The organism is Chryseobacterium sp. JJR-5R (assembly GCF_034047335.1).
In the GTDB taxonomy this organism is placed as follows: domain Bacteria; phylum Bacteroidota; class Bacteroidia; order Flavobacteriales; family Weeksellaceae; genus Chryseobacterium.
Map to the genome: position 1 here is coordinate 3,632,455 of NZ_CP139137.1, position 57,671 is coordinate 3,690,125.

The following is a 57,671-nucleotide window of genomic DNA, read 5'->3' on the forward strand; positions in this document are numbered from 1 at the left end:
AAGTATTGCCGAAAAAATTATCTATCTTAAAAATGCTGATCTCGAACTTAGAGACCGGCTTATCAAAACCGGCATGTTGGGAGCGGGATATAATGAAGAGATGAAAAAGCGGCATACAAAAAATGCGGAAATACTGGATAAAATCATAGATCATATCGGCTACCCTACCGCTGAAAAAGTAGGTAATAAAGCTTCTGAAGCGGCCTGGCTGGTCATACAGCATTCCATCAGCATGCCGGATTTTATGAGGAAATGCCTGAAGCTGCTGGAAAATTCAATTCCCAAAACCAATGCCGAAAAAATCAGTATGGCATATCTGGCCGACAGGATTGCGGTTTTTGAAGGCAGGCCACAGCTTTACGGAACCCAATTCGACTGGGATGAAAACGGACAGTTAAGCCCGAATCCGTATGATGATATACACAAAGTTAATGAGCGGCGAACTGATCTCGGACTTAACTTGCTGGAAGACCAGACCATCATCATCAGAAACCATGCACAAAAAGAAAACCGGCATCCTCCGGCAGATCTGGAGGAAAGAAACAAAGAAATGGAAGCCTGGAAAAAATCGGCAGGATGGATCTCATGAAATGCCTCTATTCTTTAATATCCTATCTGTAAATATTACGTAAGAAAAGGTTTCGTTTCAATTTCAGAAAGCTGGATCGCTGTGGTTGGAATACCATAGGCAATCAACCGGTCAATAAGCTGCTCCAGGTGGCGGCTGTCTTTCAGTATACATTCCGTAATCAGGCAGAATTCTCCCGTTACCCTTTTACAGCTGAGGATTTCAGGAAACTTATTCACATCATTGATAAACCTTCGGAACTCATCATTTTTAAACTTCAGACTGATAACTACTTTCAGCGGATAGCCCAGTTTCTCATGATCGACCTCAACTGTAAACTGCTTAATGGTTCCACTTTCCAGAAGATTTTGCACCCTCCCTTTGGTGGCCGACTGGGACAGGGAAATTATACGCCCTATTTCCGCATAACTCAACCGGGAATTCTCGGTCAGGATCTGTAAAATCCGGTAATCAAAATCATCCAACATTATTTTCACTGAAAAAAATTTAAAACACCACTAATTCAAGGAAAATTTATGATTTTAACCTTTAAATCCGTTTTTTACCTGATGAAATATTGATGAATTTTGTATCAGTAAAACAACAGAAATGACAACAATTTCTTTTTCCGAAAACGGAGCCACTCCTTTTGAAAAACTGATCGGGCACAATACTGCCCTTCTGAACCAATGGAATATTTTGGAAGAAATACTATGGGCAGGCACAACTTCAGACAAAGATATGCTAGAGCAGATCCGCAGGGCCATGGCTTTCGAAAACGGCTGCGAATATTGTATGGTAAAAGCCGGCAAGCCCGATTTTAATGCGTCACAGGTAAAAATTTCCGTAGCCGTGGCATTTGCCGAACTTTTCTGTAAAGATCATAAGTCGATCCTGCCGGCCCACTTTGATATGCTCCGAGAATATTTTACCGATCATGAAATTTTCGGACTCTGCGTTTTTATTGCCTTTGTGAATGCTTCCCAGAAATTAGTAAAAATTTTTAATCGTTCCGAAAATGATCAGCCCAATGCAGCCATCAGGCTTAAAACCTAATTGTACAAAGGAAATCTCAAACAAAACAATTCATCATATTTTGAATCATTGCTTTACAGCTGAAAAATCCGTAGAATACCTGAATACCACAGCTCCTTTTTTGCTTATCTTTGGAAAAAAAATATGAAACATTCTTTACTCATTCTGCTTGCTTCTGCAGGTATTCTATCGGCTCAGACCATCCTTACGAAAGCTTTTAATGACCCCGTGCCCGGAGAAAGCGTAAGTTATCTGGGCGTAACAGGAACTCCGGATAATTCTGCTACCGGACAGAACGCTACTTTTCAGAACGGTTCCCTGACATTCGGAGGAGCATCTTCAACTGTATATTCCACGCCTACGGCAAGCGAAGTCTCCACCTTCCCGGGTTCTACCCTGAAGATGACCGGCAGCGGAAATACGGTATATTACAAACAGACGGCCTCCAAACTGGAAATCACCGGCCTGGTAACATCTGATGCCACGCTGAATTTATCTGTAAACAACGGGACTTTTATCAGCTACCCTACCCAATACACCACTGCTACGGAAACAGACCAGGCACAGGGAACATTTTCATCAACTGCGGCAAGCGGGCTTTGCAAGGGGACCATCACCATCAATCCTAATGCTTCAGGAACCCTTATTCTGGGATCATCCACTTTTACCAATGTGCTGCGGGTAAAATCCGTTCAGAATTTCAACCTTCACTTACCGAATGACACGAATTTCATTTTTCCGATAGGCACCATTACCAATACATCCTACTCGTACTACAGCAGTACCTACAAATTTCCGTTGCTGACCACGATACAGACGGTAGTTAATGTTCCTTTTGCAGGCATTAATAACCAGTCTACAGAGGGAGCACAGGCATTAAGTGCCGCCCTGCTTTCAACAGGGGAACTTGCCGCTAAAAAGCAGGGATTAAAACTATATCCGAACCCGGCTCAGGATTTCGTCAGTTTCACAGGAGATGCCGACGGTTATTCAACGGCAAAGATCTACAGCCTGGATGGGAAATTAATCAAGACTTCCGATGTGAAATCAGGAAAAGTACAGGTATCAGACCTTCCTCCTTCTTCTTATTTCATTGAAGTTTCAGGAAAAAACAACTCCAAAACACAGACTTCTAAATTTATCAAAAAATAGAATTCAGATTTTTAATCAATATAAATATAATTATAAAATCCGCCCGGAAATTTTTCTGAGCGGATTTTTCATTTAACGGAATGAAATCTAAAACGTTGCGGTCGGTGCGGTTGAGTTATTCAATTTCTTCTGAAGATCGGTATTTTTGCCTTTTGAAAAATCATAGCTGAAGCCTAAAATAAACATGGATCTGTTATTCATGATCCGGTTTACACGGCTGTAATCTACCAGGCTTTCCGGCAGGCTTTTGGTCTTATATTCTGAAGGCATCCCGATCCAGTACATCCCGGCTGTCAGGGTCCATTCTTTCTTTTTATAGCTGGCAAAAACATGGTTCTGGTTTTCATTGGTGGTCAAAAAAGCGCCGTTCAGGGTATATACCGGAATATTGAGCTGATACTGCAGGCTGAAAGATTTATATTCCGAAGACAGGACAAAATTATTGGCCAGATAATTATTCTTAATCAAAGCACCGCTGCTCGTCCTGATGGTTTCCGTGGCCGGTGCCAAATAAAGCTTGGCTACCAAAAGGCTGCTCCCGAAAGGTTTATAGGAACCCGACAGCTGCACCCCGAGCTGCTGTGAATTTCTGGCATTTTCATATGTCAGGGCATACCCGAAATTTTCATCCGAAACATAATACTGATTGATGGTGCGGTCCGTATACCTGTAAAACACATTGGCATTAAAATCAAAATATTTATTGTTGAGTGAATAAATGAAATTATTGGCAAATATCTGCTGGGACTTTAAAAACGGATTGCCTCTCTGCACAATATTCGGAGCCATCTGTACAATATTGCTGCTTAAAGCGGCACTCCACGGGCTTACCGGCCGGTAACTGCTTGTCAGGCGGAGACTCTGATTGTCCTTCAGCTGATAACCCAGGATTACCTTGGGCGTAAAAGACCACTGGTCAAAAGTATTTTCTGCGCTTTTGTTGTGGATGTTCGTGAGGCCAGCCCCGATCCTGTAGCTGAATTTCCTGAGCTTGCCTGAAAATTCAGTGTAAAAATACTGTTCCAGATAATTTACGCTGTATGCTGAAAAGCCGGCCAGGTTCTGAAGGTCATTGGAAATACTGGTATTTGAAACCCTGTACCCCGATGCCAGTTTCCCGGCTTGAAAAGTATGCGTGTGAGCCAGTTCACCTACAATACCGGTCTGCATCGTTTCAAGGTTCATGTCATTATCAAAAACCGGGGCTCCGGACGAAACTACCCATTCTTTTGCCAGCTCTGCCGTATTGGTTTTAAAGCTTGATCCGACGATATTGATGCTGAACTCGTCTTTTTCACTTGTATTTTTGGAGAAATACAAATCCAGAGTCGGTGTCGCATAATCGGAGGATCCGTTTTTCAGCATGGCATGTTCCTCCGTCAGGTCATCTTTTGTAAAAATACTCTGTCCGGTTCCTTTGTTAAAACTTGTAAGGATAGCCATATCCAATTTCGCCTGAAAAGCATATTGATCCGGAACCATCCTTGTATACCGCAATGCTATATTCTGGGAAGTGTACCCAAAATGGTCTGTCTTGTTCTCATCCGTACGGTAATGGCTGCCATCCAGCAGGTAATCATAGATGCTGTTCACTTTACGGTTGTCATAATCCCTTAGGTTAATTGAGTATTCCAGTCCGAAATTATTTTTCCCTTTGGTTAAACCGGCATATGCCGTCCCGTTTACAAAACCTGTACTGAGGGCAGTGCTTACATCGGTGCCGAAAACATAGCCCGTTTCCACAGAACGTGTGATCAGGTTCACGACAACATCCGCTCTGGTTGCCCACCTTGCGGGAGGAATGTCATAATACTCCACCTTTACCACTTCAGAAGGGGTAACGCTCCGCATCTGCATATCCGTGGCTTCAATCCCGTTGATTAAGAACAATGTGGTTCCGCCTTTTGTGCTTTTCAAAGTATTGTTTATCGGATCAATCTGCAGTTCCGGCAGGGTCTGCAGCAGATCTTTTGCAAAACGGGCTTTTTCCAGGGCTTTTTCATCAAACGTATACACTGCTTTATCTGCAAACTGTTTTTTATGCCGTGCTTTTAAAATAACTTCCTGAATTTCTGCCATACCGGTTTTTTCAACGGTATCATTCTTTGCATTTTCCTGTGATAACACAAGAACTCCATATACAAGGAGGACGGAACATAGTATTTTTTTCATTTTTGTAAATTGAATCCTATTAATAATGACAGGCAATGAGCCTTGTTCATTACATTACTCTTCAATTAAAAATTCCGGTTTATCTGCCAAAGATCTGTAAACGGGAATTTATTTTTTCACCTCAGCGTGTATTTGCCCATTTTTTGCTTCTGCTAAAATACACAAGACTAAAAATACTGACCTTATGAAAAAATACTTTATCCTCATTCCGTGTTTTATTTTTTCAGCCTTTAATGCACAGGAAACAGCAGATCCGCCATCGGAAAAAATGAACATCATCAAGACGAATGTAACCGCTTATGCATTCAGGAATATCAACCTTTCTTATGAAAGGGCCTTTACCGAATGGTTTTCCCTGAACATGGGGTTCGGTGCCATGCCGGAAGGAAAAGTTCCCTTCATTAATTCTTTTCTGAACGATGAAGATGAGCGGAGATTTCAGAACCTTGAGATAAAATCCTTCAATTTCACTATTGAACCCCGTTTTTACCTTGGTGCAGGGTATGGAAAAGGTTTCTATATCGCTCCTTATTACCGGTATTCCAAAATAACATCCAATACGTTTGATTTTTATTATGATTATACGCTCAGCGGAGCTACTTTCCAGATCCCTTTGAAAGGCAACGGAACAACCAACGGAAACAGCGGCGGAGTAATGGTTGGGGTACAGTTCTTCCTGACCAGCAGCAGGAATCTGGTCCTTGACCTGTGGATTGCAGGAGCTCATTACGGAGCCGGAAAAGGCGATTTCACCATGACCAGCGATGTGGTGCTCACTCCTGATATGCAGGCGCAGCTGAAACGTGAAATAGAAGACCTGGATGTTCCATATGTCAATTATACGGTAGAAACCAATGCCAGCGGAGCAAGGGTGATGATTGACGGCCCGTGGATCGGCTTCAGAAGCGGGTTGTCTTTAGGGTATCGATTTTAAAAAGATTATCTGGAAGTCCTGTACATTTTTTACAGTGCAACAGGCAATACATAAAATCTATTTGTCTTTATCCGAAGCAGGAATATCTTGTTTCTTATCATTATTTCAAAACAAAAAATAAGCTTATTGAATAAGGTACGGATTAGCAGACCATAAAAACGCGCGGCTCAGAAATCTGAGCCGCGCGTTCTATTTTTAATGATAGGCTTGCTTAAATTTTGCAATGATATTGTCCAGATTATGCCGCTGAACATATACGCTCTTCACATCTTCGTACCTTGGCGACTTGTAAAATACTTCATGGAAATCCATACTCCCATTCCCTACTTTTACTACTTCCTGTACTTCAATATTCAATTTTCTGAGTTCGTCTTTAAAAACCTGAAATTCATCTTGTATATTCTTCATCTATATTTTTGGATTTTAATTAATATTAACATCAAACATCTTACCAAATGCTGTTGATATTGTATAATTTTACCATAAAGGTAGTGAATTTATTCATATAAATATAATATTCCGTTAACATTGAGTTAACATTATCCACAAATATTACACTACCCGGCCTTTAATATTAAGGTTTGTTAATATTAGAAGATCGTATGATTCCACATAGAACATTTTCATGAGATGGTAAATTGCCCTAAATCGATAATTAATATACAAAAGCAGCCCGAAAATTTTCCAGGCTGCTTTTGTATATTGTTGAATAAAGACTTATTTTCTTTCTTCAGCGTCCAGTTCCACTTCATGCCTCAGCTGGGCTTTATAAAGCGTTGCGTAATAGCCGTTTTTATCCAAAAGCTCAAGATGCTTTCCTTCTTCCACAATTTTACCGTGCTCCATAACGATAATCTTATCTGCTTTTTCAATGGTGGAAAGGCGGTGGGCAATGATAATCGACGTCCGGTTTTGGGTAATTTTTTCTGTGGCGCGCTGGATCAGCTTCTCACTTTCATGGTCAATGGAAGATGTAGCCTCATCCAGGATTAAAATTTTAGGATCAGATAAATATGCCCTCAGGAAAGAAAGCAACTGCCTCTGCCCGAGAGAAATGGAAGAACCTCTTTCGCTTACCACATAATCATACCCTCCGGGAAGGCTTTCGATAAATTCATCCACTTCAATTTCCTTTGCCCCGGCTTTGATGTGCTCTAAAGTAATGCTTTTATCCCCGAATGTCAGGTTTTCAAAAATGCTTCCGTGAAAGAGGAATACATCCTGCAGCACTACTCCGATATGGCTTCTGAGGCAATACAATTCATAGTCTTTCAGGTCTACACCGTCAATCAGGATATTCCCGGAATTGATATCATACAATCTGGTAATCAGGCTTATGATCGTTGATTTCCCGGCTCCGGTAGCCCCTACAATGGCAACCGTTTCTCCCGGATTCACTTTGAAATCAATACCCTTCAGCACTTCCTGCTTGTCATCATAGGCAAAATGTACCTTTTTAAATTCTATCTTCCCGTCAAAATGGTCTTTCTGAACCGTACCGGTATTCGGCATTGAATTTTCTTCATCCATCAGTCCCAGTACCCGCTCCGCTCCCACAATACCCCTCTGGATATTATTGAAACGGTCCGCAATCTGCCTTAACGGACGGATCAGCATTGAAATATACTGGATAAATGCAATCACCACCCCTGCACTGATGGTAATGTAACCGCCATAAAAAAGGATAAATCCGATAAACAGCGAAGAGATCAGTTCTACAACCGGAAAGAACAGCGAAAAGATGAAAACCGTTCTCAGCAATGCATCTTTTAAGGTAATATTGATATCATCAAACTTTCTGAATTCAGATGCCTGCCTGTTGAATACCTGGATGATCGGCATTCCTGCCAGTCTTTCCTGAACAAATGAGTTCTGGTTGGATGTCCAGTTCCTTTCATCCCCGAAAGCTTTTTTGAGCCTTTTCTGGAAAAATCTCGTGATCAGAACCATTAAAGGTAAAATAGCCAGTGTAATATAGCTTAAGTGCACATTCGTATTGAACATCATCACCAGTACAAAAGCAATCCTCAGCACATCCCCGAACACCATCAGGAAGCCGTCGGTATATACGGTAGCAATGGTTTCCACATCTCCGACAGCCCGGGTCACCAGCTGCCCGATCGGAGTCTTATCGAAGAATGAAGTTTTAAAATAGATCAGCTTGTTGTAAAGGCGCTGCCTGATATCCCGGATTACATTCTGTGAAATATAATTGGAAAAATAAACCAGAAAGAAGTTCAGAACCGTCTCGGCAAACACCAGCCCTACCAGGATGTAGATGTGTTTCATCATCAGTGCCTTATCCTGTAGCTTGGTGATATCATTATCTACTACTTCCATGGTAAGGTACGGCCTGTAGGTGGAAACCATGGCCAGTATAATGGAGATAATCAGCGTAAGGATGAACCAGGACCGGAACTTCATTCCGATAAAGAACAGCCTTTTTACAATTCCCCAGGTATCTTGTTGTTTCATTATATGAATTGGAAAAAAGAATTAAAATAAAATGCTCTGCAAAAATAAGACTTTATAAATTGCCAGCCTTTACAACCGGGTTAATTCCTTATAGAAAAATACAGATCGCTGTTATTTACAGCATAGATGGTTTCAGAGCATAACATAAATTATTTTCCGACAGTTAAGCTTATGCATCTTCTGCATTGCTTCTAAACTATTTAACTGATTTTTAATTGCATTTTTACCGAACTAATAAGAATGATCAGAACTCGTAACCCACATCCACCAGGAACAGCCCGTGTGCCGGTGCGGAAGTCCCTGCCGAATTTCGGTGCTTATCTTCAATGACGCTGCGTAAATCTTCAGGTTTTATTTTTCCCAGGCCGACCTCAACCATAGTCCCGACAACAGCCCTTACCATGTTGCGTAAAAAACGGTTGGCTGATATCGTGAATTTCAATTCGCTTCCGTGTTGTTCCCATTCTGCTTTGTAAATTTTGCAGATATTGGTTTTGTTATCGGTTTTCAGCTTGGCAAAGCTTGTAAAATCTTCATATTCAAATAAAATTTTACAGGCTTCATTCATTTTATCCAGATCAAGATTCCTTTTCCAGTGCTGCCATGCAGATTCCCGGGTAAAAGGGTTTTTATCCAGTGAAATATAATATTCATAGGTCCTGTAGGTTGCATCGAAACGGGCATGGAAATCATCTTTTACCTTAAAGATCCTCTTCACTGAAATATCAGGCGGAAGAAAGCTGTTCAGCTTCCGGGAAAGGGTTTCATCCAATGCTGTTCCGGTATCAAAATGGGCAAACATCTTTTTTGCATGCACACCGGTGTCTGTTCTTCCTGCGCCTGTGGTCTTAATTTCTTCCCTCAGAATCGTGGAAAGTGCTTTCTCCAGTTCTTCCTGCACGGAAACTGCGTCCGGCTGTACCTGGTAGCCGAAGTAATTTTTACCGTTGTAGGAAAATTCAATACAATATCTCAATGCTGTATAATAAGGCACAAAAATATCCAATTAATCCTCATCATGCATATACTTTTTTAAATAATTATACAAAATCAGCTACTATAACGGTTCAAATCCATGCGAAAATTCTTATTTTTGTAAGGTATGAAAAGATGGTATCTCTATCCTTTTTCTTTGGGTTATCACATGGTAACGGGTATCCGGAATACCCTGTATGACCTGAGGATTTTTAAATCAACATCATTCAGGACCCCGATCATCTGTGTGGGGAATCTTTCCGTGGGCGGCAGCGGAAAATCGCCGATGGTGATGTACCTTGCCCAGTTTTTAGCCAAATACTACAGAACAGCTGTGCTTTCCCGAGGATACGGGAGACTGACAAAGGGCTACGCAGTTACCAACTATGAAAGCAACTACAAGACCGTAGGCGATGAAGCCATGCAGCTCTTTGAGCGTTTCAAAAACCGTTTTGTCATCGCCGTGTCTGAAGAAAGGGTTCCGGGAGCAAAAAAAGTGATTGAAGATATGGACCTGGATGTACTGGTGCTGGATGATGCCATGCAGCACAGAGCTATCAGTCCCGGATTCAATATCATGATGACGGATTTCAATGATCCTTATTTCAAAGATCACCTCCTGCCTGCCGGTGACCTCAGGGAATCCCGGGCCGGCGTACAGCGGGCAGATATCATCATGGTAAGCAAATGCCCTGATGAACTGACAGAAGAAACCAAACAGTATTATATTTCGAGAATCCGTCCGGGCCGCAGCCAAAAGGTCTTCTTCTCCTCCATCGGTTATGACGAAAATGTGTATGGAAGAGAGAAGATGCTTCCTGATAACAATCTGAATTATTATGAGATCCTTCTGATTACTGGAATTGCCAACCCGAAACCTCTGCTGGCCCATCTTGCCAGATTCTCACAAAGGGTAAAGCATTTAAAATTCAGGGACCACCATAATTTTTCTGATACCGATATCAAGGAAATTATTGCAGAATACAAAAAGTTAGGAGCCTATAAATTAATCTTAACCACCGAAAAAGACTATGTCCGTCTGAAAAGTTTCGACTCCCTCAGGGATCTTGTCTATTATTGGCCGATCAATGTAATCATCGACAAAAAAGAAGAGTTTAACCAAATTATCCTGGATTATGTTAGAAAAAATTAAAGAGACCGCCGGCTTTATCGGAAGCATCATTAAGGATACGCCTGATTTTGCCGTCGTTTTAGGTTCAGGGCTCGGCAAACTTCAGGATGAGGTGGAAGCCATCCATACCCTGGAATACAGTGTTATTCCTAATTTCCCGCAAACTACCGTTGCCGGCCACAGCGGGAAACTGATCTATGGGATGCTGGAAGATAAAAAAGTCCTGATGATGAGCGGCCGCTTTCACTATTATGAGGGCCATTCCATGGAGACCGTTGTTTTCCCGATCAGGGTTTTTCATTTGCTGGGCATTAAAAACCTGATTCTCTCCAATGCTTCAGGCGGAGTAAACCCGGATTACCGTATTGCCGATATTGCAATTGTAAAAGACCACATCAATATGATGCCTGAACATCCGCTCCGGGGAAAGAATATTGATGCTTTAGGTCCGCGTTTCGTGGATATGAGCGAACCTTACAGCAGGAGGATGATTTCCGCAGCCGAACAGGTGGCTGCCGAAAACAATATCAGGATCCACCAGGGTATTTACGTAGCCTTACAGGGCCCGACTTTTGAAACCCCTGCAGAATACGGGATGATCAAGGCCATTGGTGGCGATATGGTCGGGATGAGTACGGTTCCTGAAGTAATCGCAGCCAGGCACATGGCAATGGATGTTTTCTGTATTTCAGTGATTACCGACCTGGGCGGCCCGGACATCGCGTTCTCCGTTTCCCATGAAGAAGTGCTGAATGCTGCCAATAAAGCCATGCCGGATGTAATCAGCCTGGTGAAAGGCCTGGTAAAAGCATATCAGATTCTTCCATAGAAATCTTCAATACTATCAATTTCACGAATTCACCGGAAATCAGTCTTCAATTGTGTTCCATTGCTTAGATTTGCATAAATGAAACTGAAAAATGAAAAAGTTACTGTTGCTCTTAATGATGGGGATTTTCGGTCTTGGCTGTTCGCAGCAGACCCCAGAAGTTCTGAAGACCGGTTTTTCTAAGGAAGCCCTGAACCAGAAACTGGAAGATGAAGAAGGAAAAAGCATATCCATCCGGGAGATTCTGGAGCAGCATAAAGGAAAGGTGCTCGTTATTGACTTCTGGGCCGGATGGTGTAGAGACTGTCTTAAAGCACTGCCAAAAGCTAAAGAACTGGAAGAACACAACAAGAATGTTGATTTTATTTTCCTTTCCCTGGACCGCTCAAAAGAAGGTTTTGATAAAAGCCTGGAGCGTTTTGAAATGAAGGATAAAGAAAATTACTGGTTTGTCGAAGGCTGGAAAAATGACTTCAATAACTATGTTGACCTTAACTGGATCCCGAGATACATGGTGATCGATCAGAAATCTGCCATTGCCAAATATTACGCTATTTCCCCGAAAGACCCGGAGATTCAGGCTGCGATTGACCGGCTCTTGAAATAATTTATTCAAAAGTATCTTAATGTAGGAGCAAAGCTCAATTAAAACTGATGCCTAAAATCTAAATCACGCTTCCCACTACCTGATAAAAAATAATGAATCCATATCTTTGCGGTATGGATTCTTCTTTTCCGGTACGCAAAATTATTCATGTTGATATGGATGCATTCTATGCTTCCGTAGAGCAGCATGACGATCCTTCCTTAAAGGGAAAGGCTATTGCCGTGGGCGGGCAGCACCGTGGCGTGGTAGCCGCAGCCAGTTATGAAGCCCGGAAATTCGGGGTCCGTTCCGCCATGCCTAGCAAAACCGCAAAACAAAAATGCCCTGAACTGATTTTCGTATCCCCCCGCTTTCCGCGGTATAAAGAAATTTCCAGGCAGATCCGTGAAATATTTTATGAATATACTGATCTGGTGGAGCCCCTTTCTCTAGACGAAGCGTATCTTGACGTTACAGAAAATAAAAAGGGAATAGCATCTGCCAACGAAATTGCGCGGGAAATCCGCCGTAAGATCTTTGAACAGACCGGGTTAACAGCTTCGGCAGGGATTTCCGTCAATAAATTTTTAGCCAAAGTAGCATCCGACATCAATAAGCCCAACGGGCAGAAAACCATTCATCCTGATAAACTGGAGGGCTTTCTTGAAGAGCTGCCTGTTGAAAAATTTTACGGCGTGGGGAAAGTTACCGCCAATAAAATGTTCAGCCTGGGCATCTATAAAGGCAAAGACCTGAAGAAAAGATCGGCGGAAGACCTTACAAGAATATTCGGGAAATCAGGAGCGTATTATTACAATGTGGTCCGCGGCATCCATACTTCCGAAGTAAAGCCGCACCGCATCCAGAAAAGCGTAGCGGTAGAACGCACCTTCCTTGAAGATCTTTTTGATGAGCAGCAGATCAACGAAAAGCTGCAGAGCTTAAGTGAGGAGCTTCATACGCGCCTGCAGAAAAACAATATTCAGGGAAGATCGTTAACATTAAAAATCAAATACAAAGACTTTTCACTTTTCACCCGGAGCATTACACGGGAAACATATTTCTCGTCTCCTGAACACTATTTCAATACCGGTAAAAAACTTTGGGAACTCCGCCCTTTTGACAAGCCTGTACGCCTGCTGGGCTTGTCCCTATCTCATCTTAATACAGAAGAAAAAAAACTGGTTTCCGTACAGTTAAAAATCCCATTTTCCGAGTTTGAGGATTGATGGTCTGATTTTTTCTCTATACTGCGGAAACCAATTTTACAATTTATGAATGAAACGATGATTCAGTATTTCCACTGGTATATAGAAGAAGGCGGAATACTGTGGAAACAGGCTGAAAAAGAAGCCGGTCACTTAGAAGAACTCGGAATTACATCGGTATGGTTTCCGCCCGCCTACAAGGCTGCCGGCGGTAAACATTCTGTAGGATATGATACTTATGACCTGTTTGACCTTGGGGAATTTGACCAGAAAGATACTGTAGCCACAAAATACGGTACGAAGGAAGATTACCTCAGTGCCATTAAAGCGCTTAAGGAACGCAATATCAAGTTAATTGTGGACATTGTCCTTAACCATAAAGGCGGCGGTGATGAACTGGAAACGTTCAAAGTCGTAAAAGTAGATGAAGAGGACAGGGAAAAAATTATCTCTGATGAGTTCGACATTCAATCGTATACAAAGTTTAATTTTCCGGGCAGGAATAAAAAATATTCTGATTTTGAGTGGACTTTTACCTGTTTCAGCGGTGTAGACTATGCAGAAGGCATGGACTCAAATATTTATAAAATCAAATCTGAATACGGCGACAGCTGGGAAGAGATGATTGATGATGAAAAAGGGAATTACGATTACCTGATGTTCAATGATATTGAACACAGAAATCCCCACGTCCGCGAAGAGCTCAACCACTGGGGGAAATGGTATTTTGACCAGACGGATTTTGACGGCGTAAGGCTTGATGCCGTGAAACATATTTCTTATGACTTTTATAAAGAATGGCTGACCATGCTGCGCTCCAATACCGGTAAAAATATTTTTGCTGTAGGAGAATACTGGGCACCGGGACGTTTACCGCTGCTTCAGAAATACATTGCCTTTACCGAAGGCTGTATGAGCCTGTTTGACAGTTCCCTGCATCATAATTTCCATAATGCATCCATTGAAGGAAACTCATATGATCTGAGAAGGATTTTCGATGAAACCCTTACAAAAGAAGATCCGCTGCACTCGGTAACACTGGTAGACAATCATGATACGCAGCCCCTGCAGGATCTTGAAGCCCCTGTTGAAACATGGTTCAAGCCACTGGGCTATGCCATGATCCTGCTTAGGCAGGACGGTTACCCGTGTGTATTCTACCCTGATCTGTACGGCGCCCATTATGTGGACAAAGACAAGGAAGGCAACGACCAAGAAATATTCTTGGATAAAGTGGACGGAATCGAAGAATTGCTGAAAGCCCGTAAATACCATGCATATGGTGAGCAGAGAGACTTTTTCGAGGATGCCAACTGTCTTGGATGGGTTCGTGACGGAGATGAAGAACATTCCGGATGCGCTGTAGTCCTGAGTAACAAAGATGCTTATGAAAAACCTATGGAAATGGGTGAAAAATACATCGGAAAAGTATTCTACGATATGCTGGGAAGAACTGAGGATAAAGTGACGATTGATGAAAACGGATGGGGAACCTTCCCTGTTCCGGCAGGAAATGTAAGTGTCTGGATTGCTGAATAATTACTACAAAATTATATTTATAGTTTGTCACTCTGTATTTGATTCCGGAGTGGCAAACTTATTTTATTTAACCCGAAACTTTAAACTAAACCTTTCGGAGATCAAGAATTTCCGGCCTTTCAGACTGATCTGAAATTTTTCCTGTCCTTGCAAATTCTGCCCACAGCGAGCGGAGCTTTTTACCGTTTTCAAAAATATATTCCCTGGGAATATATTTTAAGAGTTCCGAATCTTTCCACGCATGTTCATTGGCAAAAATCAAGGGCAGGTCTATGCAGTGCGAAGCTCCGATATTGTTATTTTTCATTGAATGAATATTAAAAAGGTAGATATTGCCTCCTCCTTTTGCATAATTTTCCGAAAAAATCCGAGCCGGTTTTTCATAAATTGATTTTGTGGTGGAGCGCACAATACTGTTGAGGATTTTATTATTCAGATAGGTATAAATTCCCTCTTTTGCTGTTTTTACATAGAATGCAGTTTCATCATGGTTCGAGCCCATCAGGACATCGTATTTACCTGCATTTTCTTTCCACTTTTCCAGGCTCTCTTCTTCGCTGCACAGTGGAGCATGGCCGTATTGGGTACAAAAAGGCATTGATGTTTTCAGTCCGTATTTCCTGAAAGACGGTAAAAAATTTACATAACCTTCCACTATTTTTAAAGGATCCGGCTCATTTTTCAGGCTCTGTGTCTTCAGGAAAAACTCGTGAGACATTTTTTGCCTTTTAAGCCTGAATCCCAATGGTGCACTGTGAATGATCGCACGGCGGAACAGGCCGTCAATACCTTCGGAAATCATCAGATGGGCAATGGCATCACCGCCGGAAGACTGTCCGAAAAGCGTAATATTTCCAGGATTGCCTCCGAAACTCCGGATGTTTTTCCGGATCCACCGTAAAGCTTCCATGATATCGAACAGCCCGAGGTTGGCCGGCCTGGCTTCATCACCACCTAAAAACCCAAACATTCCCAGCCGGTAAGAAACTGAAACCACGATAATATTCTGTTCTTTTACCCAGACCGAAGGATCGGAAGTCGGGAGATCTCCGCATCCGATTTCATATGAACCTCCATGGATCCAGACAATGACAGGCAGTGCTTCATGTTCATTGAAATGTTCAGGACGGGTTACGGTAAGAAATTGGGTAGACTCATCAGGTACAAAATGCTCTATCTCAGTTTTCTGGATCAGCCTTTCCAGAAGCGGACTGATATGCTGCGGGCATACGGGTATTTTATCCGTAATTCCTCCTGACTCGAAAAACTTCAAAGGAACCGGCTTTCTAAATCTTTCCGAACATGCATAGCGGATGCTTTTGGCTTTGATAATACCGTTTTCTCTTAATGCCGGAATTTTTCCGAAAGGTGTCCGGAAGGTATGGACTGTACTATTCTGTTTTATGGTCATGCCGGGAAATCAAATTCATTTATCAATTAAATTTAATAATTTTTGATTTTCGGCACAATGAATACACGGATATTTTAATGATAAGATTTTAATTTAACGTTTTATATCCACTCAGGGACACGCAGGCATTGCTTTTAAACAGCTTTATAAATGCTGCGGATATTTAAATCCCAGATCATACGAAATCCTGCTGATCATAATTTTTAGTACCTTTCTATACTTCTACTGTAGCTCAAAATTACTCTTTTCCCGGATCAAGTTTATAAATATCGGTAAAATTGGTACATCTTTCCGTAATTTGTATAAGTATTGCTATTACTAAACTATCGATTTTTGTAATTAAAGAAATATCAATTAAAATTAAATAAAAAAAATGAGCACAATTACAGTAAAAGCTTACGGAACAGAATCCAAAACTGCAGATTTGGAAGCCATGACCATTGAGAGAAGAGAGGTGACCCCTAAAGACGTAGAGATTGAAATCCTGTACTGCGGGGTCTGCCATTCAGATTTGCATACAGCAAGAAATGACTGGGGCGGATCTATGTATCCTGTGGTTCCGGGACATGAAATCGTAGGCCGGATTACCAGTGTAGGAAGCGAAGTTTCCAAATTTAAAATCGGGGACCTGGCTGCAGTAGGCTGTATGGTAGATTCCTGCGGACAGTGCGACAGCTGCAAACAGGATCTGGAACAGTACTGCCAGAATGGATTTACAGGCACGTATAATGGAAAGGATAAACATCTGGGCGGACAGACATTCGGAGGTTATTCACAGAAAGTAGTGGTTGATGAGCATTTTGTACTGAGTGTTCCTGAAAACCTTGATCTTGCTGCCGTTGCGCCTCTTCTGTGTGCAGGAATCACGACATGGTCACCGTTAAGACATTGGAATGTTGGTCCGGATTCAAAAGTTGCCGTAGTAGGATTAGGCGGTTTGGGACACATGGCCATTAAACTCGCCAAAGGACTGGGTGCCGAAGTGACTTTGTTTTCCAGAACACCGGGAAAAGCCGAAGATGCCAAAAAACTGGGAGCAGACCATGTAATTATTTCTACTGATGATTCTCAAATGAACGGCGTGCAGGGGAAATTTGATCTTATTATTGATACCGTTCCTTACGAGCATGATATCAATCCTTATATGCAGACTGTAGCTTTAGACGGAACCTTGGTTCTGGTAGGATTTGTAGGCCAGTTTGAAGAAGCCAAGCCGAGTACCGTACCCATGATTTTCCAACGCCGTTCTGTGGCAGGTTCGCTGATTGGCGGGATTGCTGAAACACAGGAAATGCTTGATTTCTGCGGAGAACACAATATTGTTTCTGATATTGAGGTAATTAAAATGGAGGACATTAATAATGCCTATGAAAGAATGCTTAAAAGCGATGTGAAATACCGCTTTGTGGTTGATATGAAGTCTTTATAAATAAGTTTCTTATAAAAAAACACTCTTCAAAACGAAGAGTGTTTTTTTATTCTAATTGTACGGGAAATACAAGGGTATTATATTATGATTTTTCTGCCCCCCAGATCATTTTGTTTTTTCTATATGATAAAGTCTCGGCGCACTTTTGTTTAGTGCGCCGAGACTTTTTGATCAAAACTAATTTCAATTCAGTTTTTTGCTTTCAGTGTTTTTTTCAACACTTTTAATTTTCCGTCAATGGGATGATTGATCGGTAAACCTAAAATTTCAGCGACCAGAGGATACACATGAACATTAGAAAACTCGTCAATAACCAGCTTATTTTTAAATGCAGGGCCCCAGGCCATAAAAGATGCTTTCATTTCAGGAACAAGCACTGGATTATACCCATGTTTCCCCGCAGAAGTTTTCCTCCCTTTCTCTAAAAATATTTTCGGAGCATTGGGTATCAATAAAATCTGTCCGATTCTGCTGTATCGGTCATCTTTCGTACTGAAATGAAGGTACCTTGGCAACTTTTTATCTAAATACACTTCATAACCATCTGTTTTACCCGCTTTTAATTCTTTATAAACGCGTTTAACCTCATCAGGATTCTTAACATAAACCCTCAATAATGTCTGTGAATTATATAAATCAAACCTGTTTTTATCAAACAGCAAAGCAGGGATTTCCAGCGGGCTCCCGCCGTCCACCTTTATCATTCCGTGATCTGAAACAAAAATAAAGTTCACATTTTTCAGTCCTAAATCATTCACCTTGTGAGCCAGATCCCCTATGGCTTTATCCACAAGGTGAACGGCATCTTCTGTTTCTTTTGTGTCCGGTCCGAAATGGTGCCCGCTTCCGTCAACTTCAGGAAAATACAGTGAAATAAAATGAGGCCTTTTATCTTCAGGCAGCTTCAGCCAACTGACCACTTTATCTACTTTTTCAGAAGGTGTAAATTTTTCATGGTAAGGATAATAATAAGCAGGCCTTGAACCTCCTGCATTGCTGGCAGAACCTACCCACATTAAGGATGCAGAAACCATCCCCTGTTTTGCAGCAAGTCCCCAAAGCGGAATTCCTCCGTACCAGCTGCCGTCTTCCGCATTTTCCCTGTTGCTCATCGCATACCCTTCTTTTCTTTTGTAATCGTAAAAGAAATTATCAATCAATCCGTGATGCGAGGGATAAAGCCCGGTGATCAGTGTCCAGTGGTTCGGGAATGTAATACTCGGATAGCCGGGAAGCATGGCTTTCGCACAGATGCCTTCACCGGAGAAATTCAAGAGATTTTCAGCATGGTATTTTTCAGCATAATCATACCGGAACCCATCCACAGAAATCATAATGACATACGGTTTTGCCTGCGCTTCGATGCTGTTGTATCGGTTGGGAATAACCACCTGGGCAGTGTCCACGTTTCCTTTTTGTGCTAAAGCTGTCAATGAAAAAATCAACAGTAAGAATTGCAATCCCTGCTTCATTATTTAAAATTTATGCAAAGGTACCGGCTGGATCCTGGAGGGAAAAATTTCACGGGTTAAAAAATCATTAAAAGTAAGCTTAAGAATATCATTAATAAAAAAGCCGCTTTTCAGCGGCCCTCATTTGTTTTATGTCTTTTTTATTCCTTAATCAGCTGTTCAAAAGAAGCAGACCCGTCTTTCAACGTAATTTCCAGATAATAATTTCCGGATTTCAGGTCAGATACATTGATCTCTTTTCCATCCATACTTATTGTTTTTACTTTTCTTCCTGTAGATTCATAAATATCAACAGATTTTACTTTATCCGCATTCCGGAAAGTAACGGTTTCTTTGGCAGGATTTGGGTAAACGATTATTTTATTTTTCTGTACAGCAACTTCACCGGTTGCAAGAACAGCTCCCATGGTAAGGATTGCATATCCCCTGTTCCCGGAATGATATCCTAATGCCTGGCTCCCCGGAGTTCTTGCATAAAAAATACTGATGTTCCCTGCTGCATTGGATAGTGCAAAATCCTCTGCTCCGCCGGCAAGTGTCCGTGTAGCTACTACAGTTCTTGTGCTTCCTGAAACAGTATTTGATATCTGTGTCCAATTCTGGGCTGCATCAGCATTTGGATTACCGAATCCGTTAAATGTATAATCCCTGTTGGCAGAGGAATTATAAATAAATCCGTCTGATCCTGAAGCCATGCCTACATTCCCGAAACCTATCCCCAGCATGGAATTACTGTCGCCGGTTAAGGTAATGGTGGCTGTGGTTGCATTGGTATCTAATTTTACCGTCATAGCAGCGGCGGACAGGTTTACTGTTCCTGATGAAAACTGGGCCCCGACTAAAGAAGCCGCAGCCATTGATAATGTAAGTAAAAGTTTTTTCATATTTTAATTTTTTAAGAGATTGATAATTTCCGTATTTTTAGACTGAAGGGCATATTCAAAAGGCGTCATGCCCTGTGAATCCTTTATGGATTTATCGGCTTTATGCTTCAGCAATAATTCCGTGAGTTCTTTATTGCCGAATTTTACAGCCCAAAATAAAGGGGTAGTTCCTGCAGCATCGGCAATATTGGGATCTGCATTCTTTCTTAACAGATGTTCTGCAAGGGTTTTATTGTATTTTACCGAAAGCCCGGCCAATGCAGTTCCTTCCTGGCTTTTGTAATTGACATTTTTTACATGGTCCATTAAAAATTCAGCTACTTCTGTATTGCCTTTGTAACATGCCAGAATAAGCGGCGAAAAACCGTTTTCATTGGTCTGATTGATGATATCAGGATCCTGTTTCATCAGTTCCTCCACTTCAGCCACGGTTCCGGTACGGGCAACATTAAAAATAGATTTTGTATTTTCCTGGGCCATTGCTGCATACACCCATAAAACAGAAATAATTAGAATCAGCTTTTTCATTGTTTTACCAGGATATAATTGTATTGTATATTCACACTTTCAGCAACTTTTTTAGTCACCATCTTAGGGATTGTCACTTTATGGTCTGCAGGCTTTACCACAAATCCTCCGGCCATATAAATTTTTCCGTCTTTTGCAGAGATCGTAGCTGTTGAAGTATATGCTTTTTCAACACCGTGAAAATTCAGGGTCCCCTGAACGGTGTACTTCTGCGGGTTGGCGGAAATCCTGGATTTATCAAAATTTACAATTTTACCTTTAAACGTGGTTTTCGGGTATTTCCCTGTTTCGGCATAGCTTTCATTGAAATGCTCTTCCATCAGCTTTGTCTTGAAATGGAAGTTTTTTACTACAGATACTGAAGCAAAGTCCCAGTTGTCTGCGTTGATCACGGCAATATTGTTGTCATCCTGTGCAAAAACATCTTCAAATAAAGGTACAGAGGCCTCAAATGATACTTTTCCCGTTTTAGCCATATATTTCTGTGCAGAAACAAAATGGGTGAACAGCAACGGAACGGCGAGTAATATTAACTTTTTCATATTATCTTTTTAGTTTTCGGTAAGCCCGTCGGCTTTCCATTTGGTAATGATGTTAATCTGTGCCGGAGACAGGCTTCCGCCCTGAGGCATTTTTACAGGATCTCCGTTCGGCCTGTTGATCCGGTCTATGATATTGTCGATATTGTTTTTTACCTGACTATAATTCGTCAGTGCCTGAGGTCCCGGAGAATGGCACATCGTACAGTTGGCATCCATAATCGGCCTGACGTCTTTGTTATAGGTTACCTGCTCCGTGACAGGCGTATTGTCTGAAATTTCTTCATAGGTCCTGCTTTCACAAGCGATTAATGAAACAGCTGATGAAATGATATACATATATTTTTTCATAATTAAAAAACTCTGTAAAGGTTAAACCCAAAGAAAATCTGTCCTTTCTCCCATTTTCCGGTGGCATTCGTCAGGTAGCCGATATCAGAATTGAGCTGGGAATTGGAAAACAACAGCTGGAATATGTGTCCCCCGGTTTCTAAATCCATCCCTAAAGACAAAGGATTTTTATAGAAACTGTGATTGTCGAAATTCACGAAATATTCTGCATTGACAGAAATTCTTTTTGAGATTTTATACCGCCCGCCCAATCCTGTAAAGAACTGGTCCTTGTTTTCAACAGCAGGTTCGTAAAGGTTTTTATGAACATACGAAGGCGTGAACTGAAGGGAAAACTTATCGCTGAACCTTCTTGAAATCAGCGCCTGGGTAAGATAGGAAAGCCGGTCGCCGAACTGAAGATGCGGATAGTTGTCTTTGCTGAGTTCTGTATTGACGGCCATAACATTATAACCGACTACATCTACCGGGAAATTTTCGCTTTGCTGTACCAGCCTGTATTTGGCACCGCCTTCAAAAGTTTTAAGATTGGTTTCCCTGGATAGGCTTAGAGAAAGCCAGTCTGTAGCACCGTAGATTACCCCCAGCTTGGTAGAGGCATCATCTAACCCGAAGAAATCCTTGAATCCTCTGCTTACATCCCCAAAACGGTGCGCCACTACGATGTACCATTCTTTTTTCGCCGTAAGCTTTGTAGATTGCCCCGTTACGATCTGGAGTGCCTTGAATGCAGGCTGGGAAATTTCGGTATTTTCGGTCTGAACCGTATCAATATCCTTCAATAGGTCGTCCTGCGCGAAAGCCAGGCCTGAAGCAAATACTGACAGAAATAAGAGAGTTTTTGTCATACACGTTACATTAGAATTGTATGGCAAACATATACACTTATTGCCTCAGAATTGTGTGATAAAAGTCACCGACTAGCTTATTTTTAACAGCCAGGCTTTTGAAATCAAGCAATACAAGATATTAATATTGCTTAATATTTTCATTTACAGGAATTTTTATCCCTTCTTTGGTCTGAACAATTTCACCTTCGTTTTCCATTTTTTTCAGGACCCTGCTTACCACTTCCCTTGAGGTTCCGAGATTCCCGGCAATTTCCCTGTGCGTAAGCTTAACGGGATGGTTCCCTGTAACAGAAATCTGCTGTTTAATGTAGTTTAAAACCCTTTTGTCCAGTTTATGAAAAACGGCGTCATTTACCATGTTCATGATATCTGAGAACCTTCTGTCATATTCATTGTAAAATAACCTGTTGATTTCGGGAAACCGGATGAGCCATGCATGGACAATGGAAACGGGGATCAGGATCACTTCAGAATCTTCTTCGGCAACAGCGTACACACGGCTTATACAGTCTGTAAAAATAGATGAAAAGGTCATCATACAGCTGTCATTAGCTTTTATATAGTAATAGACAAGCTCCCGACCGTCATTTAAAGTAAATACCCTGATAGAACCATTTATCAGAAAAGGAATAAACTTATTTTTCTGTCCGTCCCTTACGATTTCAGTTTTCGCCTTAATTTCAGTAAAGATTGCATTCTGGTCAAATTCATTTAAAAAATCAGCTCCCAAAAAGCCGAATTTATTAATAATAAACTGATTATTTACCATATTATTTGTGTTATTTTCAATAACAAAGATATACAATTGAATAATTTATATAGAATATTTTTTATCGACTAGTTTTATCTGCATAATCCGTGAAACAGAATTAATTCTCCCTTATACGGATTCCCGTAATTATCATTTCTTAAAAGAAACTATTTTTGAATTTGAACGGAGCTCTTAAAAGTGGAAAATTTCTTTAAAATAATGAGGCATTATGAATCAGAATCGAAATATACGATGATAAATATTAATTATAAAACTTTAATCTAATATGGAAAACAATATTGAAAGTGAGAATACCAACAAGATGCTAAAAGTACTTGACTGGGCTTATGACAAATCTTTAAACGGAATACCAGGATTTTCAGATCCTCTTGTAAAATTTGCAGAAACCTATATGAAAGGAAACGGCACCCTGGAAGAAAATATAAATTCATTAATCAGATGGCAAATCAGTAAAACATCCACATCCGGATTTTTAACCGGATTGGGAGGGCTTATCACCCTGCCTGTCTCGATTCCTGCAGATATTTCTACAGGTATTTATATTCATATGAGAATGATTGCAGCCATTGCGCATATCGGCGGATATGACATTAATGATGACAGAGTGAAATCATTAATTTATTTATGCCTGGTTGGCGAGCCTGTTAAAGATATTTTAAAGGATGGAGGAATAGCAATAGGCAGTAAACTGACTGTAAGTTTCTTAAAATCAATATCCGGAAAGACACTGACCAAGATCAACAGAATGGTAGGATTTAGGCTGGCCACAAAGTTCGGACAGAAAGGCATTGTAAACTTAGTAAAATTTGTACCGTTAGCAGGAGGAATAGTCGGGGCTACAGTGAATGCAGTAGGGACTAATCTTATCGGTAATATTGCTAAAAAAACCTTCATTTCAATACATGACAACCAGAAAAGCGAGACCGATTCCAATGAATCTGAAGATACCGGATTTTCTGAAGTTACCAATCTGGATTTATTAAAATTCTATTCTTACATCAATATTATAAAAGTAGACGGCATTATAAAAAAAGAAGAAATTGAAATGTTTGAAAGTGAAATTAATCACTCTTTTTTACCTGATACAATAAAACTTGACCTGATCTCTAAAGTATATGAAAAGGAAAAAACTGAAGTAGACTATTCACATTTTAAAGATAAAACAGAGGATTCATTAGAACTGCTCAGGAATTTACTGAAATTTGCTAAAATTGATAATGAGTTTCATATCCTTGAAAAAATGTTTATAAAAAACGTTGGCAAGCAAATAGGTTTTTCGGAAGAGGATATTGAGGAGCTGATTAATTCTGAAGAAGCTAATGAAGAAAAAGTATAGTAACAGTATTGAATTATCATCACTCCCTTTATTAATATCAACAAAAAATGCCTCAGCTTTCACTGAGGCATTCTTATTTATGTAAGAAAAATCTTAAGCATTTACATTGTTCCCTCCTAAAACGAAAGGCTCAACTTCCTTGATTTCCCCGAACTGCTGCTCGTAGTTGGAAATGTTCTGTTGAAGAGCAGTAAGCACTCTTTTGGCATGAAGCGGAGCAAGAATTACTCTTGAACGTACATTAGCCTGCTGTACACCCGGCATTAACTGGATGAAATCTACTACAAACTCAGACGGAGAGTGGTTTACTAACGCAAGGTTACAGTAAACTCCTGATGCTACCATCTCGTTCAGTTGGATGTTGATGTTGTTTGGATCGTTGTTTTGATTCTGGTTGTCCATTGTATAAATTATATTTTTTTGAAAATGAAATTTGAGATTGTGAAAATATAAAAATAAATTCAAATCCCAAATTTCAAATTATTAATTTTAGTTAAGATCTTCGAATTCTTTTTTAGAACCTACGATCACATTCTGATATTCTTTAAGACCTGTACCTGCAGGAATTCTGTGTCCTACAATTACGTTCTCTTTAAGACCGTTCAGCTCATCAACCTTACCTGCCACAGCGGCTTCGTTAAGAACCTTGGTGGTTTCCTGGAACGATGCTGCAGACATGAATGATTTCGTCTGAAGAGCGGCTCTTGTAATCCCCTGAAGAACAGGTGTTGCCGTAGCCGGAAGTGCTTCTCTTACTTCCACCAAAGCCTGGTCTTCACGCTTCAGCTTGGAGTTTTCGTCCCTCAGTTCTCTTGCCGTGATCATCTGTCCCGGTTTGAAGACTTTAGAATCTCCGGCTTCCATTACCACTTTAAGTCCGAACACCCTGTTGTTTTCTTCCAGGAAGTCATATTTATGTTCAAGGGCCCCTTCAAGGAACTGAGTATCACCTCCGTCAACAATAGATACTTTCGTCATCATCTGTCTTACAATGATTTCGAAGTGCTTATCATCAATCTTTACCCCCTGAAGACGGTAAACTTCCTGAATTTCATTTACCAGATATTCCTGAACCGCGGTTGGACCTTTGATTCTTAAGATATCATCCGGCGTGATGGATCCGTCTGAAAGCGGCGAACCGGCTCTTACGAAGTCATTTTCCTGAACCAGGATCTGGTTGGATAATTTAACCAGGTAAATTTTTCTTTCCCCGGTTTTAGCTTCCACGATCAGTTCACGGTTACCTCTCTTGATTTTTCCGTAAGAAACTACCCCGTCGATTTCTGTAACCACTGCCGGGTTTGAAGGGTTTCTTGCTTCAAACAATTCGGTAACTCTCGGAAGACCTCCGGTGATATCCCCTGCTTTTGCAGATTTTCTCGGGATTTTAATCAAGACCTTACCGGCCTTGATTTTCTCACCGTCGTTTACCATTAAGTGGGCTCCTACCGGTAAGTTGTATGCTTTCTGCTCAACGCCTTTGGAATCTACCACTTTTAAAGTAGGTACGGCTTTCTTGTTTCTGGATTCAGAGATTACTTTCTCTTCAAATCCGGTCTGTTCGTCAATTTCTAATTGGAATGAAATACCCTGGATGATGTCTTCATATTCTACCTTACCAGCAGTTTCTGCAATGATAACCGCATTATACGGATCCCATCTACAGATTACATCTCCTTTACTTACTTTGTCACCCGGTTTTACAGCCAGGATGGATCCGTAAGGTACGTTTGCAATCATCAACGGTGTTCTGGATTCGTTATCCGCAACCAATCTGAATTCCGTAGAACGGGAAACCACTACTTCAGCCGTGTTTCCGTTTTCATCTTCAGAAGTAATTGTTCTTACTTCATCCATTTCAACGATACCGTCTCTTCTTGCAACGATGGATGGGTTTTCTGAAACGTTACCTGCAGTACCCCCCTGGTGGAAGGTTCTCAGCGTAAGCTGGGTTCCCGGTTCCCCAATGGACTGTGCTGCAATTACTCCTACCGCTTCACCCATATGGATTACTTTACCGGTGGCTAAGTTTCTACCGTAACATTTTGCGCAGATTCCTTTCTTGGCTTCACAGGTCAACGGTGAACGAACTTCAACCGATTCCAGTGCCGCTTCTTCAATTCTCTTGGCTAATGTTTCATTAATTACCTGATCTGCTTCAGCGATTAATTCATCACTTTCAGGATCATAAATATTATGAAGGGAAACCCTACCTAAGATTCTTTCGGAGATTCTTTCAACAATCTCGTCATTTTTCTTAAGTGCAGTTACTTCTGTACCTCTCAATGTTCCGCAGTCTGCTTCTGTAACGATAACATCCTGTGCAACGTCTACCAGTCTTCTCGTTAAGTAACCGGCATCGGCCGTCTTAAGAGCGGTATCCGCAAGACCTTTACGGGCACCGTGGGTAGAGATAAAGTATTCCAAGATGGAAAGACCTTCTTTAAAGTTTGCAAGGATCGGGTTTTCAATGATCTCCGCACCGGTAGACCCGGCTTTCTGCGGTTTCGCCATCAAACCTCTCATCCCTGATAACTGACGGATCTGTTCCTTGGAACCCCTTGCCCCGGAGTCAAGCATCATGTATACAGAATTGAATCCACCCTGGTCAACTTTCATTCTGCTCATGATCATCTCCGTTAATCCTGCGTTGGTATTCGTCCAAACGTCGATTACCTGGTTATAACGCTCGGTATCGGTAATAAGCCCCATGTTATAGTTGGCTCTGATCTCGTCAACCGTTTCGATAGATGTTGCAATCATTTTCTTTTTCTCAACAGGAACTACAATGTCCCCTAATGAGAAGGAAAGACCGCCTTTGAATGCGTTTGAATACCCTAAGTCTTTCATGGCATCCAGGAACTTCACAGTTGTAGGGAAGTCTGTATCATCCAATACCCTACCGATAATGTTTCTTAATGATTTCTTGGTAAGAAGCTCATTGATATATCCTGACTGTTTAGGAACAATCTGGTTAAACAGGATTCTTCCTACAGAAGTTTCAATCAGCCTGGTAACAATTTCGCCTTCTTCTTTTACCGGAAGCCTGCATCTTACTTTAGCATTTAAAGAAACCCTGCCTTCAGCATAAGCGATTTCCGCCTCTTCAGGAGAATAGAATACAAGACCTTCGCCTTTTACTTTCATATCGTCCGTAGAGCTTAATTCTTTGGTCATGAAATAAAGACCAAGAACCATGTCCTGAGAAGGTACGGTAATAGGAGAACCGTTTGCCGGGTTCAGGATGTTCTGAGATCCCAGCATCAACAGCTGCGCTTCAAGGATCGCTTCAGGACCTAACGGTAAATGTACCGCCATCTGGTCACCGTCGAAATCGGCATTGAAGGCCGTTGTTACCAACGGGTGAAGCTGGATCGCTTTCCCTTCGATCATTTTAGGCTGGAATGCTTGGATCCCCAGTCTGTGAAGCGTAGGTGCCCTGTTCAGAAGAACCGGGTGGCCTTTCATCACATTTTCAAGGATATCATATACTACAGGCTCTTTCCTGTCAATAATTCTTTTTGCGGACTTTACTGTTTTTACAATTCCTCTTTCAATCAGTTTTCTGATGATAAACGGTTTGTAAAGCTCAGCTGCCATATCTTTAGGGATACCGCATTCGTGAAGCTGCAGGTTAGGACCTACGACAATTACCGAACGCGCCGAGTAATCCACCCTTTTCCCTAATAAGTTCTGACGGAAACGCCCCTGCTTACCTTTCAGTGAATCTGAAAGTGATTTCAACGGTCGGTTGGATTCAGATTTTACGGCTGAAGATTTTCTTGTATTATCGAACAATGAATCTACTGATTCCTGAAGCATACGCTTTTCGTTTCTTAAGATTACTTCAGGAGCTTTGATCTCCAGCAATCTCTTCAAACGGTTATTCCTGATAATTACCCTTCTGTAAAGGTCATTTAAATCGGATGTTGCGAAACGCCCTCCATCCAACGGAACCAATGGTCTCAATTCCGGCGGTATAACAGGAAGCACACGCATAATCATCCACTCCGGCTTATTGATCATCCTTGTATTGGCACCTCTCAATGCTTCTACAACGTTCAGTCTTTTTAAAGCTTCGGTTCTTCTCTGTTTGGAACCTTCGTTGTGCGCTTTATGTCTTAAATCGAAAGACAGGGCATCAAGGTCGATTCTCTTCAACAGTTCTTCTACCGCTTCAGCACCCATTTTGGCGATGAATTTGTTCGGATCTGAATCATCAAGATACTGGTTCTCCACCGGAAGTGTCTCCATGATATCCAGATATTCCTCTTCTGTCAGGAATTCCATGTTATCAAAATCGGAACCGTCTAATTTCTTGGCAATCCCCTGCTGAATCACCACATATCTTTCGTAATAGATGATCATATCCAATTTCTTGGAAGGAATTCCTAAAAGGTAACCGATTTTATTCGGTAAAGAACGGAAATACCAGATGTGAGCAATAGGAACTACCAGATTGATATGTCCGATTCTCTCTCTTCTTACTTTCTTCTCCGTAACCTCTACTCCACAACGGTCACAAACGATCCCTTTATAACGGATTCTCTTGTATTTACCACAAGCACATTCGTAATCTTTGATAGGACCGAAGATCTTTTCACAGAACAGACCGTCCCTTTCAGGCTTGTGCGTTCTGTAGTTAATGGTTTCCGGCTTTAAAACCTCTCCTCTCGAATCCTGTAAAATGGACTCCGGAGAAGCTAAACCGATGGTTATTTTATTAAATCTACTTGATTTATTTTTATTTGACATTTTTTAGATTTTAGATTTTGGATTATAAATTCCGGATTATAAATTCTGAAACGATTCAGAATTCAACATTCAAAATTTAAAATTATTCCTCAAGTCTTACATCAAGTCCAAGTCCTTGTAACTCGTGAAGTAATACGTTGAAAGATTCAGGAATACCAGGTTCCGGCATCGATTCACCTTTCGCAATGGCTTCATAAGTTTTCGCTCTACCAATTACGTCATCAGATTTCACAGTCAGGATTTCTCTCAGGATATTGGATGCTCCGAACGCTTCAAGTGCCCAAACCTCCATCTCTCCGAATCTCTGGCCTCCGAACTGAGCTTTACCTCCTAACGGCTGCTGCGTAATCAGTGAGTAAGGTCCGATGGAACGTGCGTGCATTTTATCATCCACCATGTGCCCTAATTTCAGCATGTAGATAATACCTACGGTTGCTGCCTGTGTGAACCTTTCTCCGGTACCTCCGTCATAAAGATATGTATGACCGAATTTAGGAAGGCCTGCTTTCTCTGTATACTCTGTAATCTGATCAAGCGTAGCCCCGTCAAAGATCGGTGTAGCGAACTTCATTCCCAGTTTCTGACCCGCCCATCCGAGAACGGTTTCATAGATCTGCCCGATGTTCATACGGGAAGGTACCCCAAGCGGGTTCAGTACGATGTCTACCGGTGTCCCGTCTTCAAGGAACGGCATATCTTCTTCACGAACGATTCTTGAAACAATCCCTTTGTTACCGTGACGTCCTGCCATTTTATCCCCTACATTCAGCTTACGCTTTTTAGCGATGTATACTTTAGCCAGCTTCATAATACCTGCAGGCAGTTCATCCCCGATAGAAATTGCGAATTTCTCACGGTTTTTAACCCCCTGGATATCATTGAATTTGATTTTATAGTTGTGAATCAACTGTTTGATCAATTCATTCTTATCGTTATCAACCGTCCAGTCTGCACCGCTTACGTTAACGTAATCTTCAACGGAGGTCAATAATTTATGCGTGAATTTAATTCCTTTACCGATAATTTCTTCATCAAGGTCATTTTTCACACCCTGAGAAGTTTTGCCGCTAACCAGTGTATTCAGTTTCTCGATTAAAGTATTTCTCAGCTCGTCAAACTTAGCTTTGTAGGTATTTTCAATCTCTTCAAGCTTAAGTTTTTCTTCGCTTCTTTTCTTTTTATCCTTAATATTTCTTGAGAATAACTTTTTATTGATCACCACCCCTCTTAATGAAGAGTCAGCTTTCAATGAAGCATCTTTTACATCACCGGCCTTGTCTCCGAAGATCGCTCTCAAAAGCTTTTCTTCCGGAGTCGGGTCAGATTCACCTTTCGGTGTGATCTTACCGATCATGATATCACCAGGCTTCACTTCAGCACCGATTCTGATCATTCCGTTTTCGTCAAGATCTTTGGTCGCTTCTTCAGAAACGTTAGGAATATCTGCTGTCAGTTCTTCCATACCCAATTTGGTATCACGGACTTCAAGAGAGTATTCATCTACGTGGATCGAAGTAAACCAGTCTTCACGAACAACTTTTTCATTGATTACGATTGCATCCTCGAAGTTGTATCCTTTCCAAGGCATGAACGCAACCACTAAGTTTCTCCCTAAAGCCAATTCTCCTTTTTCAGTAGCATAACCATCACAAAGCACCTGTCCTTTTTCCACGGTATCCCCTACTCTTACGTTTGGTCTCAGGGTAATGGTTGTACTCTGGTTGGTTTTTCTGAACTTGGTCAGTTTATATGTTTTAGTAGCAGACTCGAACTGTACCAGATCTTCGTCTTCACTTCTTTCATATTTGATAATGATCTTATCCGCATCTACGTATTCTACCGTACCGGTACCTTCAGCATTGATCAAAATCCTTGAATCTCTTGCCACCTGCTGCTCAAGCCCTGTACCTACAATCGGAGCCTGCGGCTTCAGTAAAGGAACTGCCTGACGCATCATGTTGGAGCCCATCAATGCACGGTTTGCATCATCATGTTCCAGAAACGGAATCAATGAAGCGGAAATACCGGAAATCTGGTTCGGTGCTACATCGATAAGGTTTACCTGAGAAGGTTCCACTACCGGGTAATCGCCATCCAGCCTTGCAATAATCCTGTCTGTTAGGAATTCACCGCTATCATTCAGCTCAACGTTTGCCTGGGCAATTACTTTGTCTTCTTCGTCCTCCGCATTTAAGTAGATAGGATCAGCATTAAGATCAATCTTGCTGTCAGCTACTTTTCTGTACGGTGTTTCGATGAAACCAAGCCTGTTGATTTTAGCATAGATACCCAAAGATGAAATCAAACCGATGTTTGGTCCTTCCGGAGTTTCAATCGGGCAGATTCTTCCGTAGTGGGTATGGTGAACGTCACGAACCTCGAAACCTGCTCTTTCTCTTGATAAACCGCCGGGCCCTAGGGCAGAAAGCCTACGCTTATGCGTGATTTCTGACAATGGGTTAGTCTGGTCCATAAACTGAGAAAGCTGGTTGGTACCGAAGAATGAGTTGATTACCGATGTTAACGTCTTTGCGTTAACAAGGTCCAGCGGTGTAAAAATTTCGTTATCTCTAACGTTCATCCTTTCCTTGATGGTTCTTGCAATTCTTGAAAGACCTACGCCGAACTGTCCTGCCAACTGCTCACCAACCGTTTTAATTCTTCTGTTTGATAAGTGGTCAATATCATCAACATCAGTTTTTGAGTTTACTAACTCAATTAGGTGTCTTACAATCGCAATGATATCTTCTTTTGTAAGCACTTCAGTGGTAGTCGGGATGTTTAGGCTTAACTTTTTGTTCAGTCTGTAACGTCCAACTTCACCTAATGAATACCTCTGCTCAGAGAAGAATAATTTTTCAATAATTCCCCTTGCCGTTTCCTCATCGGGCGGATCTGCATTTCTTAACTGACGGTAGATATATTCAACCGCTTCTTTTTCAGAGTTGGTTGGGTCTTTCTGTAACGTATTCTGGATGATAGAGAATTCGTTTGAATTTTCTTTGTGAATCAGTATTGATTTCACCCCAGCGTCCAAGATAAGATCCAAGTGTTCTTTTTCAAGAATTGTTTCTCTGTCCAGGATGATTTCATTTCTTTCGATAGAAACCACTTCACCTGTATCTTCATCTACGAAATCTTCGAACCATGTGTTCAAAACTCTCGCAGCCAATGTTCTTCCTTCTACTTTTTTAAGGGCGGCTTTAGAAACTTTCACTTCTTCGGCAAGGTCAAAGATCTGAAGGATATCCTTATCAGATTCATAACCGATCGCTCTCAACAGTGTAGTTAACGGTAATTTTTTCTTACGGTCGATATACGCGTACATTACGCTGTTGATATCGGTTGTAAATTCCATCCAAGATCCTTTGAAAGGGATAATTCTTGAATAGTAAAGTTTGGTTCCGTTCGCGTGGTAAGTCTGTCCGAAGAATACACCGGGTGAACGGTGAAGCTGCGTAACAATAACTCTCTCAGCACCATTGATGATGAAAGATCCGCTAGGCGTCATATAAGGAACCGGGCCTAAATATACATCCTGAACCACGGTCTGGAAATCCTCGTGCTCAGGGTCTGTACAATACAATTTAAGTCTTGCTTTAAGAGGAACGGAATACGTCAGTCCTCTTTCCACACACTCATCAATTGAATAACGCGGAGAATCTACCAGATAATCCAGGAATTCCAATACGAATTGGTTTCTGGAGTCTGTAATCGGGAAGTTTTCCTGAAAAGTCTTGTAAAGACCTTCATCCGTTCTGTCTTCAGGAAGCGTATCCAGCTGGAAAAACTCTCTGAAAGACTCAATCTGGATATCCAGGAAGTCAGGAGTAATGATTTTTCCTTTTGCTGAAGAGAAATTAATTCTCGGCGTTCCCTTAGTTGTTGCTGTTGTTTTACTCATAAAACTTTTAAAGAAAGGGTTAAAAAATATTTTGATTTACAAAAAATATCAGAAAAAGGCAAAAAGCAAGTTAAAAATCAAAAGGTTAAAGTGTTTTTGGCGCTCACAGAGGACCTCAATTTTTTTTAAACTCAGCACTTGGCTCTTTCTAACTGCAACGCTGGTATATCTTTTCACAGCGTAATGCAAAATATTTTTATTACTTCTGGGCAAGGCCTGTCATAATATCTATAAACACGAAATCCCTTTCACTTTTATGAAAGAGCTGTTATTCAGTATTTTATAGATGTATGTATAATTATTCGCGCCAAAAGAGAGGCAAAGATACAATAATTTATCCGGAATAACAAATAAACTATTTCATAATGAATCAGTTAAGACTTGAATGAATATAAACCGCCCGTACCCTTAGCCCCGATAGAAGCGGCTACCCCGCAGCAGCCGGGCCTCAGGAGCGTGCGAGGAGTAAAAGCGGATAGCGGGATAAAGCTCCAAATAAATATCCGGAATTAAATATTTCTCCTGAAGTGAGCAATAACAGAAACTTTCAACAACAAAAAAGCCCGGACACTTATGCCCGGGCTTATATTTTAAGGTAAAAAACCAGAATTATTTCAATTCTACTTCAGCACCAGCTTCTTCCAATTGCTTTTTAAGCGCTTCAGCTTCGTCTTTAGAGATCCCTGTTTTGATTGCAGCAGGAGCACTGTCTACGATATCTTTAGCTTCTTTAAGACCAGCACCAGTTAAATCTTTTACCAATTTAACGATTGCTAATTTAGAAGCACCTGCAGCTTTAAGAATTACGTCGAATTCAGTTTTCTCTTCAGCAGCTTCACCTGCACCACCTGCAGCAACTACTACAGCAGCAGCAGCCGGCTCAATTCCGTACTCGTCCTTAAGGATAGCAGCTAATTCGTTTACGTCTTTTACGGTTAAGTTTACTAGCGTTTCAGCTAAATTTTTTAAATCTGACATTGTTGTAATGTTTTTGTTGATTATTTATTTAATTTTTTGAGTGTAATTATTCAGCAGCCGGAGTTTCTTCGGTGCTTTCTGCGGATGCTTCAGGAGCGTCAGCAGTTTTTTCTTCTTCAGCAGGAGCCGCTTCTTCAGCGTTTGCTTCTGCAGATTCAGATTTATTCTGAAGAGCAGAAACCACTCTCTGGATTGGAGACTGAAGCAATCCGATGATTTCACCGATCATTTCTTCTCTTGACTTAATGCTTACTAAAGCATCAAGGTTGTTGTCACCAACATAGAATGTTTCCTGTACAAAAGCAGACTTCAATGCCGGCTTTTCTTCTTTCTTTCTGAAGTCTTTGATTAATTTTGCAGGCGCGTTTGCCGTTTCAGCAATCATCAAAGCAGAGTTTCCTTTAAATGTTTCAAACATTTCAGAGTAATCCACACCTTCAATCTGCTCCATTGCTTTTTGTAAAAGTGTGTTTTTCACTACTTTTACTTTAATATTCTGCTTGAAAGCCTGTCTTCTGAAATCTGAAGATTTAGCAGCGTTCAAACCGTCAAGATCAGCTACATAAACTACTTTAGCATCCTGAAGCAAATCTTTGATCTCTTGTATTGCTACAACTTTTTGGTCTTTTGTCATTGTCTTAAGGATTATAATTAGTTAACAGCTTTAGTATCGATTGCAATACCCGGGCTCATGGTAGAAGACAGATAAATGCTCTTCACATAAGTACCTTTGGCAGCAGTCGGTTTCATTTTAATCAATGTAGAAATTAATTCCTGAGCATTTTCCCTGATTTTGGCAGCATCAAAAGATACTTTACCGATACCTGCGTGGATAATACCGTATTTGTCTACTTTGAAGTCAATTTTACCTGCTTTTACTTCAGTTACCGCTTTACCGATTTCCATCGTTACCGTACCTGATTTCGGGTTAGGCATCAAACCTCTTGGTCCTAAAACCCTACCCAAAGGTCCTAATTTACCCATAACAGCCGGCATGGTAACAATAACGTCAACATCTGTCCAGCCTTCTTTTATTTTCTGTAAATATTCGTCAAGACCTACATAGTCAGCACCCGCTTCTTTAGCCTCTGCTTCTTTATCCGGAGTTACCAAAGCCAGAACTTTGATGTCTTTACCGGTACCGTGAGGAAGAGATACTACACCTCTTACCATCTGGTTAGCTTTTCTAGGGTCTACACCTAAACGTACAGCGATATCTACGGAAGCATCAAACTTTGCCGTGTTCACTTCTTTTACAAGAGCTGAACCTTCCTCAAGGTTATAGATTCTTCCTTTTTCTACTTTGCTTAAAGCTTCTTTCTGCTTTTTAGTCAATTTTGCCATTTCAATACGTTTTAAGCGTTAGCTGGTTTAGTTCCTGTTACTCTCAATCCCATAGATCTTGCAGTACCTGCCACCATAGAAATAGCTGAATCCATTGTGAAGCAGTTAAGGTCGCCCATTTTATCTTCAGCGATTTTCTGAACCTGAGCCCAAGATACAGCACCTACTTTGTTTCTGTTCGGTTCACCGGAACCTCCCTTGATTTTAGCTGCATCCATCAACTGGATCGCTGCAGGTGGAGTTTTAATTACGAATTCAAAAGATTTGTCTTCGTACACTGTAATTACTACAGGTAAAACTTGCCCTGGCTTATCTTGGGTTCTCCCGTTAAATTGCTTACAAAACTCCATGATGTTCACACCTGCAGAACCCAATGCCGGGCCTACTGGTGGAGAAGGGTTAGCTGCGCCACCTTTCACCTGAAGTTTTACCATTTTAAAGACTTTTTTAGCCATTTTTTGTTTTTTAAATTTGAATAATTAATGAGTTTGGAAGCATTATTATTCAGCAGGTTACCCATTCTCACATTAGATGAACCTACTTTTCGGATTGCAAAAGTATAAAATATTTTTGGAATAGCAAATACTTAACTCATTAAAGTTCAGAAATTAATACATAAACCAAATTATACATCCTCAGTACCGGTTTTAATAAAAATTACCGTTTATTGCTAAACGGTAATTTATCTTTGTGAAAACAGAAGCCTATTTTGTTTTATTATTGCCGTAATTCAGCACGGTATTCAATAAGGATTATTATTTTTTAATAAACTTCTCAGTTATCGTTCTCGTCCTGGTTTTTACTTCCAGCAGATACATTCCGGCCGGGATGGACTGAACATCAATCCTTTTGTTATTCTGTCCAACGGTTATGATCTTCTGTCCGGATGCGTTATATACCGATACTGAGGTTATTTCATCATGGGTCTGTATATTGATAAAATCCCCGGTCGGGTTAGGGAAAATCCTGAATGCATCGGAAGCTGCCGGATTATTGTCTACGGCTTTTGAAGCAGGTATCGTCATTTCCTTTTCTGTACTTTTCAGGTTTGGCAAGACGGTATTATCCGCATATACATAAAAATACCCGTTATCAATCTTCGTATCCGGTAAAATCAGGCAATAGCCGGTTCCTTCCACTTTGATTCCTTTCCAGCTGGCATTGTTGGCAGAACTCACCTCTGCGCCTTCAATGATAAAGCTGCTCCCGCTTTTCACCACTACCCTGCTTTCAGGTGCCATGATCAGTTTACACGTTGTTTTCAGGCTGGAATTGTTATCAATCTTAACATTGGAATAGTTCCTGAAATCAATATCCCAAAGCTGATTGGAGTTTACATTGATATTGGTCGTTTTAAAGGAGTCTTCTGTGAAATACTGCCTTGCATTTGTTATTGATGCATTCTGAAACATCAATGAAATGTCTTCACTACTCAGATAATCATGATTTCCGGAAGAATAGCTCATGATATTTGATCCACAGTCATGATGGTATAAACCTAAATTATGGCCTAGTTCATGTACCATTGCCCTTGCTCCAATATCCGAATAGTACCATTCTTTGACAGTTTCCCAGGTAGGACTGCCGAAAACCGGATTACCGACAGCATAATTTTTTCTTTGAAGGAAACCATTATAAATATCAGGCCAGAACTGTCTTAATTTATCATTGAACTGATTATAAGAAGGAAATTCAGAAGCAGCCCATCCAATAGGGGACTGGCTATAATTCCCTACCTGATGCTGAGAATAGATCTGTCCGTTATTAGAAAAAGTGATGTTAATTCCCGGAGGAATGCTTGGGTCGTTATCATAATAAGAATAATAATAGGTAGAACCCGGAATTAAAACACTGTTATTATCATAAGGATCATTAGCAGCAGGATTAAAACCGGTGATTAAAAAATCCCATGCAGGATCTACCTTCCAGATTTTATTCACAATAACCCTGATTTTCGTATCAGCTATCTGCTGAGAAGAATTTTCACATCCGCTTACCGGATTCCCGAGGTTTCCCAGACGATAGTTGATCAGATCAACCATACTGTTGAGAAAAGATATATGCTCAGGATTATTCTGTTCAAAATTCCCTGTACCGTCCGGTTTAGTAGGGAAAATAAAATTTAATTTTATATATATGACATTATCGTTTACCGATGGAATATATAATGGGTTATCATGATAATTTTGATTATAATACGGCGAAGTATTGCCGCAGTTCATATTCAAAGTCTGCATGCTGTTTTTCACGGAGTTTTCAATTTCCGTTGCCTTCGTGTCTTTCTGCATTGCACAGGCAACGTCAAAAGGATTTTCCTTCTGTGCTTTTATGCCGGTAAAAGCAACTGTCAAAAGTATGAGGAAAAATAGATTCTTCATCATCACTTTGTTTTTTCAATTAGCTTTATCCTTTCTTCCTGTGCCTTTACTTTTTCGTTCATCTCAATTAAATGCAGTGTCAGCTCTTCAACTTTTTTCAGCAGGATGACATTCATTTCTTTCAGCTCCACACCATTTTTCACCGCTTCTTCTGCAGAGGGCACTTCCGGTAGATGTTTATTTTCATTGATATAAGATTTTACTTCTTCCAATGGTTTCAACTGATAATCTTTGTCAAAAACATAATCTGCCCAGCCGCTGGCGGATGCAATTTCCACTTTGATCTTTTCGGTTTTTATGCCGTCTTTTACAAACAGCCTGTAGGTATTGCAGTCTGAACAGGAAACCATTCCCGTATTGTTCCATGCTACCCCCATCAGTATTTTACCGTTTTCGCGGGCACTGAATACAGGATACTGCCAGTTTGAAGATGACAGGGTCAGAAGGCCGACATCATTGGCCTGGCTCTGCGAACTTGAGATCCAGACGATATCAGTACCAGCGTTTCTGTTGGGTGAATTGTCAATAAAATCTACGCCGTCACCGCTTACGGTATTGGTATGAAACAAAAAGGTCCCCTGCCCGATTTTAAATCTTTCGGTATTGTTTGTTTTAAAGGTCAGGTCTTTGGCATCAAGGGTTCCGAGGAAGCTTGCAGGAGGATTTGTTCCGTTATTCCCGGTTAATGACCAGCTTTGTGCTTTATTAAGCGTTACGCACGAGATAAGTGCCAGAAAAATTACTTTCTTCATATTAATTTGAATTATGGTTATATTTAATTTTCTAAATTTACTAAATAATTCGTATTTCTTAAGAAAATGTTAAAATTATTTTTAAAAAAAATAAATTCATTACTCGGCTCCTCTGCAAAATTCCCTCTTTCCTATGTAATTCCGGTTTATCACTGTGTTTCTGACGAATACCTGCCTCACATCAAACACATTATCAATTATAAAAACACAAAAGATTTTGAAAATGATCTTGATGATATGCTTAAGAAATTTGAATTCGTAACGTGGGATTTTTTCAAGGACCATTATAACAGGCCTGCCCAAAAGCCTTACGCACTCCTTACGTTTGATGACGGGCTTTATGAATTTAAAGAGTTCGTTATGCCGATTCTTTTAAAGAAAGGGATTTACGCCGTTAATTTTATCAATCCGGCTTTTACAGACAATTCAGACATGATGTTCCGGTTGAAAGCCAGCCTGATTATAGAAAAAATGACGGATAAAAAGTACACCATCCCGGAACCGGTTCTCAGCAGGCTAAGCCAGAAAGATCATAATAAAAACAAAGCCATCAGCAGTATACATGCCATTCGCTACGAAAACAGGTATCAGTTAGAACATTTGGGAGAGATGATGGATCTGGATTTTGAAAAATACAGGACAGGCAGAAAGATCTACATGGATGCTGATGATTTAAAAGCTGCGCAGGGAAAGGGATTTGGCATTGCCTCGCACAGCTGGGACCATCCTTATTTTGCTCACCTTCCGCTGAATGAACAACTGCATAATATCCGGAAATCATTAAGCTACATCAAAGAAAACGGGCTTCTGGAAGAATGCTTTGCCTTTCCGTTTACGGACTTCGGGCTTACAAAGGAGCTGTTTGTTAAATTATTTGCTGAGAATGAATCTCTACGGCTGACCTTCGGTACGGCAGGCGTAAAGACTGACGGCTTTGAAAAGAATCTTCAGCGTATTCCCATGGAAAACGGCCTGTCTGCCAAACGGGAAATACAATTTGAAACCAACTACTTTCAGTTAAAAAAAATATTCAATAAAAACACAATCATTAGATGATTTCACTGCAAACCTATAATAAATCTCAATTAAAAGAACTGGTCATTTCCGAGCGGTTCCGCCAGTTTCCTTTCTGCCCTATATCGGTTCACAGGGCACAGTCCCATATCAGCAACCCAGCTGCCGGTGATGAGGATACTCTGCTGATCCTTGCTTTTGAGCAGCAGGATTTAGCAGGATACATCGGTATCTTACCTGATATGATTAACAAAGCACAACAAACAGTCAAGACCGGATGGCTGAGTACGATTTTTGTGCATCCTGGTTACCGCGGGAAAAAAATTGCCCAACAACTCCTGCAAAAAGCCTGTGATGAGTATCTGGGCCATATTATTATTACCGAATTTACCCCTGAAGCCGGAAACATGTATATGAAAAGCAATCTTTTCATTCCTAAGGAGTCATTACAGGGGCGGGCCTATTATTTTCGATCTGATCTTCATAAAATACTTCCTGTAAAAAATAAAAAATGGAGCAATTTTAAGCCGGCCCTGAAAATACTGGATGATGGAATTAATGCATACGTAAAGATCATGCACAGAACCAGTAGCCATGCCTTTCAGAAGTTTGAAATCATAAAGAGCCTGGATGAAGAATCTGCAATATTTATCAGCACAAACCAGACATACAACAGCTTTAACAGGAATACCGCAGAAATCAGCTGGATTACCGGTTATCCCTGGATACTGAACAGACAGCCATATGAGCCTGCCGACTATCAGTTTTCGGCATTCGATAAAAAGTTTGAATACGTATTTATTAAAATTTACACAGGTGCTGTGCTCAGTACTGTATTGATGCTTTCCGTACGCAACGGTACGGCCAAACTTTATTTTGCTTTCGGCAGTAAAGGTAAAGATGCCGGTGTAAGTGCACAGATTTTAGATGCATACATCAGAAAGGAAAACATTTCAATCCTGATCAGCTTTGATCAGGAAGTCAATAAGCATCTGGATAAGATCCGTACTTTATATAAAAAAGACCGACAGAGGCATTTCCTGATGCATAAAAACCTTGACCAGGTCTTGGGAAATAATTTTGGGTTCAATGTTGCTGCCGGAGACGGAGATGCAGTTTTCACATAAGAAAAGCCGTTCAGTATCTGAACGGCTTGACTTTCTTTATTTTATTTTAAAAGCATTACACTTTTTCTACCTGCATATAGCTGAGTTCCATTGGCGTCTTTCTTCCGAAGATAAGAACCGAAACCTCGATTTTCTTTTTGTCCTCAAGGATTTTTTCCACTGTTCCGTTGAATCCGTTGAACGGCCCGTCAATTACCTTAACATTCTCACCCACGATATACGGGATTTCAACATCGCTGGCAAATTCTGAAAGCTCATCCATCCTTCCCAACATCCTGTTAACTTCAGATTTTCTCATCGGGACAGGATCTCCTCCTTTGGTTAAGCTCAGGAAAGAAATAACACCGGGAATATTTTTGATTGCGTGAGGAATTTCTCCCATCAAATCTGCTTCTATCATTAGGTATCCAGGGTAGTAAGGCCTTTCTTTAGGAACTTTTTTGCCATTCCTGATCTGAATTACCTTTTCCATAGGAATAACTACCTGAGTAACATACTGCTCAAACCCTAAACGCTTGATTTCTGTCTCAATATAGTTTTTCACTTTATTTTCCTGTCCGCTGATTGCTTTCAGCACATACCATTTCAATTCGCTCATTGTGGGAAAATACTTTATTATTAATTGAATACGTTGATAAGCATTCCTATGATGTTGCTGATTGCTTTGGAAAACAATTCATCAACCCCAAAAGTAAATAATGCCAGAATTACTGTTGCAACCGTCACTACAATAGTAGAAGACTGCAGATCAGACCATTTCGGCCATTCAACTTTATGTCTGAATTCGTTATAAGAACCTTTTAAAAAATCGATTAATGAACTCATAATTATTATTTGCACGGGCACAAGGATTCGAACCCTGATCAACGGTGTTGGAGACCGGTATCCTACCATTGGACGATGCCCGTAGATTAAAAAGGTTTCGTAAGTTTCCTTACGGAACCTTTTATATTATTTTAGAATTAATCTAAGATTTCAGTAACCTGACCTGAACCAACTGTTCTACCTCCTTCTCTGATCGCAAATCTAAGACCTACGTTAAGAGCGATTGGCTGTAACAATTCTACAGTGATCTCTAAGTTATCACCAGGCATTACCATTTCTACACCTTCCGGTAAGAAGATTTCACCTGTAACGTCAGTAGTTCTTACATAGAACTGAGGACGGTATTTGTTGTGGAACGGAGTGTGACGTCCACCTTCTTCTTTAGAAAGGATATAAACTGATGCTTTCAGTTTTTTGTGTGGCTTCACAGAGTCTTTCTTAGCGATTACCATACCTCTCTTGATGTCGGTTTTTTCAATACCTCTTAACAAAAGACCTACGTTATCACCAGCTTCACCTCTGTCTAGGATTTTTCTGAACATCTCAACTCCTGTAATGGTAGAAGTTAATTTTTCATCACCCATACCAACGATATCTACAGGATCACCTGTGTTGATGATACCAGCTTCAATTCTACCTGTTGCTACAGTACCTCTACCTGTAATAGAGAATACGTCTTCAATCGGCATTAAGAATGGCTTTTCAGTATCTCTTACCGGCTCTTCGATCCAGGTATCAACAGCATCCATCAATTCTTCAACACTTTTAAACCACTGATCATCAGTATTTACCGGAGTTGCAGTAGCAGCAGTAAGTGCACCAAGTGCAGAACCCTGAACTACAGGAGAATTATCACCGTCGAAATCGTAAGTAGACAATAAGTCTCTCAATTCCATTTCAACAAGTTCTAATAATTCAGCATCATCCACCATGTCAACTTTGTTCATGAAAACAACGATTCTAGGTACGTTTACCTGACGGCAAAGTAGAATGTGCTCTCTTGTTTGAGGCATTGGTCCGTCTGTAGCAGCACACACAACGATAGCACCGTCCATCTGAGCAGCACCTGTTACCATGTTCTTAACATAATCCGCGTGACCTGGACAGTCAACGTGAGCATAGTGTCTTTTTTCAGTTTCGTACTCGATGTGAGCTGTATTGATAGTAATCCCTCTTTCTTTTTCTTCCGGAGCAGAGTCAATAGCAGAGAAATCTTTTTTCTCAGCAAGACCTTTGCTCGCTAATACAGCACTGATCGCTGCAGTAAGTGTAGTTTTACCATGGTCAACGTGACCAATAGTACCAATGTTCAAGTGTGGTTTGTTACGATTAAACGTTTCCTTTGCCATGATGTAAATTATTTATTTATTGTTTTTCAAATTTTCGGTGTGCAAATATAATGATTTTTTAAATACTATAAACTTTTTGATAAAAAAAGTTTTAATATCCAAATCAATATCGTACAGACCTTATGTATCTCATGTATTGAGACTGCAAATTTACACAAATTTCTCAATTGAAAAAATCCTGGGCAGACCTTTTCCTCAAAATATAAATTATCACTCTGGTTATGAATGACATAGAATCAGATTACAGCCTGATATTGAATTAATTTTTCATTTAAAAAATCCGCTGCCCCGCTTTTGTCGTACATATTACAAACCATTTAAAATAATATTATGAGAAAACTATTACACATTTGCTCGGTACTGTTCAGCGCGGCCGTTTTATTTTCCTGTGATGATTCTGATGACATGATGTCTATGGAAAATGAAGTTAAAGGCCCGGACCTTATGGTATACGGGATCACAGCCGGTAATGAACTGGTATCTTTCAATTCCAATAATCCCAAGGCGTTCATTTCTAAAACAGCAGTTTCAGGCGTGGCTTCAGGAGAAAAATTATTAAGTATTGATTTCAGGCCCGCCACCGGAGAACTTTACGCACTTTCCAATGCCAGCAAGCTTTATGTCATCAATACCTCCAATGCATCTGCCAGAACGGTAAACACCACTGCATTTGCACCGGCGGTTTCAGGAACCATCGCTTCCATAGATTTCAACCCTACGGTTGACAGGATCCGGCTGGTAAGCAATACAGGGCAGAACCTGAGATTAAATCCTGAAACGGGAGCCGTAGCTGCTATGGATTCCAACATCAACGGAGGTGGAAGCCCTACCATTACCGGAGTAGCGTATACCAACAGCAGATCCGGAGCTTCTTCTACCGTTTTATATGACATTGATGCCGCTTCAGGTAAGCTGTTCAAGCAGGATCCGCCCAATGCAGGGACACTGGTAGAGGTAGGAAGCCTGGGTACTACTTTTACAGGGCAGGCAGCTTTCGATATCAAATATGACAACAGCGCAGCACTGGTAGCGGTAAACAATAAACTGCATATGATTGACCTTAACAACGGAAAAGCGACCAATATCGGGATGCTTCAGCAGACAGTTATTGATCTTGCCATTCCTACGGAACCGGTAGCATATGCGGTAGACAATTCCAACAACCTTCAGATTTTCAATCCCAATAATCCGATGCCGGTTTCAAAATCCATTGCCGGATTACAGACCGGTGAAAATATTTTAGGTATAGACTTCCGTCCTGCAAACGGTCAGCTGTATGCACTGGGAAGCTCCAGCAGGATGTATACCATTAACCTGGGAACAGGGGCTGCAACAGCAGTCGGTACCTCATCGTTATCCACTTTACTAGTGGGAGCGGATTTCGGATTTGATTTCAATCCTACGGTTGATAAAATACGGGTAGTAAGCAATACAGGGCAAAACCTCCGCCTTGATCCGGTAACCGGAGCGGTTACGCCAGATGGCGCCATCAATCCTTTGGGAGCTACGTTAAGCGCTGCAGCCTACACCAATAATATGGCCGGAGCGACTTCAACTACTTTATTTGTTATCGATCATAATACAGATAAACTTTATCAGCAGACGCCTCCGAATAACGGGACACTGGTAGAAACAGGTTCACTGGGAGTCAATATTTCCAATTCCAACGGGTTTGATATCGGAAGCATGAGCCAGAAAGCGTACCTGATGGCTACTGTAGGAACCTCAACAAAAATCTACAGCATTAATACCACTACCGGAGCCGCTACTTCCGTAGCAGATTTCCCGAATGCGGTAAAAGCTTTTGCTTTAGGACTAGGATTCTAAACTCATCATATTATTTCAATAGCAGAAGCCCGGGGATTTATTTCCGGGCTTCTTATTTTCTGCCTGCTCAGTGTAATAAAAGAATTATGAGATCTGCTGCGATTTTTTTGTCCGGTTAAAAATCCAGAAGATAACCGGGAAGATCAGCAGGGTCAGCACAGTGGCGGTAACCAGCCCGCCGATAATAACAATGGCCAGCGGCTTCTGCGATTCTGATCCGATGCCTGTTGATAATGCGGCCGGTAACAGCCCGATAGAAGCCATTAAAGCCGTCATGATAACAGGCCGTGTTCTTGATTTCACCCCATTGAAAACAGCTTCTTCCAGAGCTGCCCCATCCCGGACATTCTGATGGAATTCCGTGATCAGGATTACCCCGTTCTGGATACAGATCCCGAGAAGCGCGATCATTCCCACACCGGCTGAAATCCCGAAATTAAGCCCGGTGAGATGCAGGGCAATGATCCCCCCGATCAGTGCAAACGGCACATTGGCCAATACCAGAAGCGCATCTTTCATGTTCCCGAAAAGGATAAATAAAAGGAAAAAAATTCCCAACATACTGACCGGAACTACCTCAGCCAGCCTTTTGGAAGCCCTCTGCTGGTTTTCAAACTGGCCGGTCCAGCCTACGGAATACCCGTCGGGAAGGTCAATTTTAGCCACTGACTGCTGGGCATCTGCAATTGTTCCCCCCAGATCACGGTCACGGATCGAGAACTTTACCCCGATATACCTTTTGATATCATCCCGGTAAATAAATGCGGCTCCGTTGTCTTTTTCAATGGTACTGATTTCTTTTAAGGGTATTTTTGCACCATCCTGTGTAGGGACCATTAAGGCGGCAATATCATTTTCATCTTTTCTGTAGTCCTGCGCATAGCGGAGGCGGATCGGGAACTTCCTCTCCCCGTCAAACATCTCCGAAGCAGTTTTTCCTCCGAATGCCATTTCCAGGACCGACTGTGCATCATCCGGCATCACCCCGTACGCTGCCATTTTATCCCGGTCGAGCACCACGCTTACTTCCGGCTGCCCGATATTTTTAATGATTCCGGCATCTTTTACGCCCCTGATGCCTTTTACCTGTTTCATCACTGCTTCAGCCAGCCTGTCCAGGATCTGCAAATTATCACCGTATATTTTAATCCCGTTTTCCGCTTTAAAACCGGCCACAGCTTCGGCTACGTTGTCGGAAATCGGTTGGGAATAATTAAATGTGATCCCCTGATATGCCCTCAGCTTTTTATCAATCCCTTCGATCAGTTCATCATACGTGATCTTCCGTTTCCAGTCTTCTTTAGGCTGGAGGTTCACTGCAAACTGTACAAACCCGAAACCGTTCGGGTCGGTTCCGTCGTTGCTTCTTCCGGTCTGCGCCAGTACATCGGTTACTTCAGGGAAGCTCATGATGTCTTTCTTTAAGAGATCTGCGGTTTTCAGGGATTCCTTTAAAGAGGAACTCATCGGCATTTCTGCAGTAATCCAGAGCGAACCTTCATTCAGCTGCGGCAGGAACTCCGTCCCTAAGAATTTACCTGAAACCAAAGTCACCACCATAAATGAAACGGCAATAATCAGGCTCATTTTTTTATGCCTGAAAGTATAACCGAAGCCTTTTAAGACCATTTTGTCCCAGAAGTTTACAAAGGGATTGTTTTTTTCCTTTACGTTTTTATTTAAAAGGATATGTGAAAGGACAGGTACTAAAGTCAACGTAAAAATCAGCGCACCTATCAATGCAAACCCCAGGGTAAACGCCAGCGGCGAGAACATCTTGCCCTCTACTTTCTGGAATGAGAAGATCGGGACCAATGAAGTAATGATGATCAGCTTGGAAAAGAAGATGGCTTTCCCCAGGCCGGTCCCTGTCTTTTTGATCCAGCCGGCTTTTGCCATTTTATTGAATTTTTCCTGTCCGTATTTAACTGCTTTATGGTCGAGCATTACAAAAAGGCCTTCGACCATGACGACGGCTCCGTCGATGATAATCCCAAAATCCACCGCGCCCAGAGAAAGCAAATTGGCGCTCATCCCTGCCATTTTCAAACATAAAAAGGCAAATAGTAAGGACAGCGGGATGATGATGGAGACGATCAGGGTCGTCCGCCAGTCGGCCATGAAAATCAACACGATTACGGTTACCAGGATGATCCCTTCAAACAGGTTATGCATTACGGTTTCCGTGGTAAAATCCATCAGGTTATCACGGTCATAGAAGGTTACCATTTTAACATCTTTCGGAAGTATTTTTTCATTGAGTTCTTTGATCTTAGCTTTTACACCCACCAGCACCTCCCGGGGATTTTCGCCTTTTCTCATCACCACGATCCCTTCTACCGTATCTTCCCGGCCGTTCAGCCCGGCCTGTCCTACCCTGGGCATCGAGCTTTCATGAACTTGTGCCACACTCTTAACCAGCACAGGGTTTCCGCTGTCATTCTGTATCGTGATATTCCCGATATCCGAAACTGATTTTACCAGTCCGATTCCCCTTACCACATAGGCCTGCCCGTTCTTTTCGATCACATCTCCGCCGACGTTCAGATTGCTTTTCGTTACGGCTTCATATACCTGAAGCGGTGTAAGGTTATATTTATCCAAAGCGCGCGGGTCAATGCTTAATTCAAACACTTTGTCGCGGCCTCCGAAGACATTGATATCCGCAACCCCGGGAACGCCTCTTAAAGCACGGTCGATAACCCAGTTCTGCAATGTCAGTAAATCACGGGAGTCTTTGGTTTTGCTTTGTAAGGTGTACCGGAAAATCTCACCCGTAGGTCCGTAGGGTGGCTGTACTTCAGGGTCTACCTCATCAGGAAGGCTAATGGTTCGTAACTGGTTATTGACCTGATTTCTGGCAAACGTATCATCCACCCCATCGTCAAAAAGAATTTTCACAATGGAAAGCCCGAACATCGTCGTGCTCCTCACACTGGTTTTCTTCTGAACCGGACTCATGGCCAACTCGACGGGCGTGGTGACAAAACGCTCTACTTCTTCCGCGCTCCGCCCGTTCCATTGGGTAATAATAACAATCTGGGTATTGGTGACATCGGGAAAGGCCTCAATAGGCATATTTTTGAAGCTTATGCACCCTGCAACCGCTAACACGGCTACCCAGATAAAAGTAAAGGCCTTGTTTTTTAATGAAAAAGCAATGATTTTTTTTATGAATTTATTCATTGTAGAATCAGACGTTAGACATCAGATATAAGACTAATACCTGAATGTTTGATAGTTTAAAATTAATTTTAGCTGTTCAATGAACGGTAGATCAGCAGCTGGTTGTTGGTAATGATTTCCTCTCCTTCAGACAGGCCTTCGGAAACATAGGTAATATCGCCGGCCTGTTTCAGTACTTTTATTTCTTTTACTTTGATATCCGTCCGGGATTTATAGGTTATTACGAAGCTCCTGTTATCATCAAAGATCACGGCTTTTGACGGAACGGCCAGTGCCGTGGTATTTTCCGAACGGGTTACTTTAATGGTAGCCTTGCTGTCCGGGATCAGCAGGCCGTTCCGGTTATCCAGCACTACCCTGGCCTGCATGGCATTGGTTTCGGGATCGATAATCTTAAAGATTTTATCAATTTTCCCGTCAAAAACCTTATCCGGGTAAGATAGCGTGGATACCTGTGCCCTCATTCCAAGGCTGATTTTATCAATATCGGATTCGTTTACATTCATGATCGCCCACACATTGGTGGTATTGGCCACATCAAAGATATTTTCGCTCCTGTCATTCCGCAGCTGCATGTCTTTATTAATATTTTTCTGAACAATGTAGCCGCTGATCGGTGCAATCACACTGTAAATATTCCCTTTTTTCACATTATAGACGGTGCTTACCGCACCTGCCCGCTGCATCTGGTCCTGTGCTTTCTGCACCTGGCTCCTGGCTTCCAGTACATCCCTTTCGGTATTCAGTTTTCCTTCATACATTTCTTTGGCCACACGAAGGTTGTTCTGCGCTACCAGAAGGTCGGTTTTTGCATCGCTTACATCTTTCTGCAGTTCAGCTAATTCCGTACTCCTGATCGTTGCCAGCACCTGCCCTTTTCTCACATGGTCCCCAAGTTCCACATTAACGCTCAGGACATTCCCCCCCACCAGCGGATACACATCGATATAGCTGTTTTTATCCGCTGAAATCTTTCCGTAAAAACTGTACTCATCTTCTATATTCTTTTTCTCGACTTTTGCCAGGTCAATAGACTTAAGCATAGTATTGCTGAGCTCAAAACCTTTTTTGGCCTGTGGTTTTATATCTTCCTCTTTTTTGGAACAGGATAAAACAGACAAAGTAATGAGTACAGGAATTATATATTTTTTCATAACTAATAGAAGATTTTTGTTTGTACGAGTTGATTCAATTGTTCCGCCGACTGCATGATCCCGTTTTTCATATCATAGATCTGCAATGCCGTTTCTCTGTAGCTGTCCATAAAATCTGCAAATTCAATCAGGCTGATGTTGCCTTTCCTGAAATTGTTCAGCATTCCGTTATAGACCTGTTCCATATTTTCAAGGTCGGCAGACGTGATCCTGGACAGCTGTTCATGCTGCACTTTCCAGGTTCTGTAAACGGCCTGCACGCGGGTTTCAAGATCCAGTTTCCGGAAATCTGCGCTTTTCTGGCTCTGCCGGATGGCAAAACCGGCTTTTTCAATATTTCCTTTATTGGATTTCCACAAAGGCAGCGGGATCCCTACCATCAGGTTGACTTCATTTTTGAAAGTCCCGCTGTTCTGGTCCCACCCTGCCCCGACATTCAGGTCGGGCACATTCAGGGATTTCTGCCATTGGGCATAGAGCTTACTGTTATCGATCAGCTTTAAGTAGTACTGATAATCCGCATTATTTTCCAGGGCTTTTTTCTGAAGCTCCGTTTCGTCTCCGAAAGGCTGTGCAGCAAGCATATCTTTAACTTCAGCTTCGGAAAAATACGGCTGGATGCCTTCCGTAATGCCGGTTAAAACTTTAAGGCCCTGTTCAAATTCAAGGATGTTTTTGCTGATTTCGGTTTTGTCATTATTCAGCTGGATGACCATGCTCTGCAGCCTTACTTCTTCTTTGAGGGAAACATTACCTTTCGCAGACTGTACTTTATAAGCCGACAGAAGATCATTCATATAATCTAGCTGCCTGTTGGTATGGTCCAGCTTCAGGTTTTCGTAGTAGAGATGGTAATAGCCGGCATGAAGCTGTGTTTTAAGATCTGCCAGAAGCTGTGAAAACTGGAGCTGCGCCAGTTCCTTATTCGATTTTGCAAAAGCAATCTCGTTTTTCTTTTTGCCGCCCATGTAGATCAGCTGGGTAATTTCCGCTCCTTTTGCCTGGCCTATGTCAAATGCTTTTCTATCTTGCGGGTTGTAGGCATTGATGTACCCGCTGGCCTGCGGAAGTTCCCAGATCTTAGCCTGCAGGATATCGGCATCCGCCATATTGATGTTATATCGTTCAGCAAGCAGCTGGAAATTGTTCTTCAGGAAAGCTTCCTCGCATTCCGAGAGAGACATCCGCTGTTGTGCCGTGATAAATGATGACATGACAATAAACAGCCCTGCAATTTTGTTCATTTTTCTGATTTGCTACAAAAATGCCCTTACAGGATTAAAATGCTCTTAAAGAATGCTTAAAAAAAAATTAAATTAGGCTTAAGTGGATTTTGAAAAAGAACCTGAATATTTGTAAACCATTGATTTTAAGGTGTTTTTATAGTGATCTTAAAAATGATTTGTACAGATTTTTTATATCCATACAGTATCATAATGGATAATCAAACAATGATAACCATACAATATCTATGAAAATCCCGGAGCCTTTTGAAGAATTATAGCTTTACATTTTTGTAGCAAATTCAGCAGGTTTTTTTTATGGGTATCCGGATCTGTGCAATCACATTGATCTGCGAGAGATTACACTTTCAATTAAATTTAAACAGGCTCTTAGGGATTTTAAAATGGATAGAGAATATTGATTCTGAATACATTTACATTTACTTATTAAAAACGACACTGAATTTATTCAACAGGTCTGCCGGGGAAGTATAGCTGATCCCGGCACCATGGTATTCCAAAATCCTCTTGACAATCCGGAGACCGAGGCCGGACCCGGAAATATTCTGTGAATTTATCCCTCGTTGGAAGGCTTCAAACAACCGGGGCTGCTCTTCTTCTGAAATAGTAGCCCCGCGGGACATGACATCAACGATAAGCTGTTCATCCGTTTCGGTAATCAGTACGTCCACTTCTGTATTTTCGGAATATACGGCCGCATTTTTAAACAGGTTGATGAATACAATACCGAGCAGAGACTGGATGCCTTTAAGGGTAAGCAGTGCATTTTCAGAAGTATTTTCGGAAATCAGGAAATCCATTTTAAGGTTGGGGTAACTCTTTTCAACGGCTTCAAAAGATTCAAAAATCACTTCGTCAATTCTTACTTCTTCATAAATACTCTGGATATTTTCCTTATCGAATTTTGTTAACAGCAACAGAGAATTGGTGAGGTCGGAAAGCTGGTATACATCTTTCTGAATCTGTTTTAAAGAAGACAGGGTTTCCGGGGCATGCTGCCCGAATTTAATCAGGTTTTCCAGCTGGAAAGCCATCCGGGTAATCGGCGTCCTGATTTCATGTGAGGCACTTGCGGTAAAATCCCGCTGTGACTGGAAGACGTCGTCCAGCCTTGCAATCATCGTGTTGAACGACTGGGCAAGAACATTGATTTCGTCATTCGACTGCCGGACCGGGATCTGCGTGGTGAGCCTGTGCGCCGTTACTTCTGAAATTTCCTGATTCAGTTCTTCCAGCGGACGAAGGAACTGCCCCATGAAATAATAGCTGAAAAATCCGATCAGCAGCGTGCTCATCACATAGGCAGTCACCAACAGGTATTTCAGGTACTCCAGTTTAGATTTCCCGTTGGTATCGAATGCACTGGTCAGGATATAGTAATTTTCCCCGTTAATCTTTCGGAAGGCGGCATAAATTTCGGGGACTGTCTTTTCGGAGTAAATAACTTTCTTACCGTCAAGCTCCTTCAGCAGGGCATTGTCCCAGGTTACATTCCGGTCTTTGATAGTGCTGTAAATCAACTCTTTCCGGCCGTTGAAAATCAGGATCGTTTCGTTAAGCAGGATATTGTCTGAATTTTCATTGAAAAATACAGGTGCTTCTTCTTCAAAATCTTTCGACTTGGCAATAAAATGGGACGTAAACTCCAGCCGCTGCCTGAAGCGTTCCTTAAATTCATCCCTCCTGAAATCATTAAAGGACATATAAATGACAACCATTACAATACCGAAAAGCAGTGAAAAGGCAATACTGAGATTGAGCGCGATCTTTCTTTTTAAAGACATCTTCTATAACGGGCTTAAATAATATCCGAATCCGGAGCGGGTATGAATGAGCTTCACTTTAAAATCCTTGTCCACTTTTTTCCTCAGAAAGTTAATGTATACTTCTACGGTATTGGTGTTGGTATTGAAATTATGCTCCCAGACATGCTCGGTGATCTGCTGCTTGGAAACCGTCCTCCCCTGCGCTTCCGCAAGGTATACCAGCAGTTGGAATTCTTTTAGTGTCAGTGTGATTTCATTTCCGCCGCGGTACACTTTCTGTTCGGTCTTATTGATGATCAGATCATCGACCCGGATGATCTCCTGGTCATTGTTTTCCGAAGGGGCTTTCCTCCGCAGCAGGGAATTCATGCGCAGCAAAAGCTCTTCAAACTGAAAAGGCTTTACCAGGTAATCATCGGCAAGCCTGGTGAAGGCATCTTTTTTATCCGAAAGGTCTCCGTAGGCCGAAATGATAATAATCGGGGTATTTTTATCGAAAGAACGGATGGTCTGGCAGACATCCAGCCCGTTGATCTTGGGAACATTGATGTCCAGAAGGTAAAAATCATAGGTATTGTTCTTGATCTGGCGCAGAAAGGTTTCCCCGTCATAGATTTTATCACACGTAAAATGATTGGATTCTAAAAATTTGCAGAGTTCCGCCGACAGGATCAGGTCGTCTTCCAGTAAAAGGATATTCATCAATATTTATTTTATACGAATGTAAAGAAAATTTTTACGGAACGAAAGAAACGGAAAGATGATACCTGTACTTTAATTAAATTTTAAGTTAATCTGCTCCGGCTGAAAATACACAATTTTACACCACCATTGTTCAAAATAAAAATTTCATCGCATAAGGGATTCCCGTAATCTTTTAAGAAAAAAAGAGATCAAATTTACAGTATAGAAACTGATGCAACAGGGAGATTCAGAAAGAAAGGAAGATTGCAAAAAATAAAAGAAATATTTAACCTGAGCTTAGGAAAAGTTCCTGCTTACTGATTAAATCAGTAAATCAGCATTGCTATTATTTTTAATACATCACCTTGATGGGGATCATGCGGAGCTTCTACTGCTGTAGCCTGTGCAGTCATATCGTCGATAACCTAAAAACTACTCATATGATACTCATGGAAAATCCTGTCATCTTACTTATCGCATTTTTGGTATTCATCATATTGAATATCTATACGATAAGAGACATTGTGAAAAACAAAAGTTTAAACAAACGGCAAAAGAACAATTATATCTGGCTGCAGTTCGGATTACCGCTCTTCGGCCCTATCATTTATTTTTCAGAAAAGAAAAACCATACTGCTCAGACAAAGTAATATTTTGAGAACTGCAGCAAGTATCTTTTAAGGTGCTGCTGTATCGAAATAACTGGGTGGAATGAATAAAACCTGACTAAATAGTGTAACCTTGTTCTGGATTTTATCTGGTTGAGCTATGGTTCATATCCATTACTTCTCACGGGATTCCTGAACTCCTTTTTTAACTGAATATTTTATGAGACGGTACAGGCCATAAACGGCTGCAAAAAAGAAGGGAATAATTGCCAGGCAAGCTATTATGATATGCTGATAAGATATTGATAACATGGTATCTGATATTTTAGTTATTATTACGCAATATACAAATTATTGCCTTTTTAAACAGGCATATTAATTATGATATTACAATTGATAAGCAGATCCGTAACGAAATGTAAATATTTCGCGATTTATGATACAGGTATTTTAAGGATAGTATATTTATATTGATTAACGATCTTCATTTTTGAACTTACATCAGATCCCTCTGTACCGGAGGGTTTTTATTTCATATAAAATGAAACAGCAAGACCTAAAAGCTGCCGAGTACTGAAGGTTTAAATAATGCACAACCGGTTGACGGAACTTCAATATTATAAAATAATTATCCGGGACAGGTTCATAAAAAATAATAGCCCAAAAAGAGCGGAAAAATTTAAATTCAAGGCAAAAAAAAATCCCGAAGAATTTCGGGATGATACTGAGAGCCAACTACGGGACTTGAACCCGTGACCTCTTCCTTACCAAGGAAGCACTCTACCGCTGAGCTAAGTCGGCATCAAGCAAAAAAATCACACCGTGCAGTATGATTTTTTCTGAGCGGAAGACGGGGGTCGAACCCGCGACATTCAGCTTGGAAGGCTGACGCTCTACCAACTGAGCTACTTCCGCAATTTTGTTTCCAAAATTATTGGTAACGCTGTGCAAATTTAAGAAAAATCCTTTAGCCTTGCAACTTTTTATCTAATATAAAATGTGGGGAGAGCAGGATTCGAACCTACGAAGCCGAAGCAACTGAGTTACAGTCAGTCCCATTTAGCCACTCTGGAATCTCCCCAGATATTTTATATTAAAATGAGCCTCCAGAGGGATTCGAACCCACGACCCCGAGATTACAAATCACGTGCTCTGGCCAGCTGAGCTATGGAGGCATTTTAATAATTATAACCGACTGGATGCTGTGAGAAAATCTACTCTACACCATTTCAGTAGTAAAAAAAACACCCTGTTAAAGTGTGATTATCTGAGCGGAAGACGGGGGTCGAACCCGCGACATTCAGCTTGGAAGGCTGACGCTCTACCAACTGAGCTACTTCCGCAATTTTGTTTCCAAAATTATTGGTAACGCTGTGCAAACTTAAGAAAAATCCTTTAGCCATGCAACTTTTTATCTAATATAAAATGTGGGGAGAGCAGGATTCGAACCTACGAAGCCGAAGCAACTGAGTTACAGTCAGTCCCATTTAGCCACTCTGGAATCTCCCCAGATATTTTATATTAAATGAGCCTCCAGAGGGATTCGAACCCACGACCCCGAGATTACAAATCACGTGCTCTGGCCAGCTGAGCTATGGAGGCAAATAAAAAAGAATTCAAAAGATCGCGGTTCCTTTTTGCGAGTGCAAATATAGAACGGATTTTTTGAATTCTCAAATTTTTTATTAACTTTTTTGGCTTTTTTTATTAAGCCAATTCTTTTTTCTTGATTAATAGCTTTTTAGCGGTATCAACACAAAGGTCCAAACTTTCTTCAAAAGTAGCAGAGGTCTTTTTCACCACAATATCTTCACCGGGAACCACCAGGATAATCTCGGTAGTCTTGTTGTTCCGGTCTGTATTATTTTCTACTTTAAGGAACACTTTGCAGTCCTGGATTTTGTCATAAAACGTTTCCAGCTTGCTTACTTTTTTCTCAATGTGCGATTCTAGTGGTTCGTGTGGAGTTAAACCAATTGACTGTACTGTGATCTTCATAACTCTTCATTTTTTGAGGCCCTTGGATGGGCCTGATTAAATACTTTTTTCAATTGTTCTATATTGGCATTGGTATACACCTGGGTACTCGCCAGGCTGGAATGCCCTAATATTTTCTTTACCTTGGAGATCTCCGCCCCGTTATCCAGGACATGCGTTGCAAAACTGTGCCTGAGGATGTGGGGGCTTCTTTTTTCCTTTGTCGTAACCATACTAAGATACTTATTCACGACCAGGTAAACAAATTTTTCGGTGAGTTTTTTACCTTTTTTGTTCACAAAGAAGAACGCTTCATGTTCCGGCTCCGGCTTCCTTATTCCGGTATATTCTCTTAGCAGGCCAGATAAATCAGCAGCGATGGGTATAATCCTCTGTTTATTGCCCTTCCCTGTTATTTTCAGTTCGTTTTCGCTTAAATTAACACTTCCAAACATCATACCACAAAGCTCTGCCTTACGGATCCCGGTCTGGTAAAGTACTTCCATGATGCATTTTTCCAGCACATCGGTCACCTGGCTGAATACGGAATCGCTTAACCGCTGCATCTCCTCTTCAGACATCGGGATCTGCTTTTCGGCATAAAACTTAAGGGACTGGATGGCATCGGCCGGGGAAACACGGATCTCCCCTATTTTCAGCAGGAACAGGTAAAAGCTGCGGAGCGAGGACAGCTTCCTGTTGATGCTCCGTTTTGCTATATTGTTTTCGCTGAGGTCTACGATGAAATTGCGGATGACTTTTTTGTCGGCTTTGGAGATGTCTGCCGTAGCTTCCGTCTTCAGGCAGAACTGCGCAAAGTCTTCCAGGTCTTTTTTATAGCTGGTTACGGTATGGGGTGAGCACCGCTTCTCGAACTGCAGGTATTCTAAAAATTTATCAACCATAATGAAGGGTATGAAAACAAAAATTCACTCTTCAAATATAACTATTTAAAGAGTGAATTTATATGTGGGTTAAGAAAATTCTTAAGCCTGCTCTTCCTTGCTCAGGTTTCTTTGCTTGTGAGCTGCCTTTAGTCTGGCTTGTCTCAACGTTACAGAAGGCTTAATAAACGCTTGTCTGGATCTTAACTGACGAACCGTTCCCGTTTTATCAAATTTTCTTTTGTATTTTTTTAATGCTCTGTCGATGGATTCACCATCTTTTACTGGAATTATTAACATACTTTACATCTCATTTTGGATGGCAAAAATACACATTTTTACTTAAAACACAAATATTTATTGCATAAAAATGATTTCAGTCTTCGCTTAGGAACAGGAATATTTTAAAATACCCCAACCTGAATATAGGTTATCGGCAGCTATCAATAATAATAAACCCGTCAGCAATACACATCCGCACCTGCTGCCGGTAACGGCCCTGCATTGTGAGGAATACAGGCACCTGGCATCTTCAGTGTTTTTTTCCAACAATTAAATTGGGATACAGATAAAAAATTATCCTGATCCAGACTGCATAAATCCATTGCCATGAAGCGGTTTATTTAAAAGTGCACAATGATAGCAAGGATATTCAAACAAAATCCGTATCTTTGTTTTCACTTAATTCATGGGGTTGACTGGTTTCGACAGCAAGGTCAATGGGTAAGTAAGCATGCAGAGAACCGTAGCGCGATCTCTTAAATCCCTTGCTACAAAATTTTAACTGGCAACGAAGAGTTCGCTCTTGCAGCTTAATATCGAAGTATAGTAGATCAAGCGTTTTCCCGAAGATTTCAGTAGGGAAGCAAGATGTCCCGCAAATGCCCCGTTCTGCGGCGTTTGATTCCGGGATATAGGAATGCAGGAATAAGTCCCGTTTTGCTTCGCAACGGGATCGAAAATCTCAGAAGATAAGCTGGAAGTTGAGCGTCTGCTCTCTGCCTCCAGTCGAAAACCAACAGCAGGCTAAGCATGTAGAAATCTTATGTATTGCTTGTTTGGACGAGGGTTCGAATCCCTCCAACTCCACTGATCAAAAAAAAGAGAAAACGTTTTGTTTTCTCTTTTTTGTTTTTAGAATTCTTTTATCTGTTATATCCAGCTTATCTGTTGGCACGGGCATTTTGCTCATGATTCATTAAGACGGATCTGCTTTATTAGTTTCCTTGATGTTCGCGAGCGGGACGCTCGTGCCAGCAAGGGAAATAGAGAATTTGAAAAACCAAAACCTAAAAAATATTATTATGAAATATTTTGTTTACGCAATTGATCATACTTATACGGATGAGCTTAGTACTAGTACTAAGCTTTTAGGATTCTGTGATGGTATAGAAGGGCTTGAGAAAATAAAGCAGGAAGCATTAAAATTGTCGGGATTTAATAGATATCCTAATAGTTTTATCATTAATAAATACATTTTGGATAAAGTATATTGGAAAAATGGATTTGAAAATATTATAGGAGAAATTGGAAGAGATTATCTTTTGGAGGGAGATAATTTAATAGATGAAACTTATTTATCTATAAAAAATTTAGGTTTAGAATCAGTTTTTAGCGTTAGTCATAACTATACTATTGATAGGTATTTAGATGATGAAAGATTTATAGGTGTTTTTTCTTCAGAAGAAAAAGCTGAAAAGGCAATTGAAAAATTGAAAAAACAAAATGGATTTATTC

General features: G+C 41.1%; 48 protein-coding genes, 8 tRNA genes and 1 other RNA gene (2 of these 57 only partly in view). 16 read left to right on the forward strand and 41 right to left on the reverse strand.

The window, feature by feature from the left end:
- Positions 1-589 carry the 3' portion of a DUF6624 domain-containing protein gene (locus SD427_RS16005; RefSeq protein ID WP_320558797.1) on the forward strand. Its footprint begins 11 nt before the window's first position, so only the last 589 of its 600 coding nucleotides appear in the window; the start codon falls outside the window, past its left edge; its stop codon occupies positions 587-589.
- Positions 590-624: 35 nt separating this feature from the next.
- Here SD427_RS16005 and SD427_RS16010 read toward each other — a convergent pair whose 3' ends face one another.
- Complete coding sequence (locus SD427_RS16010; protein WP_320561052.1) at positions 625-1,056, reverse strand: Lrp/AsnC family transcriptional regulator; 432 nt, start codon at positions 1,054-1,056, stop codon at positions 625-627.
- A gap of 121 nt (positions 1,057-1,177) precedes the next feature.
- Between SD427_RS16010 and SD427_RS16015 the strand changes: the two genes are divergently transcribed.
- Positions 1,178-1,624 carry a carboxymuconolactone decarboxylase family protein gene (locus SD427_RS16015; protein WP_320558798.1) on the forward strand — a complete coding sequence of 149 codons (447 nt, stop codon included), beginning with the start codon at positions 1,178-1,180 and terminating at the stop codon, positions 1,622-1,624.
- 123 nt (positions 1,625-1,747) lie between these two features.
- Positions 1,748-2,755, forward strand: a complete 1,008-nt coding sequence (locus tag SD427_RS16020; protein WP_320558799.1) for a T9SS type A sorting domain-containing protein — start codon at positions 1,748-1,750, stop codon at positions 2,753-2,755.
- Between the two features lie 87 nt (positions 2,756-2,842).
- On the opposite strand, the gene SD427_RS16025 is transcribed toward SD427_RS16020, so the two are convergent.
- Positions 2,843-4,927 carry an outer membrane beta-barrel protein gene (locus SD427_RS16025; RefSeq protein ID WP_320558800.1) on the reverse strand — a complete coding sequence of 695 codons (2,085 nt, stop codon included), beginning with the start codon at positions 4,925-4,927 and terminating at the stop codon, positions 2,843-2,845.
- A 184-nt stretch (positions 4,928-5,111) separates the two neighbouring features.
- Here SD427_RS16025 and SD427_RS16030 point away from each other — a divergent pair, with 184 nt between their 5' ends.
- Positions 5,112-5,861: a DUF3575 domain-containing protein gene (locus SD427_RS16030; protein ID WP_320558801.1), complete on the forward strand. Its 750-nt coding sequence runs from the start codon at positions 5,112-5,114 to the stop codon at positions 5,859-5,861.
- A 195-nt stretch (positions 5,862-6,056) separates the two neighbouring features.
- Here SD427_RS16030 and SD427_RS16035 read toward each other — a convergent pair whose 3' ends face one another.
- The 3 genes from SD427_RS16035 to truA form a co-directional block, all read right to left on the reverse strand.
- Positions 6,057-6,269 (reverse strand): hypothetical protein, encoded by a 213-nt coding sequence (locus tag SD427_RS16035; RefSeq protein WP_320558802.1) that lies wholly within the window; start codon positions 6,267-6,269, stop codon positions 6,057-6,059.
- Positions 6,270-6,578: 309 nt separating this feature from the next.
- Complete coding sequence (locus tag SD427_RS16040) at positions 6,579-8,336, reverse strand: ABC transporter ATP-binding protein (protein ID WP_320558803.1); 1,758 nt, start codon at positions 8,334-8,336, stop codon at positions 6,579-6,581.
- Between the two features lie 244 nt (positions 8,337-8,580).
- Positions 8,581-9,312: a tRNA pseudouridine(38-40) synthase TruA gene (truA, locus tag SD427_RS16045; RefSeq protein ID WP_320561053.1), complete on the reverse strand. Its 732-nt coding sequence runs from the start codon at positions 9,310-9,312 to the stop codon at positions 8,581-8,583.
- A gap of 126 nt (positions 9,313-9,438) precedes the next feature.
- Between truA and lpxK the strand changes: the two genes are divergently transcribed.
- The 5 genes from lpxK to SD427_RS16070 all read left to right on the forward strand — a co-directional run bounded on the left by lpxK (position 9,439) and on the right by SD427_RS16070 (position 14,605).
- A complete protein-coding gene (gene lpxK / locus SD427_RS16050; protein ID WP_320558804.1) occupies positions 9,439-10,464 on the forward strand; it encodes a tetraacyldisaccharide 4'-kinase in 1,026 nt (341 codons plus the stop codon).
- Positions 10,448-11,272, forward strand: a complete 825-nt coding sequence (locus SD427_RS16055; protein ID WP_320558805.1) for a purine-nucleoside phosphorylase — start codon at positions 10,448-10,450, stop codon at positions 11,270-11,272. The genes lpxK and SD427_RS16055 overlap by 17 nt, the downstream gene beginning before the upstream one ends.
- A 91-nt stretch (positions 11,273-11,363) precedes the next feature.
- Positions 11,364-11,879: a thioredoxin family protein gene (locus SD427_RS16060; RefSeq protein ID WP_320558806.1), complete on the forward strand. Its 516-nt coding sequence runs from the start codon at positions 11,364-11,366 to the stop codon at positions 11,877-11,879.
- Between the two features lie 113 nt (positions 11,880-11,992).
- Entirely contained in the window at positions 11,993-13,087 is a 1,095-nt protein-coding gene (gene dinB, locus SD427_RS16065) for a DNA polymerase IV (RefSeq protein ID WP_320561054.1), read from the forward strand.
- A 45-nt stretch (positions 13,088-13,132) separates the two neighbouring features.
- A complete protein-coding gene (locus SD427_RS16070; protein ID WP_320558807.1) occupies positions 13,133-14,605 on the forward strand; it encodes an alpha-amylase in 1,473 nt (490 codons plus the stop codon).
- 85 nt (positions 14,606-14,690) lie between these two features.
- Here the strand turns inward: SD427_RS16070 and SD427_RS16075 are convergent, their stop codons facing one another.
- Positions 14,691-16,016 (reverse strand): carboxylesterase family protein, encoded by a 1,326-nt coding sequence (locus SD427_RS16075; RefSeq protein WP_320558808.1) that lies wholly within the window; start codon positions 16,014-16,016, stop codon positions 14,691-14,693.
- A 373-nt stretch (positions 16,017-16,389) separates the two neighbouring features.
- Between SD427_RS16075 and SD427_RS16080 the strand changes: the two genes are divergently transcribed.
- Complete coding sequence (locus SD427_RS16080; protein WP_320558809.1) at positions 16,390-17,445, forward strand: NAD(P)-dependent alcohol dehydrogenase; 1,056 nt, start codon at positions 16,390-16,392, stop codon at positions 17,443-17,445.
- Positions 17,446-17,633: 188 nt separating this feature from the next.
- On the opposite strand, the gene SD427_RS16085 is transcribed toward SD427_RS16080, so the two are convergent.
- The 7 genes from SD427_RS16085 to SD427_RS16115 form a co-directional block, all read right to left on the reverse strand.
- Complete coding sequence (locus tag SD427_RS16085; protein WP_320558810.1) at positions 17,634-18,917, reverse strand: alkaline phosphatase family protein; 1,284 nt, start codon at positions 18,915-18,917, stop codon at positions 17,634-17,636.
- 140 nt (positions 18,918-19,057) lie between these two features.
- The gene (locus tag SD427_RS16090) at positions 19,058-19,801 is read right to left on the reverse strand and encodes a T9SS type A sorting domain-containing protein (protein WP_320558811.1); all 744 of its coding nucleotides are present in this window, start codon (positions 19,799-19,801) and stop codon (positions 19,058-19,060) included.
- Between the two features lie 3 nt (positions 19,802-19,804).
- Positions 19,805-20,329, reverse strand: a complete 525-nt coding sequence (locus SD427_RS16095) for an ankyrin repeat domain-containing protein (protein ID WP_320558812.1) — start codon at positions 20,327-20,329, stop codon at positions 19,805-19,807.
- Positions 20,326-20,871 carry a YceI family protein gene (locus tag SD427_RS16100; protein ID WP_320558813.1) on the reverse strand — a complete coding sequence of 182 codons (546 nt, stop codon included), beginning with the start codon at positions 20,869-20,871 and terminating at the stop codon, positions 20,326-20,328. Before SD427_RS16100 ends, SD427_RS16095 begins: the two co-directional genes overlap by 4 nt.
- A 9-nt stretch (positions 20,872-20,880) precedes the next feature.
- Complete coding sequence (locus tag SD427_RS16105) at positions 20,881-21,219, reverse strand: hypothetical protein (RefSeq protein ID WP_320558814.1); 339 nt, start codon at positions 21,217-21,219, stop codon at positions 20,881-20,883.
- Between the two features lie 2 nt (positions 21,220-21,221).
- Entirely contained in the window at positions 21,222-22,067 is an 846-nt protein-coding gene (locus SD427_RS16110) for a DUF5777 family beta-barrel protein (RefSeq protein ID WP_320558815.1), read from the reverse strand.
- A gap of 121 nt (positions 22,068-22,188) precedes the next feature.
- Positions 22,189-22,839, reverse strand: coding sequence for a Crp/Fnr family transcriptional regulator (locus SD427_RS16115; protein WP_320558816.1), 651 nt, complete (start codon positions 22,837-22,839; stop codon positions 22,189-22,191).
- 268 nt (positions 22,840-23,107) lie between these two features.
- Here SD427_RS16115 and SD427_RS16120 point away from each other — a divergent pair, with 268 nt between their 5' ends.
- A complete protein-coding gene (locus SD427_RS16120) occupies positions 23,108-24,178 on the forward strand; it encodes an EcsC family protein (RefSeq protein ID WP_320558817.1) in 1,071 nt (356 codons plus the stop codon).
- Positions 24,179-24,271: 93 nt separating this feature from the next.
- On the opposite strand, the gene SD427_RS16125 is transcribed toward SD427_RS16120, so the two are convergent.
- The 9 genes from SD427_RS16125 to SD427_RS16165 form a co-directional block, all read right to left on the reverse strand.
- Positions 24,272-24,580: a DUF3467 domain-containing protein gene (locus SD427_RS16125; RefSeq protein WP_320558818.1), complete on the reverse strand. Its 309-nt coding sequence runs from the start codon at positions 24,578-24,580 to the stop codon at positions 24,272-24,274.
- Between the two features lie 87 nt (positions 24,581-24,667).
- Positions 24,668-28,933 (reverse strand): DNA-directed RNA polymerase subunit beta', encoded by a 4,266-nt coding sequence (gene rpoC / locus SD427_RS16130; RefSeq protein ID WP_320558819.1) that lies wholly within the window; start codon positions 28,931-28,933, stop codon positions 24,668-24,670.
- Positions 28,934-29,015: 82 nt separating this feature from the next.
- A complete protein-coding gene (rpoB, locus tag SD427_RS16135) occupies positions 29,016-32,837 on the reverse strand; it encodes a DNA-directed RNA polymerase subunit beta (RefSeq protein WP_320558820.1) in 3,822 nt (1,273 codons plus the stop codon).
- 609 nt (positions 32,838-33,446) lie between these two features.
- A complete protein-coding gene (rplL, locus tag SD427_RS16140; RefSeq protein ID WP_320558821.1) occupies positions 33,447-33,815 on the reverse strand; it encodes a 50S ribosomal protein L7/L12 in 369 nt (122 codons plus the stop codon).
- Between the two features lie 46 nt (positions 33,816-33,861).
- Positions 33,862-34,449, reverse strand: coding sequence for a 50S ribosomal protein L10 (gene rplJ / locus SD427_RS16145; RefSeq protein ID WP_027388018.1), 588 nt, complete (start codon positions 34,447-34,449; stop codon positions 33,862-33,864).
- Between the two features lie 17 nt (positions 34,450-34,466).
- Positions 34,467-35,159 (reverse strand): 50S ribosomal protein L1, encoded by a 693-nt coding sequence (rplA, locus tag SD427_RS16150; RefSeq protein WP_320558822.1) that lies wholly within the window; start codon positions 35,157-35,159, stop codon positions 34,467-34,469.
- 11 nt (positions 35,160-35,170) lie between these two features.
- Positions 35,171-35,614, reverse strand: a complete 444-nt coding sequence (rplK, locus tag SD427_RS16155) for a 50S ribosomal protein L11 (protein ID WP_320558823.1) — start codon at positions 35,612-35,614, stop codon at positions 35,171-35,173.
- A gap of 300 nt (positions 35,615-35,914) precedes the next feature.
- On the reverse strand, positions 35,915-37,540 hold the full coding sequence (locus SD427_RS16160; protein ID WP_320558824.1) for a zinc-dependent metalloprotease: 1,626 nt from the start codon (positions 37,538-37,540) through the stop codon (positions 35,915-35,917).
- Positions 37,540-38,289: a hypothetical protein gene (locus SD427_RS16165; RefSeq protein ID WP_320558825.1), complete on the reverse strand. Its 750-nt coding sequence runs from the start codon at positions 38,287-38,289 to the stop codon at positions 37,540-37,542. Before SD427_RS16165 ends, SD427_RS16160 begins: the two co-directional genes overlap by 1 nt.
- Before the next feature lie 66 nt (positions 38,290-38,355).
- On the opposite strand from SD427_RS16165, the gene SD427_RS16170 reads away from it, so the two are divergent.
- Together SD427_RS16170 and SD427_RS16175 are read left to right on the forward strand one after the other, a co-directional pair.
- Positions 38,356-39,345 carry a polysaccharide deacetylase family protein gene (locus SD427_RS16170; protein ID WP_320558826.1) on the forward strand — a complete coding sequence of 330 codons (990 nt, stop codon included), beginning with the start codon at positions 38,356-38,358 and terminating at the stop codon, positions 39,343-39,345.
- Positions 39,342-40,430 carry a GNAT family N-acetyltransferase gene (locus SD427_RS16175; RefSeq protein ID WP_320558827.1) on the forward strand — a complete coding sequence of 363 codons (1,089 nt, stop codon included), beginning with the start codon at positions 39,342-39,344 and terminating at the stop codon, positions 40,428-40,430. Before SD427_RS16170 ends, SD427_RS16175 begins: the two co-directional genes overlap by 4 nt.
- A 55-nt stretch (positions 40,431-40,485) precedes the next feature.
- Here SD427_RS16175 and nusG read toward each other — a convergent pair whose 3' ends face one another.
- The 4 genes from nusG to tuf form a co-directional block, all read right to left on the reverse strand.
- Entirely contained in the window at positions 40,486-41,028 is a 543-nt protein-coding gene (gene nusG, locus SD427_RS16180; RefSeq protein WP_027388021.1) for a transcription termination/antitermination protein NusG, read from the reverse strand.
- Positions 41,029-41,048: 20 nt separating this feature from the next.
- Positions 41,049-41,255: a preprotein translocase subunit SecE gene (gene secE, locus SD427_RS16185; RefSeq protein WP_320558828.1), complete on the reverse strand. Its 207-nt coding sequence runs from the start codon at positions 41,253-41,255 to the stop codon at positions 41,049-41,051.
- A 12-nt stretch (positions 41,256-41,267) separates the two neighbouring features.
- Positions 41,268-41,338, reverse strand: a tRNA-Trp gene (locus SD427_RS16190).
- A gap of 54 nt (positions 41,339-41,392) precedes the next feature.
- Positions 41,393-42,604 (reverse strand): elongation factor Tu, encoded by a 1,212-nt coding sequence (tuf, locus tag SD427_RS16195; RefSeq protein WP_056220687.1) that lies wholly within the window; start codon positions 42,602-42,604, stop codon positions 41,393-41,395.
- Positions 42,605-42,934: 330 nt separating this feature from the next.
- On the opposite strand from tuf, the gene SD427_RS16200 reads away from it, so the two are divergent.
- A complete protein-coding gene (locus tag SD427_RS16200) occupies positions 42,935-44,431 on the forward strand; it encodes a DUF4394 domain-containing protein (protein ID WP_320558829.1) in 1,497 nt (498 codons plus the stop codon).
- An 84-nt stretch (positions 44,432-44,515) separates the two neighbouring features.
- On the opposite strand, the gene SD427_RS16205 is transcribed toward SD427_RS16200, so the two are convergent.
- The 15 genes from SD427_RS16205 to rpsU all read right to left on the reverse strand — a co-directional run bounded on the left by SD427_RS16205 (position 44,516) and on the right by rpsU (position 56,234).
- Entirely contained in the window at positions 44,516-47,617 is a 3,102-nt protein-coding gene (locus tag SD427_RS16205; RefSeq protein WP_320558830.1) for a CusA/CzcA family heavy metal efflux RND transporter, read from the reverse strand.
- A gap of 68 nt (positions 47,618-47,685) precedes the next feature.
- Positions 47,686-48,771: an efflux RND transporter periplasmic adaptor subunit gene (locus SD427_RS16210; protein WP_320558831.1), complete on the reverse strand. Its 1,086-nt coding sequence runs from the start codon at positions 48,769-48,771 to the stop codon at positions 47,686-47,688.
- A 2-nt stretch (positions 48,772-48,773) separates the two neighbouring features.
- Complete coding sequence (locus tag SD427_RS16215; RefSeq protein WP_320558832.1) at positions 48,774-50,015, reverse strand: TolC family protein; 1,242 nt, start codon at positions 50,013-50,015, stop codon at positions 48,774-48,776.
- A 419-nt stretch (positions 50,016-50,434) separates the two neighbouring features.
- Positions 50,435-51,799, reverse strand: a complete 1,365-nt coding sequence (locus SD427_RS16220) for an ATP-binding protein (RefSeq protein WP_320558833.1) — start codon at positions 51,797-51,799, stop codon at positions 50,435-50,437.
- 3 nt (positions 51,800-51,802) lie between these two features.
- Entirely contained in the window at positions 51,803-52,483 is a 681-nt protein-coding gene (locus SD427_RS16225; protein ID WP_320558834.1) for a response regulator transcription factor, read from the reverse strand.
- Positions 52,484-53,802: 1,319 nt separating this feature from the next.
- A tRNA-Thr gene (locus tag SD427_RS16230) sits at positions 53,803-53,874 on the reverse strand.
- 41 nt (positions 53,875-53,915) lie between these two features.
- Positions 53,916-53,988 (reverse strand) — tRNA-Gly (locus tag SD427_RS16235).
- An 85-nt stretch (positions 53,989-54,073) separates the two neighbouring features.
- Positions 54,074-54,154, reverse strand: a tRNA-Tyr gene (locus tag SD427_RS16240).
- Between the two features lie 20 nt (positions 54,155-54,174).
- A tRNA-Thr gene (locus tag SD427_RS16245) sits at positions 54,175-54,248 on the reverse strand.
- A 95-nt stretch (positions 54,249-54,343) separates the two neighbouring features.
- Positions 54,344-54,416: transfer RNA gene (locus tag SD427_RS16250), tRNA-Gly, on the reverse strand.
- An 85-nt stretch (positions 54,417-54,501) separates the two neighbouring features.
- Positions 54,502-54,582 (reverse strand) — tRNA-Tyr (locus SD427_RS16255).
- Between the two features lie 19 nt (positions 54,583-54,601).
- Positions 54,602-54,675: transfer RNA gene (locus SD427_RS16260), tRNA-Thr, on the reverse strand.
- A 105-nt stretch (positions 54,676-54,780) separates the two neighbouring features.
- Complete coding sequence (locus SD427_RS16265; RefSeq protein ID WP_320558835.1) at positions 54,781-55,071, reverse strand: HPF/RaiA family ribosome-associated protein; 291 nt, start codon at positions 55,069-55,071, stop codon at positions 54,781-54,783.
- Positions 55,068-55,955: a tyrosine-type recombinase/integrase gene (locus tag SD427_RS16270; RefSeq protein ID WP_320558836.1), complete on the reverse strand. Its 888-nt coding sequence runs from the start codon at positions 55,953-55,955 to the stop codon at positions 55,068-55,070. Before SD427_RS16270 ends, SD427_RS16265 begins: the two co-directional genes overlap by 4 nt.
- A gap of 81 nt (positions 55,956-56,036) precedes the next feature.
- Positions 56,037-56,234 carry a 30S ribosomal protein S21 gene (rpsU, locus tag SD427_RS16275; RefSeq protein ID WP_062162413.1) on the reverse strand — a complete coding sequence of 66 codons (198 nt, stop codon included), beginning with the start codon at positions 56,232-56,234 and terminating at the stop codon, positions 56,037-56,039.
- A 390-nt stretch (positions 56,235-56,624) separates the two neighbouring features.
- Here rpsU and ssrA point away from each other — a divergent pair.
- Positions 56,625-57,026, forward strand: a transfer-messenger RNA (tmRNA) gene (gene ssrA / locus SD427_RS16280).
- Positions 57,027-57,238: 212 nt separating this feature from the next.
- On the forward strand, positions 57,239-57,671 hold the 5' portion of the coding sequence (locus tag SD427_RS16285; protein ID WP_320558837.1) for a hypothetical protein. The gene runs 68 nt beyond the window's last position; 433 of the gene's 501 nt are visible here — the first part of the coding sequence; the start codon lies at positions 57,239-57,241; the stop codon falls past the right edge of the window.

Coding starts and splice junctions, on each gene's coding strand:
- SD427_RS16010 (WP_320561052.1), bottom strand. CDS start 1,056: ATGTTGGATGATTTTGATTACCGGATTTTACAGATCCTGACCGAGAAT.
- SD427_RS16015 (WP_320558798.1), top strand. CDS start 1,178: ATGACAACAATTTCTTTTTCCGAAAACGGAGCCACTCCTTTTGAAAAA.
- SD427_RS16020 (WP_320558799.1), top strand. CDS start 1,748: ATGAAACATTCTTTACTCATTCTGCTTGCTTCTGCAGGTATTCTATCG.
- SD427_RS16025 (WP_320558800.1), bottom strand. CDS start 4,927: ATGAAAAAAATACTATGTTCCGTCCTCCTTGTATATGGAGTTCTTGTG.
- SD427_RS16030 (WP_320558801.1), top strand. CDS start 5,112: ATGAAAAAATACTTTATCCTCATTCCGTGTTTTATTTTTTCAGCCTTT.
- SD427_RS16035 (WP_320558802.1), bottom strand. CDS start 6,269: ATGAAGAATATACAAGATGAATTTCAGGTTTTTAAAGACGAACTCAGA.
- SD427_RS16040 (WP_320558803.1), bottom strand. CDS start 8,336: ATGAAACAACAAGATACCTGGGGAATTGTAAAAAGGCTGTTCTTTATC.
- lpxK (WP_320558804.1), top strand. CDS start 9,439: ATGAAAAGATGGTATCTCTATCCTTTTTCTTTGGGTTATCACATGGTA.
- SD427_RS16055 (WP_320558805.1), top strand. CDS start 10,448: ATGTTAGAAAAAATTAAAGAGACCGCCGGCTTTATCGGAAGCATCATT.
- SD427_RS16060 (WP_320558806.1), top strand. CDS start 11,364: ATGAAAAAGTTACTGTTGCTCTTAATGATGGGGATTTTCGGTCTTGGC.
- dinB (WP_320561054.1), top strand. CDS start 11,993: ATGGATTCTTCTTTTCCGGTACGCAAAATTATTCATGTTGATATGGAT.
- SD427_RS16070 (WP_320558807.1), top strand. CDS start 13,133: ATGAATGAAACGATGATTCAGTATTTCCACTGGTATATAGAAGAAGGC.
- SD427_RS16075 (WP_320558808.1), bottom strand. CDS start 16,016: ATGACCATAAAACAGAATAGTACAGTCCATACCTTCCGGACACCTTTC.
- SD427_RS16080 (WP_320558809.1), top strand. CDS start 16,390: ATGAGCACAATTACAGTAAAAGCTTACGGAACAGAATCCAAAACTGCA.
- SD427_RS16085 (WP_320558810.1), bottom strand. CDS start 18,917: ATGAAGCAGGGATTGCAATTCTTACTGTTGATTTTTTCATTGACAGCT.
- SD427_RS16090 (WP_320558811.1), bottom strand. CDS start 19,801: ATGAAAAAACTTTTACTTACATTATCAATGGCTGCGGCTTCTTTAGTC.
- SD427_RS16095 (WP_320558812.1), bottom strand. CDS start 20,329: ATGAAAAAGCTGATTCTAATTATTTCTGTTTTATGGGTGTATGCAGCA.
- SD427_RS16100 (WP_320558813.1), bottom strand. CDS start 20,871: ATGAAAAAGTTAATATTACTCGCCGTTCCGTTGCTGTTCACCCATTTT.
- SD427_RS16105 (WP_320558814.1), bottom strand. CDS start 21,219: ATGAAAAAATATATGTATATCATTTCATCAGCTGTTTCATTAATCGCT.
- SD427_RS16110 (WP_320558815.1), bottom strand. CDS start 22,067: ATGACAAAAACTCTCTTATTTCTGTCAGTATTTGCTTCAGGCCTGGCT.
- SD427_RS16115 (WP_320558816.1), bottom strand. CDS start 22,839: ATGGTAAATAATCAGTTTATTATTAATAAATTCGGCTTTTTGGGAGCT.
- SD427_RS16120 (WP_320558817.1), top strand. CDS start 23,108: ATGGAAAACAATATTGAAAGTGAGAATACCAACAAGATGCTAAAAGTA.
- SD427_RS16125 (WP_320558818.1), bottom strand. CDS start 24,580: ATGGACAACCAGAATCAAAACAACGATCCAAACAACATCAACATCCAA.
- rpoC (WP_320558819.1), bottom strand. CDS start 28,933: ATGTCAAATAAAAATAAATCAAGTAGATTTAATAAAATAACCATCGGT.
- rpoB (WP_320558820.1), bottom strand. CDS start 32,837: ATGAGTAAAACAACAGCAACAACTAAGGGAACGCCGAGAATTAATTTC.
- rplL (WP_320558821.1), bottom strand. CDS start 33,815: ATGTCAGATTTAAAAAATTTAGCTGAAACGCTAGTAAACTTAACCGTA.
- rplJ (WP_027388018.1), bottom strand. CDS start 34,449: ATGACAAAAGACCAAAAAGTTGTAGCAATACAAGAGATCAAAGATTTG.
- rplA (WP_320558822.1), bottom strand. CDS start 35,159: ATGGCAAAATTGACTAAAAAGCAGAAAGAAGCTTTAAGCAAAGTAGAA.
- rplK (WP_320558823.1), bottom strand. CDS start 35,614: ATGGCTAAAAAAGTCTTTAAAATGGTAAAACTTCAGGTGAAAGGTGGC.
- SD427_RS16160 (WP_320558824.1), bottom strand. CDS start 37,540: ATGATGAAGAATCTATTTTTCCTCATACTTTTGACAGTTGCTTTTACC.
- SD427_RS16165 (WP_320558825.1), bottom strand. CDS start 38,289: ATGAAGAAAGTAATTTTTCTGGCACTTATCTCGTGCGTAACGCTTAAT.
- SD427_RS16170 (WP_320558826.1), top strand. CDS start 38,356: ATGTTAAAATTATTTTTAAAAAAAATAAATTCATTACTCGGCTCCTCT.
- SD427_RS16175 (WP_320558827.1), top strand. CDS start 39,342: ATGATTTCACTGCAAACCTATAATAAATCTCAATTAAAAGAACTGGTC.
- nusG (WP_027388021.1), bottom strand. CDS start 41,028: ATGAGCGAATTGAAATGGTATGTGCTGAAAGCAATCAGCGGACAGGAA.
- secE (WP_320558828.1), bottom strand. CDS start 41,255: ATGAGTTCATTAATCGATTTTTTAAAAGGTTCTTATAACGAATTCAGA.
- tuf (WP_056220687.1), bottom strand. CDS start 42,604: ATGGCAAAGGAAACGTTTAATCGTAACAAACCACACTTGAACATTGGT.
- SD427_RS16200 (WP_320558829.1), top strand. CDS start 42,935: ATGAGAAAACTATTACACATTTGCTCGGTACTGTTCAGCGCGGCCGTT.
- SD427_RS16205 (WP_320558830.1), bottom strand. CDS start 47,617: ATGAATAAATTCATAAAAAAAATCATTGCTTTTTCATTAAAAAACAAG.
- SD427_RS16210 (WP_320558831.1), bottom strand. CDS start 48,771: ATGAAAAAATATATAATTCCTGTACTCATTACTTTGTCTGTTTTATCC.
- SD427_RS16215 (WP_320558832.1), bottom strand. CDS start 50,015: ATGAACAAAATTGCAGGGCTGTTTATTGTCATGTCATCATTTATCACG.
- SD427_RS16220 (WP_320558833.1), bottom strand. CDS start 51,799: ATGTCTTTAAAAAGAAAGATCGCGCTCAATCTCAGTATTGCCTTTTCA.
- SD427_RS16225 (WP_320558834.1), bottom strand. CDS start 52,483: ATGAATATCCTTTTACTGGAAGACGACCTGATCCTGTCGGCGGAACTC.
- SD427_RS16265 (WP_320558835.1), bottom strand. CDS start 55,071: ATGAAGATCACAGTACAGTCAATTGGTTTAACTCCACACGAACCACTA.
- SD427_RS16270 (WP_320558836.1), bottom strand. CDS start 55,955: ATGGTTGATAAATTTTTAGAATACCTGCAGTTCGAGAAGCGGTGCTCA.
- rpsU (WP_062162413.1), bottom strand. CDS start 56,234: ATGTTAATAATTCCAGTAAAAGATGGTGAATCCATCGACAGAGCATTA.